Source organism: Pelomonas sp. Root405, assembly GCF_001425165.1.
GTDB lineage: Bacteria > Pseudomonadota > Gammaproteobacteria > Burkholderiales > Burkholderiaceae_C > Pelomonas.
Genome location: NZ_LMDU01000014.1, coordinates 741,869 through 798,998, shown reverse-complemented (window position 1 = coordinate 798,998; position 57,130 = coordinate 741,869). Strand labels below are relative to the sequence as shown.

The window sequence follows — 57,130 nt, the reverse complement described above, 5'->3', positions numbered from 1 at the left end:
CCGTCGTGAAGTCCCTGATGTTCTGGGTAGTCAGCCCGGGAATGTTTGCGACGGAGATATAGGGGACGATGGTCGCCATGGCTTTTCACCTGCTGTTGTGCTGATTGGCGGCTGACTCGGATCAGTCAGCAGCCGTGCGTCTAGTCAAACCTGCGCCGACGCGGCGCTTTGTTCTCGTCCAGCAAAACCACGCGTCAAGGTGGTTCCGCAGGGGCTGGCTTCGAGTCACGGGCCTAACCGTTCAGGCAGACATGTAACTCGAAGTTTTTTGAGCTTCAGTCGGTTATCGGGCCAGCCGCACCTGACTTGAGGGCAAAGCGCTCATTTCGGGCTTGGTTGGTGCGAAATTTGGCAATACAGCCGCGTCGAGGACACCTAGACGGGGGCTGGTTTACCCACTGATGAGCATGCTAGTGAGGCTTGCGCCGTTTCACGTCGCGATAAGGGCGTGCTTTCGGTGGCAGTTCACGACCGACCCAAATGCGGTCAGGAAGCCGCTTGGGTAGCACTCAAGCCGTTACAAAAATGGGCTGTGACAAGTTCACGGCAGGCTTCCGCATCCCGCGAAAGCAGTGCCTTGACGATGGCGCGGTGTTCGTCCAGCGACTCCGCGAGCCGTCCCTCCCGGAACAGCGAATGGTGGCGATTGAGCTTCATGAGCCGGCGCAGGTCGCCAACGAACTGCAGCCGCCAGCGGTTGCCGTCGATCTCCAGCACTCGCATGTGAAAGCGCTCATTGGCTGCGAAGAAGGCGACGCGGTCGGGCAAGGCTTCTTCCAGCGACCGGTGCAGTTCGCCCAGTTCCTGCAACTGCTCATCGGTCGCGCGGGCGGCAACTTCGGCAGCGGCATCGCTTTCTAGCAAGGAGAGCAGTTGGTAGGCTTCCCGCACATCCCGCTCGCTCATCTCGGTCACGTAGGCGCCGCGGCGCAGCTTCATCGTCACCAGGCCTTCGCTGGCCAGCACCTTCAGCGCCTCTCGCAGCGGCGTGCGGCTGATGCCCAGCTCGCCGCAGAGCTTCAGCTCGTCGATCCAGGCGCCCGGTTCCAGTTCCCGTGTCAGGATCTGGTGGCGCAGCCGGTCGGCCACCTGCTCATACAGGGCTGAAGTGGCAAGTGGGGCGTGGTCGAGTGAACCGGCTGCGGGCATGGTTCCGAGTGTATGGGATCTGAATTCATAATTATGAATAATGCAGCTCGGCTATGATGGGCTTCTGTTACAGGAGAGTTTCGATGTCGGACGCGAGCCGGGAATCCAGCTCCAGGGGAGACACCCCGGAGTTCAAGACCGCCACGCTGGATCAGTGGCAAAAGGCCGCCGCCAAGTCGGCCCCGGGCGGTGACGTGAGCGCGTTGAACTGGGTCACGCCGGAAGGCCTGACGGTCAAGCCGCTCTACACGGCGGCCGACACCGCCGGCCTGCCGCATGCCGACACGTTGCCCGGCTTCGAGCCCTTCCTGCGCGGCCCGCAGGCAACGATGTATGCCGCCAGGCCCTGGACGATCCGCCAGTACGCCGGCTTCTCGACTGCCGAGGAAAGCAACGCCTTCTATCGCAAGGCGCTCGCCGCCGGCGGGCAGGGCGTGTCGGTCGCCTTCGACCTGGCCACCCACCGCGGCTACGACAGCGATCACCCGCGCGTGACCGGCGACGTCGGCAAGGCCGGCGTGGCCATCGACTCGGTGGAGGACATGAAGATCCTGTTCGACGGCATTCCGCTGGACAAGGTGTCCGTCTCCATGACGATGAACGGCGCCGTGTTGCCGGTGCTGGCCGGCTACGTCGTCGCGGCTGAAGAGCAGGGCGTGCCGCAGGACAAGTTGGCGGGGACCATCCAGAACGACATCCTCAAGGAGTTCATGGTCCGCAACACCTACATCTACCCGCCGGAGCCGTCGATGCGCATCGTCGGCGACATCATCGAATACACGGCGCGGGAGATGCCCAAGTTCAACTCCATCAGCATCTCCGGCTATCACATGCAGGAGGCCGGCGCCAACCAGGCGCTGGAGCTGGCGTTCACGCTGGCCGATGGCCAGGAGTATGTGAAGACGGCCCTGGCCAAGGGCCTGAGCGTCGACGACTTCGCGCCGCGACTGTCGTTCTTCTGGGCCATCGGGATGAACTTCTATCTCGAGATCGCCAAGATGCGCGCGGCACGCCTGCTGTGGTGCCGCATCATGAAGGGCTTCGGCGCGACGTCGCCCAAGAGCCTGATGCTGCGCACCCACTGCCAGACCTCGGGATGGAGCCTGACCGCCCAGGATCCGTACAACAACGTGGTGCGCACCACCATCGAAGCCATGGCCGCCGTGTTCGGCGGCACGCAAAGCCTGCACACCAACTCGCTGGACGAAGCCATCGCGCTGCCCACCGAGTTCAGCAGCCGCATCGCACGCAACACCCAGCTCATCATTCAGGAAGAGACCCACATCACCAGCGTCGTCGACCCCTGGGCCGGCAGCTACATGATGGAGAGGCTCACTCAGGACATGGCCGACAAGGCCTGGGAGATCATCGAAGAGGTCAATGCGCAGGGCGGCATGATCAAGGCGGTGGACTCGGGCTGGGCCAAGCTGAAGATCGAGGCCAGCGCCGCCGAGAAGCAGGCGCGCATCGACTCCGGCCAGGACGTCATCGTCGGCGTCAACAAATACAAGCTGGCCAAGGAAGACCCCATCGACATCCTCGACGTCGACAACGTCAAGGTGCGTGACGGCCAGATCGAGCGGCTGAAGAACATCAAGGCCACGCGCGATGCGGCCGCCGTTCAGGCTGCGCTCACGTTGCTCACGCAAGCTGCCGAGACCGGCGAATGCAATCTGCTGGACCTGGCCATCAAGGCGGTGCGCCTGCGCGCGACGGTGGGCGAGGTGTCCAACGCGCTCGAAGCCGTCTTCGGACGCCACCGCGCCGACACGCACAAGGTCAGCGGCGTCTACGCGGCGGCCTACGACTCGGCCGAGGGCTGGGCCAAGCTGCAGGCCGAGATCGCCGCCTTCGGCGACGAACAGGGCCGCCGCCCGCGCGTGATGATCGCCAAGCTCGGCCAGGATGGCCATGACCGCGGCGCCAAGGTGGTCGCCACCGCCTTTGCCGACCTCGGCTTCGACGTCGACATCGGCCCGCTGTTCCAGACCCCCGAGGAATGCGCCCGCCAGGCCATCGAGAACGACGTGCACGCGGTGGGTATCTCCACGCTGGCCGCCGGCCACAAGACGCTGGTGCCGGCCATCATTGCCGAGCTCAAGAAGCAGGGCGCCGACGACATCATCGTGTTCGTCGGTGGCGTCATCCCGGCGCAGGATTACGACATGCTGTACGCGGCGGGCGTGAAGGGCATCTACGGCCCGGGCACGCCGATTCCGGCCAGCGCCAAGGACGTGCTGGAGCAGATCCGGGCACAGGTGACCGCCTGATGACGCCGACACTGGCACCCGTCGTGGATGCCGACTTCGAGGCCATGCTGTCCCTGCGCATCGAGGCGCTGCGCGAGAGCCTGGAGCGGCTTGGCCGCTTCAGCCCCGAGGTCGCGCGGGCCCGGCTGCAAAGCCAGTTCCGGCCCGAGTGGATGCAGCATCTGGTCGTGCGTGGCGAGCGCGTCGTCTACTTCACCGTCGAGCGGCGCGCCGGCGAGCTGCGACTGCACCACCTCTATCTGCGCCCTGAAGCGCAAGGGCGGGGCGTGGGCGCCTGGGTGCTCGACCAGATCAAGTCGCAAGGCCTGCCCATCACGCTGGCCGCACTGCGCGATAGCCGCGCCAACGATTTCTATCGCCGCCATGGCTTCCAGGTTGTCGAGGAGCAGGACTTCGACATCGAATACCGCTGGGAGGCCGCTTGAGCCTCGCCGGACCGCTGCAAGCCGGTGACCGCCGCGCGCTGGCCAAGGCCATCACGCTGATCGAGTCCACGCGCGCCGACCACCGCGAGCAGGCCGATGCGCTGCTGACCGAGCTGATGCCCGCCACCGGCGGCGCGCTGCGCCTGGGCATCTCCGGCGTCCCGGGCGTCGGCAAGAGCACCTTCATCGAAGCCTTCGGCCTGTTACTGCTGGAGCGTGGCCACCGCGTGGCGGTGCTGACGGTGGACCCGTCGAGCACCGTGTCCGGCGGCGCCATCCTGGGCGACAAGACGCGCATGGAAAGGCTGTCCATGGACTTGCGCGCCTTCATCCGCCCCAGCCCCAGCAGTGGCACGCTCGGGGGCGTGGCGGAGAAGACGCGCGAGGCCATGCTGCTGTGCGAGGCGGCGGGCCACGACGTCGTCATCGTCGAGACGGTCGGTGTCGGCCAGAGCGAAACCGCGGTGGCCGGCATGACCGACCTCTACCTGCTGCTGCAGCTGCCCAATGCGGGCGACGACCTGCAGGCCATCAAGAAGGGCGTCATGGAGCTGGCCGACCTGGTCGTCATCAACAAGGCCGACCTGGACGACGCGGCTGCCACGCGCGCGCAGGCGCAGATCATGTCGGCGCTGCGCCTGCTGCCTACGCATGCCCACGCCACGCAGCGGGTCATGAAGGTCAGTGCGCTGAAGGCGGACGGCATTGCGCCGGTGTGGGACGCGCTGACTGCGCTGCGCACGGCAAGCGAAGCCAGCGGCGCCTGGGTGGCCAAACGCCGCGAGCAGTCGCTCGCGTGGATGTGGGAGCGCATCCAGTCCGGCCTCAAGCAGGCCTTTGTCGCGCATCCTGCCGTGAAGAGCCAGCTCGACGCCACCACCGCCGCCGTTCGAGACGGCCGCACGCCGGCATCCACCGCCGCGCGCCAGCTGCTGGCCACCTTTCGGAGCAAAACATGATCACCGGCCTGCATCACATCAATCTGCGTGCACCTGCTGAGCTTCTGGTCACGCTGCGCGATTTCTATCGCAACGTGCTCGGCCTGGAGCAGGGCCCGCGGCCGGACTTCGGCAGCGCGGGTTACTGGCTTTATGCCGGCGGCCACCCGGTCGTCCACCTGTCCGCGCAGCGGGCCGATGAAGCGGTGCGCCGCCCGGTGAACCCCGCCGCGCCGACGACCTACGACCACACCGCCTTCTTCGGCACCGATCCGGTGGCCACCGCGGCGCACCTGCGCGAGTGCGGCGTGGCCTTCCACGAATCCCGCTCCGCCGTCACCGGCCAGCACCAGTTCTTCCTCCAAGACCCCGCCGGCAATGGCGTGGAGATCAATTTCCCGTTTGAAGGCTAGACCCTCATGCAAGACATCCTGCAAGCACTTGAAGCCAAGCGCGCGCGCGCCCGGCTCGGCGGTGGCGAGAAGCGCATTGCCGCCCAGCACGCCAAGGGCAAGCTGACCGCGCGCGAACGGCTGGAACTGCTCTTCGACGAAGGCAGCTTCGAGGAATGGGACATGTTCGTCGAGCACCGCTGCGTGGACTTCGGCATGCAGGACAACAAGATCCCCGGCGATGGTGTCGTGACTGGCTACGGCATGATCAACGGCCGCCTCGCCTTCGCCTTCAGCCAGGACTTCACGGTCTTTGGCGGCGCGCTGTCCGAGGCCCACGCCGAGAAGATCTGCAAGGTGATGGACCAGGCCATGAAGGTCGGCGCCCCGGTCATCGGCCTGAACGATTCGGGCGGCGCACGCATCCAGGAAGGTGTCGCGTCGCTGGGCGGTTATGCCGACGTCTTCCAGCGCAATGTGATGGCCTCCGGCGTCGTGCCGCAGATCAGCATGATCATGGGCCCCTGCGCGGGTGGTGCGGTCTATTCGCCCGCCATGACGGACTTCATCTTCATGGTGAAGGACAGCAGCTACATGTTCGTGACCGGCCCCGAGGTCGTGAAGACCGTGACGCACGAGGAAGTGACCGCCGAAGAGCTGGGTGGCGCGACGACGCACAACAGCCGCAGCGGCGTGGCCGATCTGTCGTTCGAGAACGATGTGGAAGCGCTGCTGATGCTGCGCCGCTTCTTCAACTACCTGCCGCTGTCCAACCGCGAGAAGGCGCCTTGCCGCCCCAGCGGCGATCCGGCCACGCGCCTGGATCACTCGCTCGACACGCTGGTGCCGGAGAACCCGAACAAGCCCTACGACATCAAGGAACTGATCCTCAAGGTCGTCGACGACGGCGACTTCTTCGAACTGCAGCCCGACTTCGAACTGCAGCCCGACTACGCCAAGAACATCGTCACCGGTTTTGGCCGCATGGAAGGACAGACGGTGGGCATCGTCGCCAATCAGCCGCTGGTGCTGGCCGGCTGCCTGGACATCAAAAGCAGCATCAAGGCCGCGCGCTTCGTGCGCTTCTGCGACGCTTTCAACATCCCGGTCGTCACATTCGTCGACGTGCCCGGCTTTATGCCCGGTACCTCGCAGGAGTACGGCGGCATCATCAAGCACGGCGCCAAGCTGCTCTACGCCTATGCCGAATGCACGGTGCCCAAGATCACCGTCATCACCCGCAAGGCCTATGGCGGCGCGTACGACGTGATGGCCTCCAAGCATCTGCGTGGCGACGTCAACTTCGCCTGGCCCAACGCCGAGATTGCGGTGATGGGCGCCAAGGGCGCGGTGGAGATCATCTTCCGCGAGGACAAGAAGGACCCGGCCAAGCTGGCCGAGCGCGAGGCCGAGTACAAGGCCCGCTTCGCCAACCCCTTTGTCGCGGGCGCGCGTGGCTTCATCGACGACGTGATTCAGCCGCACGAGACGCGCAAGCGCATCTGCCGCTCGCTGTCGATGCTCAAGGACAAGAAGCTGGAGAACCCGTGGCGCAAGCACGGGAACATTCCGTTGTGAGCAAGGCGACCTGCGCGGCCGAGGCCCGGCGCCTCACCGATATTCCGAACATCGGCAAGTCGATGGAAGCGGACCTGGTCGGGCTTGGCATCACGACGCCCGCGGACGTGAAGCGGATGGATCCGATGAAGACCTACGAACGCCTCCGCGACCCGATGGGCCAGCGCCATGACCCCTGCGTGCTCGACACCTTCATGGCCGCCCATGACTTCATGAACGGTGTGCCCGCCCAGCCGTGGTGGCACTTCACCGAGCAGCGCAAGAAGCTGCTCGGCAAGACGAAATAGCGAGGCAACCATGTTTGACAAGATCCTCATCGCCAATCGGGGTACCCACGCCGAAGGCGCGGTCGCTTTAGCGACAAATGGCTTGCTGGACGGCGCAGCCGGACAGGCAGGCGAGTTCCCCGCGGAGCCACCCCATGTTTGACAAAATTCTCATCGCCAACCGCGGGGAAATCGCCTGCCGCGTGATCGCGACTGCCAAGAAGATGGGCATCGCCACCGTGGCCGTCTATTCCGAAGCGGACAAGGACGCCCGCCATGTCGAGCTGGCCGACGAGGCCGTGCTGCTCGGTCCGGCGCCGTCGCGCGAGAGCTATCTCGTCGCCGACAAGATCATTGCCGCCGCGAAGAGCACCGGCGCGCAGGCCATCCACCCCGGCTACGGCTTCCTCAGCGAGAACGAAGCCTTCGCGCGCCGCGTCGAGGAGGAAGGCCTGGTCTTCATCGGCCCCAAGCACGGCAGCATCACCGCGATGGGCGACAAGATCGCGTCCAAGAAGCTGGCGACCGCGGCCGGCGTCAACACCATCCCCGGCCACAACGAGCCCATCCTGTCGGCCGAAGAGGCTGTCGGCATCGCCGCGAAGATCGGCTACCCGGTCATGATCAAGGCCAGCGCCGGTGGCGGCGGCAAGGGCTTGCGCGTGGCCTTCAACGACAAGGAAGCCTTCGAGGGCTTCACGTCCTGCCGCAACGAGGCACGCAACAGCTTCGGCGACGACCGCGTCTTCATCGAGAAGTTCGTCGAGGAGCCCCGCCACATCGAGATCCAGGTGCTGGGCGATGCGCAAGGCAACGTCGTCTACTTGTGGGAGCGCGAATGCTCCATCCAGCGCCGCCACCAGAAGGTCATCGAGGAAGCGCCGTCGCCCTTCATCAGCGAGACCACGCGCCGCGCGATGGGCGAGCAGGCAGTGGCGCTGGCCAAGGCCGTCAGCTACCAGAGCGCTGGCACGGTCGAGTTCGTCGTCGGCAAGGATCAGGGCTTCTACTTCCTGGAGATGAACACGCGGCTGCAGGTGGAGCACCCGGTCACCGAGTGCATCACCGGGCTGGATCTGGTCGAGCAGATGATCCGCGTCGCCGCGGGCGAGCCGCTGACGTTCACGCAGGAGCAGATCAGGCGCGAGGGCTGGGCGATCGAGTGCCGCATCAATGCGGAAGATCCGTTCCGCAACTTCCTGCCTTCCACCGGGCGACTGGTGCGTTATCAGCCGCCCGAGACGACGATGGCGCAGGCCGAGCCGCAGCGCTTTGGCGTGCGTGTGGACACCGGCGTCTACGAGGGCGGCGAGATTCCGATGTTCTACGACTCGATGATCGCCAAGCTCATCGTGCACGGCCGCGACCGAGGGGACGCCATCGCCAAGATGCGCGAGGCGCTGAACGGCTTTGTGATCCGCGGCGTGTCGAGCAACATTCCCTTCCAGGCGGCGCTGCTCGGCCATGCGGACTTCGCGACCGGCAACTTCAACACCGGCTTCATCGCCCAGCACTACGCCGCCGGCTTCAAGGCCGAGGACGTGCCGCATGCCGACCCGCTTTTTCTGGTGGCGTTGGCAGGTTTCATCCGTCGCAAGGCGCGCGAGCGCGAGGCCGGCATCAGCGGCCAGCTGCGCGGCCACGAGGTGCAGATCGAGCACGACTATGTCGCCGTCGTGAACGTGGGTGGAGGCCGCAGCGAGCGCCATGCGCTGCACATCAGCGAGTTCGCGGGCGCCTTGGGCGAGGCGCGTGTGCAGGTCGGCGAGAAGGACTACCGCATCGCCTCCAACTCGCGGCTGAACGATGTGCGCATCAGCGGCACCGTCAACGGTCTGGCGTTCACGGCGCAGGCCGAGCGCGGCACGGCCAAGAACCCGCTGGCCTATCGCATCCATCACGGTGGCCGTTCCATCGAGCTGACGGTGCTGAGCCCGCGTGCTGCCGAACTGCAGGCACTGATGCCCTACAAGGCGCCGCCCGACACGTCCAAGCTGCTGCTCTCGCCCATGCCCGGGCTGCTTGTCCATCTTGGCGCCGACGTCGGGCAGACCGTGCAGGCCGGCGAGCGGCTTGCAGTCATCGAGGCGATGAAGATGGAGAACATCCTCACTGCGTCACAAGACGTCACGGTCGCCGAGGTGTTGGCCAAACCGGGCGAGAGCCTGGCGGTGGACCAGCCCATCCTGCGCTTTGCCTGAAGCGACGGTTGCCATCGTCGGCGCGGGCGTCGCCGGCGCTGCGGCGGCCATCCGGCTTGCCGAGCGTGGCGTGCCGGTCGACCTGTACGAAGCCGTGCCCGAGCCGCGCCCCATCGGCGCGGGGCTGCTGCTGCAACCGACGGGTCAGCGCGTGCTCGCGGCCATGGGCCTGCTGGACGAGGCGCTGCTGCTCGGCACGCGCGTGGACCGCTTGTTCGGCGACACGCCATCCGGGCGCGCGGTGCTGGACATGAGCTATCGGCGTTTTCATCCCGACGCCTATGGCCTGGGCATTCAGCGTGGCGCACTGATGGGCCTGTTGTGGAAGCGCCTGCGCGAGCTGAACATCCGCTGGCATTGCGGCGTGGCGGTCGAGGGCTTCGAGCAGGACGAGGCGGGCGTGACACTGCGCATGCCCGATGGCCGCACCGCCAGGCATGCCGCGCTGGTCCTGGCCAACGGCAGCTTCTCCAGGCTGCGCGACGGCATGAAGGTCCGCCAACGCGCGCAAGCGTTTCCCTGGGGCGCCGTCTGGACGGTGCTGCCGGCACCGCCGGGCTTTCCACAGATCGAGCTGCGCCAGCGCTTTCAGTCCGCGGCCAAGATGCTCGGCTTGATGCCCGTCGGCAAGGTGGACCATGACGACGCCGAGCACGGCATCAATCTGTTCTGGAGCTTGCCCGTGGTCGAACTCGACGGTTGGCATCAGCGCATCGGCCTGAGCCGTCTCAAGCAGCAGATGACCGATCTCTTTCCCGACGTCGCGCCGCTGCTGGCCGGCCTGGTTGATGCGGCCCAGCTGCGCGAGGCCCGCTATGCCGATGTCTGGATGTCACGCTGGCATGACGGCCGCGTGCTCGCCCTCGGCGACTGCGCCCACGGCATGAGCCCGCAGCTGGGGCAGGGCGCCAACATGGCGCTGATCGATGCGCACGAGCTCGCGGCGGAGGTCGACAGCGATTGGCCGCGCGTCTTCGAGCGCTACAGCCGGCGCCGCCGCGCCCATCTGCGCTTCTACGGCCAGGCCAGCAAGGGCCTGACGCCGATGTTCCAGTCCCACGCCGTCGTCGCGCCCTGGCTGCGGGACCGCTTCTTCGGGTGGGGTGGGCGCCTGCCCTATATCCATCAACAGTCCATCGCCACGCTGGCCGGCGTCAAGACCGGCTGGCTGTGGGGGCGGCTCAAACTCTGAATGCCATGACCCCATCGACTCGCCCCTTCAAGATCCTAAGCCTGCAGCAGATCGCCATCGGCGGCCTCGACAAGGTCCGCCTGCGTCGCCTGTGGGTCGACCTGCTCGGCCTGCCGGTGACCGGCAGCTTCAGCAGCGAGCGCGAGAACGTCGACGAGGACATCTGCACGCTGGGGCAGGGCGCGCATGCAGTCGAGGTGGACCTGATGCAGCCGCTGGACCCCGACAGGAAGCCGGCCGTGCATGCCACGCCGCTCAACCACGTCGGCCTGTGGGTGGACGACCTGCCTGCGGCAGTGCAGTGGCTGGAGGCGCAAGGGCTGCGCTTTGCGCCGGGCGGCATTCGCAAAGGCGCCGCTGGCCACGACATCTGCTTCGTGCATCCCAAGGGCAGCGAGCAGTTCCCGTTTGGCGGCGAGGGTGTGCTGATTGAACTCGTCCAGGCGCCAGCGGAAGTCCTCACGGCACTCAAGGCGGACTGATAGCTTCTGCGGGACGGTAGCGGTCCGGGCGATAGGGATGGAACGCTTGGGCTTCGCGGTGCAAGATGCGCGCGGTCGTTGGAAGGCTGATGCCCAGGCCGAATCCAACCAGTGGTCGCTTGGCCGATCTTCAAACAGGGGCGCTGCGCAAACGGGAGGTTCAGGTGACGTCTGTCTACTACGAACAGTCACGACCGGAGGTCAGGCCCTTCGTGCCCGCCGGCAGCCTGCGCTTGCTGGAGATCGGCTGCGCAGAAGGCCGGTTCATGGCAGGCTTGAAGGCCGAACGCTGTGGCATTTATGCCGTGGGCATCGAGCCGTATCCGGACGCTGCCCGAAAGGCAGCCAACGTCTTTGACCGGTTGGTCCAGGCGCCCGTCGAGGCCGCACTCGACAGCCTGAGCGACGAAGCGCCCTTCGATTGCGTCGTCGCCAATGACGTGCTGGAGCACCTCGTCGATCCTTGGGCCGTCCTGCAGCGGATCGGCCGCCATCTCGCAGCCGACGGCTGCGTGGTGGCGTCTCTGCCCAATATTCGGCATTGGCCAACGCTGAACGCACTGTTCCTTGGCGGCCGTTGGGACTATGCGAACTGCGGCATTCTTGACCGCACCCATCTGCGGTTCTTCACGCGTAAAAGTCTGCCGGAACTGTTTGAGCGGGCCGGTCTGGCGCTGACGACCTGCGATGGCGTCAACGCCGGCGAACTGCCCTGGAAGATCGCTTTGCTCAACCGCATGCTCTCGGGTCGGTTCGATGACACCCGCTATCAGCAGTTTGTCTGCGTCGCTCACCGAACGAAGCCGGGGCCCGCATGACTGGCCGGCGCTTCAGTCCGCCGGCGCCGCGACTTCCCGGCCTGCGAAGCGCCGCTTGAGGAATCACTGCTTCCGCTGAATTCCAGCTGCGCCTAATCTGCACCCAGCAAAACTTGCGCGTGCTGCGCTGGGCTCACCGGCCCGTGGCACACCGGGAGGCGAGGGGGCCACAAGCCATTTCGCGAGTTCGGTCGCAAGGCTTTGCTCGGCGCGGGCCAGAATGCGCGGCTTCTCACGCCGCTGCCGCCGATGCGTCCCTACACCGTTTTGTTCGCCCTGCTGCTGCCGACCTTCGCGCAGGCCTGGGGCAACCACACCCCCATGTGCTACCGGGCCTTCGAGCGCATGCCGGAGGTGGCGAACGCAGCGGCCGTCAAGGCCGAGCCCCTCGTCGATTTCCTGCGCGCGCAGGAGGCCGCCATTGCCGCCAGGCTGGACGCTCAGGAAGCGTTGCTGCGCGAGCGCCTGAAGGGGCATGCGCCACGCCCCGAGGCGCTGCGCTTTGTGGCCGACGCCAAGCGGAGTGACGACGAACGACGCGCCGCCGTCCTGCGTGCGCTGCGTCTGTCGCCCCAGGCCAGGCTGGCGCTCTATCTTCAGATCGACCCGCGCAACCCCGACGCCAGCCGCCCTGCACTGGATGTCGGCGTGGTCAGTGCTGCCACCCCGGGCAAGGGCGCAACCCAGCGCTTCGTGGCGCTGCAGCCCGGCGAGGCGGTGGCACCCCTGGCCGTGCTGGCGTCGGCCTGCGACGAGCCGGACTATGGCCACGACCTCAATCTGTTCGACGACAACCCGGGCAGCCCGGCCGACCCGGCTTACGGCTTCGGTAAGCAGCCGTTCGGGAACGCGGCGGTCGCCATCGGCTCGCAGGCGCCTTTCCACATGGGCTTTTTCCACCAGGGCACCATCTTCAACACGCTGGCGCCCAGCTTTGCGCGCACCTTCACGGAGCTGCGCGTGCAGCAGTACAGCGCATTGGCCGCGCTCGCCTGGCAGACCGGCCATGCCTACTGGGGTTGGCGCTTTGCGGGCATGGCCCTGCACCATGTCGAGGACCTAACGCAGCCCTATCACGCCAGCGCTGCACCGGGCGCGACGCTGGGCCACATGATGTGGGTCAACCTGAAGGCGCAGCTCGGCGCTCCGGCTGACCGCCAGGGGTTGGTGGTGCTGCAGAGCAATCGCCATTTCGTGCTGGAGCAGTTCCAGACCCGCTGGATCATCGACAACGCGCAGCAGCGCCGCGATGGCCCGCTCGAATTGGCCCTGCGCGACACGGCTCGCGACGCGCGCTACCCGGCCTGGGGGTTCGACTATGTGCGAGAGGTCGTCGCGGCCGAGGCCTTCAAGGCAGGGCCGGCGACGGATGCGGCCGTCGTTGTCGGCGCGCCGGCGAAATTTGTCACTGACCCCAATTTGGATTTCGCCGCCAACGAGGCGCGGTTTGGCCCTGAACTGACGCGCGACATGCAAGGCCAGCGCGATGCCTTGCAAGGGGCCGTCGCAGAGCTGCTCGGCCACTTCGGCGCACACAGTCGGAACGCAGTGCGCGGCATGCTGAAAGAGGCGGCTCAACCCCGCCGTTGAAATTCGTCGTTCGCGAAGCGGCCGTCGCTTTCTGGCGCAGAATCGCCTTCTTCGCGAAGGCTATGCTGGAGTCCAACTCATCATGCGACACGACCTCACCACCCTCAACCTCGTGCTGGCCATCGAGCAGACGCGCTCGATCACCCGCGGTGCTGCCCAGGAACACCTGGCTTTGGCGGCCGCCAGCAAGCGCCTTTCTGACCTGGAAAGTCGCCTGGGTGTGCAGCTCTTCGAGCGCCGCGCCCGCGGCGTCGAGCCGACCGAGGCGGGGCGGGCGTTGGTGCGCCACATCCGTTCGCTGCACGCGTCGCTCTATGCCCTCGAAACCGAGGTCATGGAGTTCTCGCGCGGCATCAAGGGTCATCTGCGCATCGCCTCCAACACTAGCGCGATTGCCGAGTGCCTGCCGCCCTATCTGGTGGAGTTTTCGCAAGCGCATGCGCAGATCCGCATCAGCCTGGAAGACCTGACCAGCGCCGAGGTGCAGGCGGCGGTGGCCGAAGGCCGTGCGGACGTCGGCGTCTTCGCCGGTCCCGTGCTCGACAACCGCGTGCAGACCTGGACATTCGCGACCGGGCGCCTGGCGGCCCTGGTGCCGCTGAAGCACCCGCTGGCCAACAAGGAGGCCGTCACCTTCGATGACCTGATGGCCTATGACCTCATCGGCCTGCATGCCGGCGCCAGCGCCCAGGAGTTGATGCGCGAGCAGGCAGCGGTGCTGGGCAAGACCTTGAACGCACGCTGGCAGGTGCGCGGCTTCGACGGCATCGCGCAGCTGGTCGAGTCCGGCCTTGGCGTGGCCGTGCTGCCTGAACAACCGGCCGAACGCTTCACACGCGTCTTCGGCGTGCGCTGCCTGCGACTTGAAGAGTCGTGGGCCGAACGCGACTATTACCTGGGTGTGCTGCGCCAACAGCGCCTGCCGACCGTCGTGCAGCGCTTTGTCGACACCCTCATTCCCCGCGAGAAGCAATGACCGCACGAACCCTTTACGACAAGCTCTGGGATGAGCATGTCGTGCACACCGAGCCCGATGGCACGGCGCTGCTTTACATCGACCGCCATCTCGTCCATGAGGTGACCAGCCCGCAGGCCTTCGAAGGCCTGGACCTGGCCGGCCGCAAGGTCTGGCGCCTTAGCGCCAACCTGGCCGTCAGCGACCACAACGTTCCGACCACGGACCGCTCGCAAGGCATCGCCGACCCGATATCCAAACTGCAGGTCGACACGCTGGACGCCAACTGCGACCGCGTCGGCATCACGCAGTTCAAGATGAACGACAAGCGCCAGGGCATCGTGCACGTCATCGGCCCGGAGCAGGGCGCGACGCTGCCCGGCATGACCGTCGTCTGCGGCGACAGCCACACGTCCACGCATGGGGCCTTTGGTGCGCTGGCGCATGGCATCGGCACGAGTGAGGTCGAGCATGTGCTGGCCACGCAGACGCTGTCGGCCAAGAAGGCCAAGAACCTGCTTGTCAAGGTCGAAGGCCAGTTGCCCAAGGGCGTCGGCGCCAAGGACATCGTGTTGGCCATCATCGGCAAAATCGGCACGGCCGGCGGCAACGGCTACACCATCGAGTTCGCGGGCGCGGCCATCCGCTCACTCTCGATGGAAGGTCGTATGACCGTCTGCAACATGGCCATCGAAGCCGGCGCTCGCGCAGGCCTCATCGGCGTGGACGACACGACGATCAATTACGTCAAAGGCCGCCCCTTCTCGCCGAATGGTGTCGAATGGGATCAGGCCGTCGCCTACTGGCGCACGCTGCACACCGACGCCGGCGCTCATTTCGACAAGATCGTCGAGCTGGATGCCGCGCAGATCCGCCCGCAAGTGACCTGGGGCACCTCGCCGGAGATGGTGTTGTCCGTCGACGACCGCGTGCCTGATCCCGACAAGGAAAAGGACGCTGTCAAGCGGGGCGCCATCGAGCGCGCGCTGACGTACATGGCGCTGGAGCCCAACAAGGCCATCAGCGACATCCATGTCGACAAGGTCTTCATCGGCTCCTGCACCAACAGCCGCATCGAGGACATGCGCGAAGCCGCCGCCGTCGTGAAGCGCGTGGGCGGGCGCCTGGCCAAGAACATCAAGCTGGCCCTCGTCGTGCCGGGCTCCGGCCTCGTCAAGGCGCAGGCCGAGGCCGAAGGCCTGGACCAGGTCTTCAAGGCCGCCGGCTTCGAGTGGCGCGAGCCGGGCTGCTCCATGTGCCTGGCGATGAACGCCGACCGGCTTGAGCCGGGCGAGCGCTGCGCCTCCACCAGCAACCGCAACTTCGAAGGCCGCCAAGGCGCCGGTGGCCGCACCCACCTCGTCAGCCCCGCGATGGCTGCCGCCGCAGCGATGGCCGGTCACTTTGTCGACGTCCGCACGTTGAGCTAAGTCATGGACAAGTTCACCATCCATAAAGGGCTGGTCGCGCCGATGGACCGCGACAACGTCGATACCGACGCCATCATCCCCAAGCAGTTCCTGAAGTCGATCAAGCGCAGCGGCTTCGGCCCCAACCTGTTCGACGAGTGGCGCTATCTGGACCACGGCGAGCCCGGCCAGGACCCGGCCAGCCGCAAGCTCAATCCCGACTTCGTGCTGAACCAGCCGCGCTATGCCGGTGCCAGCGTGCTGATCGCGCGCAGCAACTTCGGCTGCGGCTCCAGCCGCGAGCACGCGCCCTGGGCGCTGCAGCAGTACGGCTTCCGCGCCATCCTGGCGCCCAGCTTCGCCGACATCTTCTTCAACAACTGCTTCAAGAACGGGCTGCTGCCCATCGTGCTGCCCGAGCGCGCCATCGCGCAGTTGTTCGACGAGGTCTATGCCTTTCCCGGCTACCAACTCATCGTCGACCTGCCGCGCCAGGTGGTGGTCAAGCCCGACGGCGCCGAGCTGCCCTTCGACATCGAGCCCTTCCGCAAGGAGTGCCTGATCGGCGGCCTCGACGAGATCGGCCTGACGCTGCAGCACACCGACAAGATCCGCGCCTTTGAGGCCGCGCGCATCGCCAGCAAGCCCTGGCTGAACAACCGAGTGATTTGAGATGAAGAAGATTGCAGTACTGCCGGGCGACGGCATCGGCCCCGAGATCATGGCCGAGGCCGTCAAGGTGCTGAACGCACTGGACCTGCCTTTGCAACTCGACTGGGCCGACGTCGGCGGCAAGGCCTATGACACCAGCGGCCACCCGCTGCCGCCCGCCACGCTGAAGCTGGCGCAGGAAGCCGACGCGGTGCTGTTCGGCGCCGTGGGCGACTGGAAGTACGACAAGCTGGAGCGTTCGCTGCGGCCTGAACAGGCCATTCTCGGGTTGCGCAAGGCGCTGGGCCTGTTTGCAAACTTTCGCCCGGCCATCTGCTACGAGCAACTGACGCATGCGTCATCGCTGAAGCCCGAGCTGGTTGCCGGCCTGGACATCCTGCTCATCCGCGAACTTACCGGCGACATCTACTTCGGCCAGCCCCGCGGCCGTCGCACGGCCGTGGACGGCCACTTCCCCGGCGCCGACGAAGCCTTCGACACGATGCGCTATTCGCGCCCCGAGATCGAGCGCATCGCCCACGTCGCCTTCCAGGCGGCCCGCAAGCGCAGCAAGCGCCTGACCAGCGTCGACAAGGCCAACGTGCTGGAGACCTCGCAGTTCTGGAAGGACATCGTCATCGAAGTCCACGCCCAGTACCCCGATGTCGAGCTGGACCACATGTACGTGGACAACGCCGCCATGCAGCTCGTCAAGGCGCCCAAGAAGTTCGACGTCGTCGTGACCGGCAACATGTTCGGCGACATCCTCTCGGACGAAGCGGCGATGCTGACCGGCTCCATCGGCATGCTGCCGTCCGCCTCGTTGGATGCCAACAACAAGGGCCTCTACGAACCCAGCCACGGCAGCGCGCCGGACATCGCGGGCAAGGGGATCGCCAACCCGCTGGCTACAATCCTGTCCGCTGCCATGATGCTCAAGTTCTCCCTCAACCAAGCCGACGCTGCCGCTCGTATCGAGACGGCCGTGCAGTCGGTGCTGGCCCAGGGCTTGCGCACGGCCGACATCTGGTCCGAAGGCACCTCGAAGGTCACGACCCTCGAGATGGGCGACGCTGTCGTCAAAGCCATTACGACCACGAAAACCATCAAGAGCTAACGCTCCGTCTCGTCTCGCCCCTCCAAACCCGGCGAACGAGCCGGGGCCCGAAGTGGATGGGGTTTGGTGAAGCAAAGGAAAGATGATGACGACCTTGGTAGGCCTCGTAGGCTGGCGCGGCATGGTGGGCTCGGTGCTCATGGATCGCATGACCGCTGAGCGCGATTTCGACCTGATCGAGCCGCTGTTCTTCTCGACCTCCAACGCCGGCGGCGCTGCCCCGGCCCAGGCCAAGAACGAGAAGACGCTGCAGAGCGGCTTCGACATCGACCAGCTCAAGCGCTGCGACATCATCATCACCGCCCAGGGCGGCGACTACACGAGCGAGGTCTACCCCAAGCTGCGCGCTGCTGGCTGGACGGGCCACTGGATCGACGCCGCCTCGACGCTGCGCATGGCCGATGACGCCGTCATCATCCTGGACCCCGTCAACCGCCCGGTCATCGACCAGGCGCTGAGCAACGGCGGCAAGAACTGGATCGGCGGCAACTGCACCGTCAGCTGCATGCTGATGGGCGTGGGCGCGCTGTACAAGGCCGGGCTCGTCGAATGGATGTCCACGCAGACCTACCAGGCCGCTTCCGGCGGTGGTGCTCAGCACATGCGCGAACTGCTGACGCAGTACGGCACGCTGAATGCCGCCGTCAAGCCGCTGCTGGACGACCCCAAGAGCGCCATCCTCGAGATCGACCGCCAGGTCATCGCCAAGCAGCGCTCGCTGTCGGCCGACGAGACCGCCAACTTCGGCGTGCCGCTGGGTGGCTCCTTGATCCCCTGGATCGACAAGGACCTGGGCAATGGCATGTCCAAGGAAGAGTGGAAGGGCATGGCCGAGACGAACAAGATCCTCGGCAATGGATCGGCTCAGGCCATCCCCGTCGACGGTTTCTGCGTCCGAGTCGGCGCCATGCGCTGCCACAGCCAAGCCCTGACCTTTAAGCTCAAGAAGGACGTGCCGCTGGCCGACATCGAAGCCATGATCGCCGCCGACAACGAATGGGTGAAGCTGGTGCCCAACACGCGCGACGCCACCATCCGTGACCTGACCCCAGTGGCGGTGACGGGCACGATGACCATCCCCGTCGGTCGTGTGCGCAAGCTCGCCATGGGCCCCGAGTACCTTGGCGCCTTCACCATCGGTGACCAACTGCTGTGGGGTGCGGCCGAGCCGCTGCGCCGGATGCTGCGCATCCTGCTCGAACGCTGAGTACGACGACGCCTCGCCCGCGCGAGGCGTATTCACTTACGGTCTTTTACGGTTTGACCTAGGGTTCACCCCGGTCCGGATATTGAATCGAAACGACACATCACATACCCCTTGAGCATTTCAGCGTATATGCTTGATCCCGTTGTGTTTTTGATTCCAGACTCGACAAGGCCATGACGTGCAAACCAGCGTGCAGACCCGGTTCATGCAGCGCGTGCTGAAGATCGAGAAAGGCGGGGCCCAGGGCTCCGCCTTGTTGCTTTGGGGAATGCCTTGAAAGACCACATTCGCGACGCATTCGGGGGAGTTCGACCCATGGGCTTTGCTCGTCACCACCTCGCGCTCGCCGCCTTGCTCGTCATCAGCGGGAGTGCGCAGGCGCTCGGGCTGGGGCGGTTGAATGTCCAATCCGCGCTCGGCGAGACGATGCGTGCCGAGATCGACGTCACCAGCCTGACGCCGGAAGAAGCTGCGACGCTCAAAGTGCGCGTCGCCCCGCCCGAGTCCTACCGCTCGTCCGGCGTCGAATACAACCCCGTCCTGACCTCGGCCCAGGTGCAGGTCGTGCGCAACAACGGGCGCACGGTGCTGCGGGTCAGCAGCGACCGCTCGGTGCAGGAGCCCTTCGTCGATGTCATCCTTGAGGTGACCTGGGCCAGTGGCCGCCTGGTGCGCGAATACACACTGCTTTTCGATCCGCCCAGCCTGCCCAAGCCCGCACCGGTCATCACTGCGCCGCCCGCCATGGCGGCGGCTCCAGCTGCACCCGTTTCGAGCGAGGCCGTGCCCGCGCCAGCGCCGGCCGTGACGACGGCGTTGCCGCGCAACGGCTCTGCGACGCCACCGGCGGCGGTTGCCCGCACGCCTGCGCCAGCGCCAGCAGCGGTGCGCCCGTCCGTTACCGCAGCCTCCGAATATTCGGTGCGCCCCGGCGATTCGCTGTCCAAGATCGCTGCGCGCACCCAGGCCAGCGGCATTTCCTTGGATCAGATGCTGGTGGGCCTGTTCCGCAACAACCCCGATGCCTTCATCGGCGGCAACATGAACCGGCTCAAGGCCGGCTCGGTGCTGCAGGTGCCTGCTGGCGACACGCTGGGGTCGGTTTCGAACAGCGAGGCGCGTCAGATCATCTTGGCCCAGAGCGCCGATTTCTCGGCCTATCGCCAGCGCCTCGCGTCGGCGGCGCCAACCTTGCAGACCAACGAGAGCGAGCGTCAATCCAAGGGCCAGGTGCAGGCCGCGGTCGAAGACCGAAAGCCCGCCGCCGCGCCCACGCCGGACAAGCTGACGCTGAGCAAGGCCGGGGCCCCCGCTGCAAGCGTGGCGGAAGCCAAGCTGTCCAAGGACACCGAGAAGAAAGATGCCGCTGCGCGCGTTGCTGAGCTGACCCGCAATGTCGAGGAGCTCAAGAAGCTCTCCAGCGCGGCCAAGCCTGCTGCGGCCGGTGCATCCGAGGCGCCCGCGCCGACCGCAGCGCCGACCTTGCCCGCGGTCGTCGCGACCGTCGACGCCGCATCGGCAGCCGCCTCCGTCCCGGAGCCCATCGTCGCCGCTGCCAGCGCAGCGCCGTCCAGGCCAGCCGCGCGCGCAAGCGCGCCGCTCGCCCCGCCGCCGGCTGCCGAGCCGCCTGGCTTCATCGAGCAATTGCTCGACAGCCCCATTGTCCTGCCGCTCGCTGGCGTCCTCGTTGCCGTGCTCGGCGGCCTGGGCCTTTATCGCCTGCGTTCGCGCCGCCCGGCCAATGCGGCCGAGACCGGTTTCCACGAAAGCCGCCTGCAGCCGGACTCGTTCTTTGGCGGCACCGGTGGCCAGCGTGTCGACACGCGCGACGCGCAGAACAGCGGCCAGTCGTCGATGAGCTACTCGCTGAGCCAGCTCGACGCCATCGGCGACGTCGATCCGGTGGCCGAGGCCGACGTCTACCTGGCCTATGGCCGCGACCTGCAAGCCGAGGAAATCCTCAAGGAAGCCCTGCGCGCCAATCCGACGCGCCTGGCCATTCGCCTCAAGTTGCTGGAGGTCTACGCCAAGCGCCGCGACACCAAGGGCTTCGAGCAGTTGGCCGTGCAGCTCTATGCCGAAACCAAGGGCTCTGGCGAAGATTGGGCCAAGGCGCAGGAGATGGGCCGCGGCATCGACCCGGACAACCCGCTCTACCAACCCGGCGGCGCGCCGGCCCACGTTGAGGACGGCCCCGAGTTGCGTCCCGAGCCGATGAATGCCAGCACCTTGCCGCAGACGGCCTTGCCGAGCGGCGCCCACGCGGCTGCGGCGGCTCATCTGGCAACCGACTCGATGGCACGCGGCGGCCCGGACACCGGCCCGGTCAGCGGTTTCGATCTGGCGCTGGATCTGGACCTCGATGCGGTCGAGCCGGTCTCGCCGAATGCGATGGCTGCGACCCAGGCCATGCCGGCTTCGGTCGAGCACGCGCCGCTGACGATGGACTTCGACATCTCCGGTCGCGGCGCGCGCACCGCACCGCCGGCGCCAGACCTGAGCTTCGACCTGAGCGGCATGGGCGGCCTGCCAAACGTGTCGTCGGCGCCGACCGCGCCCACCGACCTGGACTTCGACCTGGGCGAACCCACCCTGCCCGGCGAGACCAACCCCGATCACCTCGCCCAGGCGCTTGATGCGCTGGGCGATGACGACGGCGACCCGCTGCTGCGCCAGCTCGAACTGGCCGACGAGTTCCGGCAGATCGGCGATACCGAAGGCGCCCGCGAGGTGCTGCAGGAACTGATCCAGCGCGCCAGCGGCTCCTTGCGCGACCGCGCGCAAGCCATGTTGAACGACCTGCGCTAGGCGCGGCGCGATACTTCGACGCCCGGCCCGGCCGGGCGTTTTTGTTGGCGGGCAGCGCGTGAACCGCGCACCCGCCTGATCATTTCTGAATCGATGCGAGTTGCACTTGGCGTGAGCTACCGCGGCGGCGGCTACAACGGTTGGCAAAGCCAGCCCGACGGCCGCACCGTGCAGGACGCGCTTGAAAAGGGCTTGTCCGCCTTCGCCGCCCAGCCGATTCGCACGATGTGCGCCGGCCGTACCGATGCCGGTGTCCATGGCATCAACCAGGTCGTCCACTTCGATACCGAGGTCGTGCGTGAGCAGTTCTCGTGGGTGCGCGGCAGCAACCGCTACTTGCCGCCCGACATTGCCATCCAGTGGTGCCGCTTTCCCGGCGACAGCTTCCATGCGCGCAACTCCGCACGCGGGCGGCGTTATGCCTATCTGCTGCTGGAGTCCGCCGTGCGGCCGGCCATCGAGTCAGGACAGTGCGGCTGGGTATTCCGCCCGCTCGACCAGTCCGCGCTCGAAGCGGCCGCGGGGCGACTGGTCGGCGAGCACGACTTTTCGTCCTTCCGCTCTTCCGAGTGCCAGGCGGCGTCGCCGGTCAAGACGCTGCGCGAGATCACCGTGCAGCGCCGCGGCGCCTACTGGCGCTTCGAGTTCGAGGCCAGTGCCTTCCTGCATCACATGGTGCGCAACCTGATGGGCTGCCTGCTCGCGGTGGGCAGCGGCACGCGCTCGGCGGACTGGGTGTCCGACGTGCTCGCCGCGCGCGACCGCAAGGTGGCGGCCCCGACGTTCGCCCCCGACGGCCTCTACTTCCTCGGCCCGACCTACGATGCCGAACTCGATATCCCGCGCGAGGTCGCGGCTCTGAAATGGTTGCCATGACCCGAATCAAGATCTGCGGCCTGACCCGCGAAGCCGACGTGGCTGCGGCGGTTGAAGCCGGCGCTGATGCCATCGGCTTTGTCTTCTACGCCAAGAGTCCGCGCGCCGTGACGCCGGAGCGGGCGAGGGCGCTCGCTCGGCTGCTGCCGCCCTTCGTGACGCCGGTGGGACTGTTCGTCAACGCTACAGACGCTGAACTGCAGGCAGGCATCGAGGCCCTGCCCAACATGCTTGTGCAGTTCCATGGCGACGAGGTGGTGACTGACTGCGAGCGCGTGCAGAGGCCCTATCTGCGTGCGGCCGCCATGCGTCCCGGCTTCGACTTGGTAGACTTCAGCTTCCGTTTTCCCAGCGCCCAGGCCATCCTGCTCGACGCCCCCGTCGAAGGTTATGGCGGTGGCGGCAAGGTCTTCGATTGGTCACTCATTCCTCCAAGCGTCAGCTCTCGCCTCGTTTTGTCTGGTGGGTTGAATGCAGCAAACGTCGCCGATGGCATCGCCAAGGTGCGGCCCTGGGCCGTTGATGTGAGTTCCGGCGTGGAGGTGTCGAAAGGCATCAAGAGCGCCGACCTGATCCACGAGTTCTGCCGCGCGGTCCGTCTCGCTGATGACGGCGCCGATGCAGCACTCTCCCAGTAGGGGAAGACCATGTTCCAGTACGACCAGCCCGATGCCACCGGGCATTTCCGCCATGCCGGTACGGCAACCTTCGGCGGCAGCTTTGTCTCAGAGACCCTCGTCCATGCGCTTGACCAGCTCAAGGACGCCTATGCCCACTACCGCAACGACGCCGAGTTCATTGCGGAGTACAAGCGAGAGCTCAAGCACTTCGTCGGCCGCCCGAGCCCGATCTACCACGCCGACCGCCTGAGCCGCGAGCTGGGCGGCGCGCAGATCTACCTCAAGCGCGAGGACCTCAACCACACCGGCGCGCACAAGATCAACAACGTCATTGGCCAGGCCCTGCTGGCCAAGCGCATGGGCAAGCCGCGCGTGATCGCCGAGACCGGCGCCGGCCAGCACGGCGTGGCCACGGCGACGATCTGCGCCCGCTACGGCCTGGAATGCGTGGTCTACATGGGCAGTGAGGACGTGAAGCGCCAAAGCCCCAATGTTTACCGCATGAAGCTCCTTGGCGCGACCGTCGTGCCGGTTGAGAGCGGTAGCAAGACGCTGAAGGACGCGCTCAACGAGGCGATGCGCGACTGGGTCACCAACGTCGAGAACACCTTCTACATCATCGGCACCGTGGCCGGCCCGCACCCCTATCCGATGATGGTGCGCGACTTCCAGCGCGTCATCGGGGACGAATGCCTGGTCCAGATGCCGGAAATGACCGGCCGCCAGCCCGACGCCGTACTGGCCTGCGTGGGCGGCGGCAGCAATGCCATCGGCATCTTCTACCCCTACATCCCGCACGAGACCACGCGCCTGATCGGTGTGGAGGCGGCGGGGGAGGGTATGGAAAGCGGCCGGCATGCGGCGACGCTTTCGGCCGGCAGCCCCGGCGTGCTGCACGGCAACCGCACCTATCTGCTGCAGGACGCCGACGGCCAGATCACCGAGACGCACTCCATCTCGGCCGGCCTGGACTACCCCGGCGTCGGCCCGGAGCATGCCCATTTGAAGGACATCGGCCGGGCCGAGTACGTCGGCGTGACGGATGCCGAGGCGCTGGCGGCCTTCCATCACCTCTGCCGCACCGAGGGCATCATCCCGGCGCTGGAATCGAGCCACGCGGTGGCGCATGCGATGAAGATCGCGCCGACCATGGCCAAGGACCAGATCCTGCTCGTCAACCTGTCCGGCCGCGGCGACAAGGACATCGGCACCGTGGCTGACCTTTCCCAAGCCGACTTCTATTGCCGCCCGTCATGCCGTGGCCAATCGGTCAAGGGTGGCGACTCGGTCGTGACGCTGCCGGGAGCGAAGGCATGAGCCGCATCACCACCACCTTTGCGGCCTTGAAGGCGCAGGGACGCAAGGCCCTGATTCCCTTCGTCACCGCCGGCGACCCGTATCCTGCTGCCACGGTTGAATTGCTCCTCGCCATGGCCGAGGCCGGGGCCGATGTCATCGAACTCGGCGTGCCTTTCTCCGACCCCATGGCCGATGGCCCCGTGATTCAGCGTGCGGGCGAGCGGGCGCTCAAACAGGGCATCGGCCTGCGTCAGGTGCTGGCCTTCGTGCGTGACTTCCGCGCTAAGAATTCCCGCACGCCGCTGGTGCTGATGGGCTATGCCAACCCCATCGAGCGTTACGGCCAGCAGGCGTTCGTGACCGACGCCAAGGCGGCCGGCGTTGACGGCGTGCTGGTCGTCGATTACCCGCCCGAGGAGTGTGAGGACTTTGCCGCTGCCCTGCGTGCGGCCGATATGGATGCGATCTTCCTGCTCGCGCCCACGTCCACCGAGGCGCGCATGGCCCAGGTAGGCAAGCTCGCCAGCGGCTACGTCTACTACGTATCGCTGAAGGGCGTGACCGGCGCGGGTCACCTGAACACGGCTGCCGTCGCCGAGGCCGTGCCGCGCATCAGGCAGCACGTCAGCACGCCGGTGGGTGTGGGCTTCGGCATCCGTGACGGGGCGACGGCGCGTGCGGTCGCCGACGTGTCGGACGCGGTCGTCATCGGTTCCAAGCTGGTCGAATTGCTGGAACGGCAGCCAGCCGATAATGTCGCCCTCACCGGCGCGGCGTTCATCCGTGAAATTCGCGCGGCACTCGACAAGGACTGACACATGAGTTGGCTCGACAAACTCCTCCCGCCCAAGATCCAGCAAGGTGACCCGGCCGACCGCCGGACTGTTCCCGAAGGCCTGTGGATCAAGTGCCCGAGCTGCGAGACGGTGCTCTACAAGACCGACCTGGAACAGAACATCAATGTCTGCCCCAAGTGCTCGCATCACCATCGCATCGGCGCGCGGGCGCGGCTGGATGCCTTCCTGGACGGCGAAGGTCGCTACGAGATCGGCCAGGAGGTGTTGCCGGTCGACGCGCTGAAGTTCAAGGACAGCAAGAAGTATCCCGACCGCCTGAAGGAAGCGCTGGAGAACACCGGCGAGACGGACGCACTGGTCGTCATGGGTGGCGCCGTGATGAGCGTGCCGGTCGTGGCGGCCTGCTTCGAATTCGACTTCATGGGCGGTTCCATGGGTTCGGTCGTCGGCGAGCGCTTCGTGCGCGGCGTCGAGTCGGCCATCGAACAAAAGACACCCTTCATCTGCTTCACGGCAACTGGCGGTGCGCGCATGCAGGAAGGCCTGCTGTCCCTGATGCAGATGGCCAAGACCAACGCGTCGCTGACGCGGCTGGCCAAGGCCAAACTGCCGTATATCAGCGTGCTGACCGACCCGACCATGGGCGGCGTGTCGGCCAGTTTTGCCTTCGTCGGCGACATCGTGCTGGCCGAGCCCAAGGCGCTGATCGGTTTCGCCGGCCCGCGCGTCATCGAGAACACCGTGCGCGAGAAGCTGCCCGCCGGCTTCCAGCGTGCCGAGTTCCTGGTGGAGAAGGGCGCCGTCGACATGATCGTGGACCGTCGCCAATTGCGCGAAACGATTGCCCGCCAGCTGGCGATGCTGCAACGCCAAAGCGCGGACGCTGTCGCCTGAACGCCGCCCGCAATGTTTCGAGCCAGGCCCTGTGCCTGGCTTTTGTTTTTGTTGGCTGTTCGCGCGTGAACCGCGCAAACAACCTGGTTAGTGATTCGCCATGACGCTTGATGACTGGCTCGCCCACTGCGAGCGCCTGCATCCCAAGACCATCGACATGACGCTGGAGCGCGTGGCGACAGTGTGCGAGCGGCTGGGCATCGCCTTCGAATGCCCGACCATCGTCGTGGCCGGCACCAACGGCAAGGGCTCGACCTGCGCGATGCTGGAGTCCATCGCGCTGCATGCGGGCTACCGCGTCGGGCTCTACATCAAGCCGCATCTGGTGCACTTCCAGGAGCGCTGCCGCGTGGGCGGCGCGCCGGTGGGCGCTGAGTCGCTTGAATCGCATTTCGAAGCCGTGGAAGCTGCGCGTGGCGACATCACGCTGACCTATTTCGAGTTCACCACGCTGGCCATCATGCGGCGCCTGCAGCATGAGCCGCTGGACCTCGTCATCCTCGAAGTGGGCCTGGGTGGTCGGCTGGATGCGGTCAACGTCATCGACGCCGACTGCGCCGTCATCACCAGCATCGACCTTGACCACACCGAGTTCCTCGGCACGGACCGCGAGAGCGTCGGCCGCGAGAAGGCCGGCATCATGCGCGCCGGCCGGCCCGTCGTCGTCAGCGACCCCATGCCACCAGCATCGCTGGCCGCACGCGCCGCGGAACTCGGCGCCGACCTGCGCCAGCTCAGCCGCGACTTCAGCTTCAGTGGTGACCGCCAGCAGTGGCAATGGGTTGGGCGAGCGAAGCGCTTCTCCGGCATGGCGTATCCGGCGCTGCGCGGGGTCAATCAACTGCTGAACGCTTCTGGCGCGCTGGCAGCATTCGAGGCCTTGCACGACCGTCTGCCGATCAGCGCGCAGGCCGTCCGCACGGGTCTCGCGCTCGTTGAACTCCCCGGCCGCTTCCAGGTGCTGCCAGGCCAGCCAGCCGTCGTGCTGGACGTGGCGCACAACCCGCACGCCGTCGCGGCGCTGGCGCAAAACCTCGACCAGATGGGCTTTTTTCCGCGCACGCACGCCGTTTTCGGCGCGATGGCGGACAAGGACCTGGCCGGCATCCTCGCCCGCATTGCGCCGCTGGTGGACGTCTGGCATTTCACCGATCTGCCCATGCCGCGCGCGGCCACGGCGGAGCAGCTCCAGGCGGCCTTCCTCGCCGCGGGGTTGAAGACGCCGGCCGGGGCGGCGACGCACACGCATGCCAAGCCGCTGGACGCCCTGCACGCGGCGGCGGCCGGGGCGACCACGGCCGATAGAATCCTCGTCTTCGGTTCCTTCTACACCGTCGGCGGGGTGCTCCAGCAGGGCCTGCCCCGTGTGACGGCCGGCGCTGCCGAGCCGACACCTCCCACCCTCCACTGAAGCCAGACGCCGCCGATGGGCCTGTTCTCCTTCCTCAAACGCGACGAGGACGCTGCCGCGGCGGCGCCCAAGAAGTCGACCAGGTCTGACGCCAAGGTCAGTGCGGCCGACGATGTGCAGGTGCTGCGACTGCGGGCGCGACGCCGCCTCATCGGTGCCGCCGTGCTGGTCGCTGCCGGCGTGGTCGGCTTCCCGCTGATCTTCGAGACCCAGCCGCGACCCATTCCGGTCGACCTGCCCATCGAGATCCCGCGCAAGGACACCGCGCCGCCGCTGGCCGTGCCGACGCGCGAGCCGCTGGCGCAGGCCGCGTCGGCGCCGCAGCCGGCGCCGGTGCCTGAGCCTCAGTTGGCCGAGAAGCCGGTCGACAAGCCCGCCGAACAGGTGGCCGAAGCGCCGCCCGTGAAGCCCGCGGAGAAGGCTGCCGACAAACCTGTTGACAAGCCCGTGGACAAACCCAAACCTGCGGCGAATGACGGTGCCCGCGCGCAGGCCTTGCTGGAAGGCAAGGACGTCGCCGCCAAGGCGCCCGCCGCCGCCGCGCGCTACATCGTCCAGGTGGGTGCCTACGGCGAGAGCAAGTCGGCTCAGGACATGCGCGGCAGAGTCGAGAAGCTCGGCCTCAAGACCTACGCCCAGGCCGTCGACACGGGCGATGGCCGCCGCATTCGTGTGCGCCTTGGGCCGTTCGCAAATCGCGACGAGGCTGAGCGCGCGGCTGCCAAGCTCAAGGCGGCGGGTCTGCCCGGCGCCATCCTGACGCTCTAGGCCGCCATGGACTTTGCGCTCAGCTGGGTCGACCTCGCACTGGCGGGCGTGCTGCTGATTTCCATCGGCATCGGTCTGTGGCGCGGCCTGATTTTTGAAGTCATGTCATTGGCGGGCTGGGTGGTCGCGTATTTCGCCGCGTCGCCGCTGGCCCCCGTCGTCGCCGAGATGTTGCCAACTGCCATGACCAGCGCATTGAGCCCAGCTGCGCTGCATGTCGCCGCGCTGGCCATTGCCTTCTTTGTGGTGCTCATCATCTGGAGCCTAGCCTCGCGACTGGTGAAGGCGCTGATCCATGCAACGCCGCTGTCGGTAGTGGACCGCCTGGGAGGCGCGGGCTTTGGCGCGCTGCGCGGCTTGTTCATCGCGCTGCTGCTGGTGCTGATCATCGGCGCCTCACCGCTGGCCGAGTCGGCCACCTGGCAGGCCTCGCGCGCGGCGCCCGTGCTTGGTGGCGTGCTGCGCGACATGTCCCCGCTGCTGCCCGAACCCATTGCCCGTTTTGTTTCCCGCTCGATGACCCCATCTGAAGCGGAATCGACTGATTAAGGACTCGCCATGTGCGGCATCGTCGGCGCTCTCGCTGCCTCTCCCGTCAACCAGCTTCTGTATGACGCGCTGCTGCTGTTGCAGCACCGCGGCCAGGATGCCGCCGGCATCGTCACGATGCAGGGCCAGAAGTGCTTCATGCACAAGGCGCGCGGCATGGTGCGCGACGTCTTCCGCACCCGCAACATGCGCGCGCTGCCCGGCAGCATCGGCCTCGGCCAGGTGCGCTACCCGACGGCCGGCAACGCCTACAGCGAGGAAGAGGCCCAACCCTTCTACGTCAACGCACCTTTCGGCATCGTGCTGGTGCACAACGGCAACCTGACGAACGCGCTCGCGCTGAAGGACGAGCTCTTCGACATCGACCGCCGTCACATCAACACCGAGAGCGATACCGAGGTGCTGATCAACGTGCTGGCCCACGAGCTGGAGATGGCCGCCCGTGACCTGCCGCTGACGCCCAAGGAAGTCTTCTCCGCCGTGCGCGCGGTGCAGAAGCGCATCAAGGGCAGCTATGCCGTCATCGCGCTGATCGCCGGCCAGGGCTTGCTGGCGTTCCGCGATCCCTTCGGCATCCGCCCGCTGTGCTTCGGCCGCTCGGCGAACGGTGAGTTCATGGTGGCCAGCGAAAGCGTCGCCCTAGAAGGCACCGGTCATCAGCTGGAGCGCGACGTCGCACCCGGCGAGGCGCTGTTCATCGACATGACCGGCAAGCTTCACACGGAGCAGTGCAACGAGCAGCCGAGGCTCAACCCTTGTATGTTCGAGTTCGTCTACCTGGCTCGCCCGGACTCGGTGATGGATGGCATCTCGGTCTATCAGGCGCGACTGAACATGGGTGAGACCCTGGCCCAGCGTGTCATCTCGACAATGCCGCCCAACGAAATCGATGTCGTCATCCCGATCCCGGAAAGCAGCCGACCGTCGGCCATGCAGCTGGCCCACCGCATCGGCAAGCCCTACCGCGAGGGTTTCGTGAAGAACCGCTACGTCGGCCGTACCTTCATCATGCCGGGGCAGGGCGCGCGCAAGAAGAGCGTGCGCCAGAAGCTCAACGCCATCGGCGTGGAGTTCAAGGACCGCAACGTGCTGCTGGTGGACGACTCCATCGTGCGCGGCACGACCTCGAAGGAGATCGTGCAGATGGCCCGCGAGGCCGGTGCGCGCAAGGTCTATCTGGCGTCTGCCGCGCCGCCGGTGCGCTATCCCAATGTCTATGGCATCGACATGCCGACCAAGGAAGAGCTGATCGCCCATGGCCGCAGCATCGAGGAGATCCGGCAATACATCGGGGCCGATGCGCTGATCTACCAGGACGTGGACGCGATGAAGCGCGTTGTCGCGGCGCTGCGCCCGGGGCTCGCCGGCTTCGAGGCCAGCTGCTTCGACGGCCACTACGTGACTGGCGACGTCAGCCTGGCAGACTTTGAAGCCATGCGCGAACAGCGTGCCAGCCAGCCCAGTGACGAAGAGGCCGATGCCAGGGGCCGTCTGGCCCTGCAAAGCGGTGGCGAAGGGTGAGCGCATGAGCGACAACTCACACCGTCCGCTGCCGTCAGGCTTGCGCCCCGAGACGCTGGCCGTGCGCACTGCGCTGGCGCCCAGCCAGCATGGCGAGAACTCGGAAGCGTTGTTCCTGACGACGGCTTACGTGCAGCCCGATGCGGAAACTTCGGCGCGCAAGTTTTCCAACTCCGAAGACTTCACCTATTCACGCACCAGCAACCCGACCGTGCGCAGCCTGGAGGCGCGCCTGGCCGCTCTTGAAGGAACCGAGGCCGCCATTGCCACCTCCACCGGCATGAGCGCCATCTTGTTGCTGGGCATGGGCGTGCTCAAGGCCGGCGACCATGTCGTTTGCTCGCGTTCCGTGTTCGGCTCGACGATCAACCTGTTTGCCAAGGAGTTCGGCAAGTTCGGTGTCGAGACGACGTTCGTTTCGCAGACCGATTTGGCCGAATGGCGTGCGGCCGTCCGGCCAACAACCAAACTCCTGTTTGCAGAGACGCCGACCAACCCGCTGACCGAGGTTTGCGACATCCGTGCGCTGGCCGACATCGCCCATGGCGCTGGAGCCATCCTCGCGGTCGACAACACCTACTCGACGCCGGCCCTGCAGCGCCCGATCGAGATGGGCACCGACATCGTCATGCACTCGGCCACCAAATACATGGACGGCCAGGGCCGAGTGATGGCGGGCGCCCTCTGCGGACCGAACAAGCTGATCCGTGACGTCTTCGGCCCCATCCTGCGCACCGTAGGCATGACGCTCGCACCGTTCAACGCCTGGGTGGTGCTGAAGGGGCTGGAGACGATGTCGCTGCGCATCAAAGCGCAGAGCGAGCAGGCGCTGGCCGTTGCACGTTGGTTGGAGGCGCGCCCCGAGGTTGCGCGTGTGCACTACCCGTCCCTGACATCTCATCCGCAGCACGAACTGGCCATGCGGCAGCAGAGCGGGCAGGGCGGGGCGGTGTTGTCCTTCGACCTGAAGGCCGAGTCGCCCGAGGCGGCGCGCGTGGCGGCCTTCCACGTCATCGACAGCACGCGTGTCGTCTCCATCGCCACCAATCTCGGCGATACGAAATCCATCATCACCCACCCCGCGACGACCTCGCATGGCCGCCTCACCGAGGACCAGCGCCGGGCCGCTGGCATCGGCCAGGGGTTGATCCGCCTGGCTGTGGGCCTGGAGCATGTCGACGACATCTGCGACGACCTGCATCGCGGCCTTTCCACTTTGACTACCTGATGAGCTCCTCTGCTTTCGACAAGGTCCGCACGCGCATCGCGCCGTCGCCGACCGGCTTCCTGCACCTGGGCACCGCGCGCACGGCCCTGTACTCGTGGGCCTACGCCCGCCATCATGGCGGTGAGTTCGTGCTGCGCATCGAAGACACCGATGTGGCGCGCTCAACCCAGGACTCGGTCGAGCAAATCATTGCGGCGATGAACTGGCTCGGGCTGGACTATGACGAAGGCCCGATCTACCAGATGCAGCGCCTGGACCGCTATCAGGCCGTTGTCGAGCAACTGATCGCCGAAGGCAAGGCCTATCGTTGCTACGCGACGCCCGAGGAACTCGCTGCCATGCGCGAGGCCCAGCGCGCGCGCGGCGAGAAGACGCTCTATGACCGTCGCTGGCGCCCCGAGCCCGGCAAGACCTTGCCCGCGCCGCCCGAAGGCGTAAAGCCGGTCATTCGTTTCGCCAACCCCGTCGAAGGCGACGTGACCTGGGACGACATCGTCAAGGGCCCGATCACTATCAATAACCGCGAGATCGATGACCTCATCATCGCGCGTACCGACGGCGTACCGACCTACAACTTCGCGGTCGTCGTCGACGATTGGGACATGCGCATCAGCCACGTCTTTCGTGGCGACGAACACGTCAACAACACGCCCTGGCAGATCAACATCTTCAATGCACTGGGTGCCCCGCTGCCGTCGTTTGGCCATTTGCCGATCATCCTTGGGGATGACGGCCTCAAGTTGTCGAAGCGCCGCGGTGCTGTCAGCGTGATGGACTATGCGCTGAACGGGTACTTGCCCGAGGGGATGTTGAACTACCTCGCCCGCTTGGGCTGGAGCCACGGTGACGAAGAGCTGTTCTCGGCTCAGCAGATAGTGAGCTGGTTTGATGGCAGCCATTTGTCAAAGAGCCCGGCGCAGTGGGACCCGGCCAAGTTGGACTGGGTCAACAGCCACTACATCAAACACATCGACGAGGCTCGGTTGGCGGAGTTGGTTGTCGCCCAGATGGCGGGCAGAGGCATCGCAGTGAACGTTGATCAGGTGCAGCCCAAGCTTGGCCTGTTCAAGGATCGCTGCGCCACTACCGCCGCATTGGCTGACTGGCTGTCAATGTACTTTGTGCCGGTGACACCGTCGACCGATGATCTGGCCGTCCATGTCACGGATGCGGTCCGTCCAACGCTTGCCTCGCTGGCGGAGCGTTTGTCTGCATTGGTCGAATGGAACAAGTCGACGATCCAGCAGGCGTTGAAGGAAACCCTCGCCACCTATAGCCTGAAGATGCCGCAACTCGCCGTTCCGGTCCGAGTGCTGGTGTGTGGTCGTACGCAAACGCCCAGCCTGGATGCGGTGCTGGAACACTTCTCCCAGAAAAAAGTCGTCGAGCGCTTGCAAGCACTCTGATTTTCGTCATATACTCTTGGTCTCGCTTGAACGGCGCTGCAAACGAAGCGATTAACGACAAGTCGGTCATCAATTAAGGTGGCGATGAAATCGAGAATCAAAACGGGGGTATAGCTCAGCTGGGAGAGCGCTTGCATGGCATGCAAGAGGTCAGCGGTTCGATCCCGCTTACCTCCACCAAATTCCTTAGAAGAATTTAAGTGGCGCGCAGTTCAAGTCGCGAAGGTTTAGTCCCCTTCGTCTAGAGGCCTAGGACACCACCCTTTCACGGTGATTACAGGGGTTCGAATCCCCTAGGGGACGCCAAGTTTGATGAGCTTGGGTATTGTCGCAAGGCGATATCGAATTCATCCCACGCGGAGTGGTAGTTCAGTTGGTTAGAATACCGGCCTGTCACGCCGGGGGTCGCGGGTTCGAGCCCCGTCCACTCCGCCAAGGTTTCCATCGGTTATCCCGATATTGAACGGCCAATTCGTTGGCCGTTTGTTTTTTGAGTTTTGAATTTGTCCCCTTCGTCTAGAGGCCTAGGACACCACCCTTTCACGGTGATTACAGGGGTTCGAATCCCCTAGGGGACGCCAGTTTGGTACCCGTCGCAGGACGGGCAAGTTTGATGCGGCTTGCGAGTATGCAGATATTCGGAACTCATCCCAACACGGAGTGGTAGTTCAGTTGGTTAGAATACCGGCCTGTCACGCCGGGGGTCGCGGGTTCGAGCCCCGTCCACTCCGCCAAAATTAAATGCACCGAATCCCTTGCGGGGTTCGGTGCATTTTCTTTTGGATTGATTGGTTTTCAGGACACGCCGCGCGAAGGCGCTGGAGCTGTGCCGGCTTGATCGCTTCCACCACTGCCTTGGGCCTGTGGCGTTCCAGCGGCGCGAGGTTCCGCAGGCGCTGCGCGGGATGCTTCGCTTGGGCTGCGTTTGCCGCTAACGACCAAGCGGGCCAACTTGACCACTTCGCTAGCCTCGGCTGGCAGGCCGCCGGCAACCAGACCCAGTGCCAAGCAGCAGCTCATCAACCCATTCAGCGTTCGCGACATCTCCGACTCCAGCCTCACAGACGGTAAGGCATACGCCGCAGTGTTCAGCAAGTCGCGCTAAGGAGCGAGGCACAGGCGACGAATTGCGCTTTACCGGGGATGAGTTGCAGTTGCGCGGCATGCAGCGCTCGCGTGGCGCGCAAAGCAAAACGGGCCCCAGAAGGCCCGATCATGCTTTGGCGGAGAGGGCGGGATTCGAACCCGCGGTGGGGATAAACCCACACACGCTTTCCAGGCGTGCGACTTAAACCGCTCATCCACCTCTCCTGCAAGCCCGACATGATAACCCAAGACAGTCAGGCGCCGGACCTTGTGTCGCACTTGGCCGCTCGCATTTCCAAAGCGCCCTGCCAATCAAGTCTATGGACCAGATTGTTCAGATGCAGCATGCGCCGCGAACGCGCCAACGCGTGCCCTTGGCCGTCGATCAGGGAAACGTTGCAGAGGATGTTCATCGGGTCGAACAGGGCAACGATGTCTGACTGAATTTCGGTCCACTCCCATGCGATCTGGATTGGCTCATCGCCTGCCGACGTTGCCCAGACCTCCTGACCTGACCGCAGGCCGGAACTTGCATCGTGCACGCGAACGCTGCTCCCGACTTGCCGCAGTTCATGGGTCACGATTTCGAACTCGTTTACAGTCTTGACGACCGTTTCGCAGGCCATCAGTTGCCACGCTGCCATCTGCATTCGGAACTCCCGTCATTTGGATGGATTGCAGTTTGCGTTCCCCAACGCTGCGCTGCTCCTACCAACCTTAGTAGCGCATGAACCTCCAGCGGTACGAACAAGTCAGTCAAGCCGAGAACCTCACGTCCTTCCGACGCGGGCTGATCGAGTTTGCGAACGACTTGGATTTCGGCCTCGTCGTTGGTGTGCTTGCTATCGAGCATCGGGGACCAGGGGCGAAGACCGAATACGTCGCAGTAGGAAACACCCCTGAGGCGTTCTTGGAGACATCCCGGGACAACAGCCATGCGCAGCGAGATCCGGTGCATCGGGCTTTGACCCATCTCACCAAGCCGCTCATTTACGACCAGGCCTTTTACGTCAACGCTGGGGCGGGCGAGTTGTGGGAGATGTACGCGCCGTTCGGCTATCGAACCGGTGTCGCCGTCGGTGTCCAGATGCCCGGCTACCGCCGATTGCTGCTTGGCGTTGATCGGGAGGCGCCTCTGCCCAAGGATCCGATCAAGTTGAATCGGATGATTGCGGACCTGCAACTGCTTGCGGTTCATGCGCAAGACGCCGCTGGGCGGCTGCTGATGTCCAAAAGGCCGTCGCAATGGGAGCTAAAGCTTCCTCCGCGCCAGCTTGAGATCCTGAAGTTGACGATGGAAGGCAAGAGCGCGTGGGTGGTAGGCAGCCTGTTGGGCATCAGCGAGAACACCGTGAACTACCACATGAAGCAACTGTTCAAGCTGCTAGACGTGTCGACCAAGCATCAGGCTGTCCTGAAGGCCATGGAGTTGGGCGTCCTCTGAGGCTTCGCCACTACCAGGGTTGGTAGTTCTCCGCCGTTGACCAGTCCGACACACTGAGCCATCTCAACGCAACCAGCGGATGGCGCAAATGGAACAAGTTTCTTTCTGGGAAGTCTTTGCTGAGCTGTTCGGCTTTCCCATCACCGGTAATTGATCCCGGTCATTGACGAGACCCTAGGAAAAGCGACACCTCCATCGCTTTCGTTCGGCGCCCCCCGAACGTCTTTGCGCCCGCGACCGCCCTTTCAGGGTCCTCGCGGGTTTTTTTGCTTAAGGCCTTCGCTCTTACGGCCTTCCGCCGGCCTTGAGCAGCGCCATAGCCGTGCCAATCAGGCCAGCCACTTCGCTCATATTGCCTGGCACGATCATCGTGTTGTTCTTTTGAGCGAGCTGCGCGTAGGCGTCAACGGCCTTCTCCGCCACCTTGAGCTGGACGGCCTGGTCGCCGCCGGGCTGCTGAATGGCGGCCGCAATCTTGCGGATGGCGTCTGAAGTGGCGTCGGCCACTGCGGTGATGGCGGCAGCTTCACCTTGCGCCTGGTTGATTTCAGCCTGCTTCTCGCCTTCTGAGCGCGCGATGGCGGCCTCCCGTTCGCCGGTCGCAATATTGATCTGCTCCTGGCGCCGGCCTTCCGATGCCGCGATCAATGCGCGCTTCTCCCGCTCTGCCGTGATTTGAGCCTGCATGGAGTGCAGGATCGCAGGCGGCGGCGTCAGATCCTTGATCTCGTAGCGCAGCACCTTGACGCCCCAGTTCAGCGCGGCCTCGTCCAAGGCTTCCACCACCGAGGTGTTGATCACGGCGCGCTCTTCAAACGTTCGGTCCAGTTCCATACGCCCGATGACCGAGCGCAGCGTCGTCTGGGCGAGTTGGGTGATTGCCACGATGTAATTGCTCGAACCGTAGCTGGCCCGCATGGCATCCGTGACCTGAAAATAGAGGATGCCGTCGACAGTCAGTTGGGTGTTGTCCTTGGTGATGCAGACTTGGCTCGGCACGTCCAGCGGGATCTCTTTCAGCGAGTGCTTGTATGCGAGGCGGTCGACGAATGGCACAAGGAAATTCAAGCCTGGCGTGAGTGTCGCGTGGTACTTGCCGAGGCGCTCGACGACCCAGGCGTTCTGCTGGGGAACGACCTTGACAGCGCGGACGATGAAGATCGCGGCGATGACAAGAATGACGAGGGCGATTTCAAATCCCATGGTAGGTCTCCGGGGCTTCGTTGAGGTTCAGCGGTCGAGCAGCAGGCAACTGCCCTCGACAGCACGGATCACGTGCTGGCCGCTAGCCGGCGGCGCGCTGCCGATGAAGCGCGCCTGCCAGGTCGCGCCGCGATAGTGAACCTTGGTATTGCCATCGGCCGACCAGGCGTCGACTTGCACGCTCTGACCGATGTCCAGATTGACGTCAGAGTTGCGATTGGCGGGGGCCGCCCTGGGTGCCTTGCCACGGTGCCTGTGCCAGGCGACAACTGCGGCGCCGCCCATCACGGCCGCCACCAGCATTTGCCCCGTTAGCGAAAGCCCCAGATGGGCCGCCAGGGCGCCTGCCACGGCGCCGACGGCCAACATCAGGAGGTAGAAGGTGCCGGTGGCCAACTCGGCTGCAATCAACACGCCGGCCGTCATCCACCAGACAGTGGTCCAGTTCCAGTCCATCCTCGCCTCCCCATGGTCTTGGTATCAGTCCAGTTTAGACGGCATAGAAGGGGCTGGGGACATGGCTGGGACACGCTGCGGCCCTACACTTCGCCGCTTCGTTTTTTGATGCTCGCCCGCTGGAGTCCGCGATGATCCGTTTTCACTTCCCCATCGTCATCATTGACGAGGATTACCGCTCGGAGAACACCTCGGGCTTGGGCATCCGCGCGTTGGCAGAGGCCATCCAGAAGGAGGGCATGGAAGTCCTGGGGGTGACGAGCTACGGCGATTTGTCCCAGTTCGCGCAGCAGCAAAGCCGAGCGTCAGCTTTCATCCTGTCCATCGACGACGAGGAGTTCACCGCTGGGCCCGAGATGGACCCGGTCGTGCTGAACCTACGCAAGTTCATCCAGGAGATCCGCAACCGGAACCCGGATATCCCGATCTACGTCTACGGCGAGACGCGCACCAGCCAGCATCTGCCTAACGACGTGCTGCGTGAACTGCATGGCTTCATCCACATGTTCGAGGACACGCCGGAGTTCGTGGCGCGCCACATCATCCGCGAGGCCAAGAGCTACCTCGACGGCCTGGCGCCGCCCTTCTTCAAGGCGCTGATGGACTATGCGCAGGACGGTTCCTACTCCTGGCATTGCCCCGGCCACTCTGGCGGCGTCGCGTTCCTGAAGAGCCCGGTCGGGCAGATGTTCCACCAGTTCTTCGGCGAGAACATGCTGCGCGCCGACGTCTGCAACGCCGTCGAGGAACTTGGTCAGTTGCTGGACCACACCGGTCCGGTCGCGGCCAGCGAGAAGAACGCGGCGCGCATCTTCAACGCCGACCATTGCTTCTTCGTCACCAACGGCACCTCCACATCCAACAAGATGGTGTGGCACCACACCGTGGCGCCGGGCGATGTGGTCGTCATCGACCGCAACTGCCACAAGAGCAACCTGCACGCCATCATCATGTGTGGTGCCATCCCCGTCTTCATGACGCCGACGCGCAACCACTACGGCATCATCGGCCCCATCCCCGAGAGCGAGTTCAGCCCGGAGGCCATCCGCGCCAAGATCGCGGCCAATCCGCTGCTGGCGCACGTGGACCCGGCAACCGTCCGGCCGGCCATCGTGACGCTGACGCAAAGCACCTACGACGGCGTGCTCTACAACACCGAGACCATCAAGAAGAAGCTCGACGGCTACATCCCAACGCTGCACTTCGACGAGGCCTGGTTGCCGCATGCAGCCTTCCACGACTTCTACGGCCAGTTCCATGCCATGGGCAAGAACCGTTTGCGTCCCAAGGAAGCCATGGTCTATGCGACCCAGTCCACGCACAAGCTGCTGGCCGGGATTTCGCAGGCCTCGCAGGTGCTCGTGCAGGACTCGCAAAGCGTCAAGCTCGACAAACACCTCTTCAACGAGGCGTATCTGATGCACACGTCAACATCGCCGCAGTACTCGATCATCGCGAGCTGTGACGTGGCCGCAGCCATGATGGAGCCGCCCGGCGGCACGGCGCTGGTCGAGGAAAGCATCCGCGAGTCGCTGGACTTCCGCCGCGCGATGCGCAAGGTGGAGGGCGACTACGGCGACGACTGGTGGTTCAAGGTCTGGGGGCCGGACTTCCTTCGCGTCGAGGAGGGCAACACGCCGGTGTCGGCCGACTGGATGCTGCATGCCGATGAAGACTGGCACGGCTTCGGCGGTCTGGCTGAAGGCTTCAACATGCTGGACCCGATCAAGTCCACGATCATCACGCCGGGGCTTGACATGGAGGGCCGTTTCGCCGCGGACGGCATTCCGGCGTCGGTTGTCACCAAATTCCTGGTCGAACATGGTGTCGTTGTCGAGAAGACGGGGCTTTACTCCTTCTTCATCATGTTCACCATCGGCATCACCAAGGGTCGCTGGAACACTTTGCTGACGGCACTGCAGCAGTTCAAGGATGACTACGACAAGAATGCGCCGCTGTGGCGCATCCTGCCGGAGTTCTGCGCCAAGTTCCCGAAGTACGAGCGCATGGGCCTGCGCGACCTGTGCCTGGCCATCCACCAGGCGTACGCCGAAGGCGATATTGCGCGGCTGACGACGGACATGTACCTGTCCAATCTGCAGCCAGCCATGACACCGACGGACGCCTATGCGCACATCGCGCAGCGCAAGACCGAGCGGGTCGGCATCGACGACCTGGAAGGCCGCATCACGACCTCGTTGCTGACGCCCTATCCGCCCGGCATTCCCTTGCTGATCCCGGGGGAGCGCTTCAACAAGAAGATCGTGGACTACCTGAAGTTCACCCGCAACTTCAACGCCAAGTTCCCTGGCTTCGCGACGGACGTGCACGGCCTCGTGCACGAGATCAACGAAGAGACCGGTCGCGGCTACTACTACGTGGACTGCGTGAAAGCCTGAGGCGCCACCCGACGCGCCACTGCAGTGGCCGTCGGCTTGGCCCGGTCGCCTCCGTTTCCTTGCCGAGCGGTCGGACGCGCGCCTGTCGCCTTCAGGCCTCCGCTGCCATCGCCGTGTGGCTGAAGCCGCCGTCCACGTAAGTGATCTCGGCGCTGATGCCGGCGGCCAGATCTGACAGCAGGAAGGCGGCGGTATTGCCAACGTCGTCAATGGTGACGTTGCGACGGATCGGGGCCTGAGCCGCAAATTGCCCCAGCAGCTTGCCGAAATCCTTGATGCCGGAGGCTGCCAGCGTCTTGATCGGCCCCGCCGAGATGCCGTTGACACGAACGCCCTTGGGGCCGAGAGCTTGTGCCAGATAGCGCACGCTGGCCTCCAGGCTGGCCTTGGCCAGTCCCATGGTGTTGTAGTTGGGCACGATGCGCAGCGATCCCAGATAACTCAACGTCAGCAGTGCCGCGCCGGCGCGCAGCCGCGGTGCAGCCAGTTTGGCCATGGCGGGAAAGCTGTAGGCCGAAATATCGTGCGCGATGCGGAAGTTCTCGCGCGTCATGCCTTCGAGAAAATCGCCCGCTATGGCCTCGCGCGGTGCAAAGCCAATGGAATGAACGAAGCCGTCGAACTCGGGCCAGACCTCCCCGAGCTGATTGAAGAGAGCTTCCATCTGCTCGTCGCTGGTGACGTCGCAGTCGTAGATCAGGCTTGAACCGAACTCGGCAGCAAACTCGCTGATGCGCTCCTTGAAGCGTTCACCCTGATAGCTGAAGGCCAGCTCGGCGCCTTCGCGGTGGCAGGCACGGGCAATGCCATAGGCGATGGAACGGTTGGACAGCACGCCCGTGATCAGCAGCCGCTTGCCGGCGAGAAAGCCCATTCTTGTCTCCTTTGGGGTCACAAACAGCCTTGGATTCTGTCATGCGACGAGGGCGCCGGCTTGCCGGCATGGGACTTGCACAGTACAATCCGAGCTTCACTAGAAATGAGGGTCGGCTGCAAAGCGGGCCTCGCGAGCGCTGGACGATATCCCCTGGCGCCGGATTCTGATGAACGAGGTGGGCGGATTCATCCAGCCCATTTTTTTTGCTTTTTCGATTTTTCTAATCGTTGCTTTTTCCCGGATCAGGAACGCTTTTCCCGCATGAGTTGGCAAACCGCTGTAGAGACAACCGTGACCGGTCTGGGTTACGAACTCGTGGACTGCGAACGCAGTGCCGGCGGAACGCTGCGCGTGACGATTGACAAGCTGCCCGCGCAGGCCGAAGCCGGTGAATTGATTGACGTTGACGATTGCGAGAAGGTCACGCGACAGCTGCAGTATGTGCTGGAAGTCGAGGGCCTGGAGTATGGCCGGCTGGAAGTGTCCTCGCCCGGGTTGGATCGGCCGCTGAAGAACGCTGCGCATTACGCGCGTTTTGCGGGTCAGGAAATCGACATCACGCTGAAATTACCCTTCCAGGGCCGCAAGAAGTACCGCGGCGTCGTCAGTGCGCAGCCGCAGGCGGCGAGCGATCAGGCCTGGCGCCTGGTGTTCGACGACGGCCAGGCGGATCAGGCGCTCGATTTCACGCTCGACGAGGTGCGTGAGGCGCGCCTCGTTCCGACCTTCAGTTTTCAGGGACGCGGCGGGGCGCCCGCGCCCGACCGCAAACCCGGCCAGCGCGGTGTCATCAAGCCGAAAAAAGCGGCAGCGAACAAACAAGCGGGCGAACCCACCGAGGTGGCGCCCGGCCAAGACAAGGTTGACGGAGGTCTCAAGCAATGAACCGCGAAATGTTGATGCTGGTGGATGCGATCTCGCGCGAGAAGAGCGTGGAGCGCGATGTCGTGTTCGGTGCGGTCGAAGCCGCCCTGGCCTCGGCCACCAAGAAGATTTACGGCGCCGAGGCCGACATCCGAGTCAGCGTGGATCGCGACTCCGGTGAGTACGAGACCTTTCGTCGCTGGCATGTCGTCCCCAATGAGGCTGGCCTGCAGAACGCGGATGCCGAGATCCTGCTGTTCGAGGCCCAAGAGCAGATTGCCGACATCGAAGTCGACGACCACATTGAAGAGCCGGTCGAGTCCCTGACTATCGGCCGCATCGGTGCCCAGGCGGCCAAGCAAGTCATCCTGCAAAAGATCCGAGACGCCGAGCGCGAGCAGTTGCTGAACGACTTCATGTCGCGCGGCGAGAAGATCTTCGTCGGTACCGTCAAGCGCCTGGACAAGGGCGACATCATTGTCGAAAGCGGTCGCGTCGAAGGTCGCCTGAAGCGCAGCGAGATGATCTCGAAAGAGAACCTGCGCACCGGCGACCGCGTCCGTGCTGTCATCCTCGGCGTCGACCCGACCCAGCGCGGCCCGCAGATCATGCTGTCGCGCTCCTCGCCCGAGTTCATGAAGGAACTCTTCGCGCAGGAGGTGCCGGAAATCGAGCAAGGTTTGCTGGAGATCAAGAGCTGCGCCCGCGACAGCGGCAGCCGCGCCAAGATCGCCGTCATCAGCCATGACCGACGTGTCGACCCCATCGGCACCTGCGTCGGCGTGCGTGGTTCGCGCGTCAACGGCGTGACCACCGAGCTGGCCGGCGAGCGCGTGGACATCGTGTTGTGGAGCGAGGATCCGGCCCAGTTCGTCATCGGCGCGCTGGCCCCGGCCAACGTACAGTCCATCGTCGTGGATGAAGAGCGCCACGCCATGGACGTTGTCGTGGACGAGGAAAACCTCGCCATCGCCATCGGCCGCGGCGGGCAGAACGTGCGCCTGGCGTCCGAGCTGACCGGCTGGCGCATCAACATCATGTCGGCCGAGGAATCGGCCGCCAAGCATGAAGTCGAGGCCGAGAGCGTCCGCAAGCTCTTCGTCGAGAAGCTCGACGTCGATGCCGAAGTCGCCGACATCCTGATCGCCGAGGGCTTCACCAGCCTGGAAGAAGTTGCCTACGTCCCGATGCAGGAAATGCTCGAGATTGAAGCCTTCGATGAGGACACCGTCAACGAGTTGCGCACCCGCGCCAAGGATGCGCTGCTGACGATGGAGATCGCCCGCGAAGAGAAGGTCGAGGAGGTCTCGCAGGACCTGCGCGATCTCGAAGGCGTCACACCCGAGCTGTTGAGCAAGCTGGCCGAAGGCGGCATCAACACCCGTGACGACTTGGCCGACCTCGCTGTCGACGAACTGGTCGAGCTGACTGCACAAGACGAGGCCGCTGCGCGCGCGCTGATCATGAAGGCCCGCGAACATTGGTTCAACGCCTGATCACCCACGCCGCGCCGCACCGAAAAGTAATTTGAAGGATCCCCACATGGCCGTGACTACCGTCGCCCAATTCGCCGCTGAGCTGAGCAAGCCGGCGGGCACGCTGCTGGAGCAGCTGCATGCCGCGGGCGTCAAGAAGTCTTCCGTTGATGACTCGCTGAGCGAGAACGACAAGGAACGCCTGCTCGACCACCTGCGCTCCTCGCATGGCACTGCTGCCACTGATCGCAAGAAGATCACCCTCGTCAAGAAGTCGACCACCGAGATCAAGCAGGCCGATGCGAGCGGCAAGGCCCGCACCATCCAGGTCGAAGTGCGCAAGAAGCGCACCTTCATCAAGCGTGACGATGCGACGGGCGCGGATGAGGCCAGCAATGGCCAGGATGACGCCGACCTGGCACGCCGCGAGGAAGAGGCGCAAGCCCAGGCCGCGGCCCTGCGTCTGCAGGAAGAGGAACTGGCCGCCAAGGTGAAAGCCCGCGAGGACGGCGAGCGCGCCGCGCGCGAAGCCGCCGAGGCGCGCCGAGCCGAAGAGCAGGCCGCTGCGGAAGCTGCTGCGGCCGCTGCGCAAGCCGCTGCCGCGCAGGCCGCCGCCGAAGCCGAGGCTGCCAAGCCGGGGCAAGTTGCCGAAGCCCGTCAGCGCAGCTCGGCTGCCGCGTCGGCCGAGGCCGCGGCAATCAACAAGGCTGCAGCCAGCCGCCGTGCCAAGTCGGCACCGGTCGAGCCGCCCGCACCCGAGCCGGTCGCCGCTGCGCCGGTGGAAGCGCCGGCGCCTGCGGTTGCCGTCGCGCCGGTCGAGCCGCCCAAGCCAGCGCTGCGAGTGGTCAAGGCCGTTGATGCTGCTGCCGAAGAGAAGCAGAAGCAGGACGACCTGTCTCGCCGCCGCAAGGCCGCCGAGTCGGAAGCCGCTGCCATCCGCGCGATGATGAACGCGCCCAAGAAGGTGATGGTTGCGCCCAAGAAGGAAGAGCCCAAGCCGGCTGAACCGGCTGCGGGCATCAAGGGCACCATCCACAAGAAGGTCGGCGCCCCTGGCGCACCAGCTGCCCCGGGCAGCACGGCGGCCAAGCCGGGCGACAAGAAGTCAGTCAAGTCCGAAAAGCTGTCGTCCAGCTGGGCCGATGACGCCGCCAAGAAGCGTGGCCTCAAGACCATCGGTGCCGGCCCGGCCGGCGCGAACCGCCCGGGTGGCGGCGGCAACTGGCGTGCTCCGGCGCGCGGGGGGGCCGGCGGCCGCCGTGGCGGCAACGACCGTGGTGGCAATGGCCAGGGCAACTTCCAGGCGCCTGTAGAGATGCAGATCCAGGAAGTGCATGTGCCGGAGACCATCTCGGTGTCCGATCTCGCGCACAAGATGTCGGTCAAGGCTGCCGAGGTCATCAAGCAGATGATGAAGCTGGGCCAGATGGTCACCATCAATCAGCAGCTGGACCAGGAAACGGCCATGATCCTCGTCGAGGAAATGGGCCACAAAGCCTTCCCGGCCAAGCTCGATGACCCGGACGCCTTCCTCGAAGAAGAGGGCACGACCGAGCAATCGCACGAGTCGCTGTCGCGCGCCCCGGTCGTCACCGTCATGGGTCACGTCGACCACGGCAAGACCTCGCTGCTGGACTACATCCGTCGTGCCCGTGTGGCTGCCGGTGAAGCCGGCGGCATCACGCAGCACATCGGCGCTTATCACGTCGACACGCCGCGCGGCATGATCACCTTCCTGGACACCCCGGGTCACGCGGCCTTCACGGCCATGCGGGCTCGCGGCGCCAAGGCGACGGACATCGTCATCCTCGTTTGCGCAGCCGACGACGGCGTGATGCCCCAGACCCGGGAAGCCATCCACCATGCCAAGGCTGCCGGTGTGCCGATCGTGGTCGCGATGACCAAGATCGACAAGCCCGATGCCAATGTCGAGCGCGTGAAGAGCGAGCTCGTGGCCGAGCAGGTCGTGCCTGAAGAATTCGGTGGCGATGCACCCTTCATCGGTGTCTCCTCCAAGACCGGCCAGGGCATCGACGACCTGCTTGAGCAGGTGCTGCTGCAGGCTGAAGTGCTGGAACTGAAGGCGCCGGTGGCCTCCATGGCCAAGGGCCTGGTCATCGAAGCCAAGCTCGACAAGGGCCGCGGCCCGGTCGCGACGGTGCTGGTGCAGAGCGGCACGCTCAAGCGCGGCGATGTCGTGCTGGCGGGTTCCACCTTCGGCCGCGTGCGCGCCATGCTGGACGAGGACGGCAAGGCTTGTACCGAGGCTGGCCCGTCCATCCCGGTCGAGATTCAAGGTCTGACCGAAGTGCCGCAAGCCGGTGACGAGTTCATGGTGCTGGGCGACGAGCGCCGTGCCCGCGAAGTGGCCACCTTCCGTTCGGGCAAGTACCGCGACGTGAAGCTGGCCAAGCAGCAGGCCGCCAAGCTGGAGAACATGTTCAGCGAGATGGGCGCCGGCGACGTGCAGACGCTGCCGCTGATCATCAAGTCCGACGTACAAGGTTCGCAGGAAGCGCTGGCCGCATCGCTGCTCAAGCTCAGCAACGCCGAGGTCAAGGTGCAGATCGTCCACGCGGCGGTCGGCGGCATCAGCGAGAGCGACATCAACCTCGCCATCGCGTCCAAGGCCGTCATCATCGGCTTCAACGTGCGTGCCGATGCCGGTGCGCGCAAGCTGGCCGAAGGTAACGCCGTCGATCTGCGTTACTACAGCATCATTTACGACGCTGTGGATGACGTGACCAAGGCGATGTCCGGCATGCTGGCGCCCGAGCAGCGCGAAGAAGCGCTCGGCACGGCGGAGATCCGCGTGGTCTTCGTTGCTTCCAAGATCGGCACGGTGGCCGGCTCCATGGTCACCAGCGGCCTCGTCCGCCGTGGTGCCAAGTTCCGCTTGCTGCGCGAGAACACCGTCGTCTACACGGGCGAGGTGGACTCGGTGCGACGCGAGAAGGACGACGTCAAGGAAGTCAAGGAAGGCTTCGAGTGCGGTATCAAGCTCAAGAACTACAGCGACATCAAGGAAGGTGATCAGCTCGAATTCTTCGAGATCAAGGAAGTGGCCCGCACGCTCTGAACGCCAGCCCCTTCGGGTTACCCCGCAGACCCCGCCCGAATGGGGCGGGGTTTGTCCTTTGTTGGCTGGCCGCGCGTGAACCGCGCAGACAGCCTGATCAGGAAACCGACCATGAGACACAAACGCGCCATCCCCAACCGCAGCTTTCGCGTCGCCGACCAGATCCAGCGTGATCTGGCGGAGCTGATCCGCGAGCTCAAGGATCCGCGCATCGGCATGGCCACGATCAATGCGATCGAGGTCACGCCGGACTACGTCCATGCCAAGGTGTTCTTCTCGGTGCTGGTCGGCGACCCGGTCGAGACGCAGGAAGCGTTGAACGAGGCGGCCGGTTTCCTGCGCAACGGCCTTTTCAAGCGCCTGCAGATCCACACCGTGCCGACGCTGCATTTCCAGTTCGACCGCACCACCGAGCGCGCGGCTGAGATGAGCGCGCTGATCAACCGTGCCAACGCGACGCGCGCGTTGGAGGACGAGGAACCGAATGACTGAGGACGTCGCCGTGGCGGCCCGTCCGCCGCGTCCCCGTATCCAACGCCGCCCGCTGCACGGCGTGTTGTTGCTCGACAAGCCGCTGGGCTTGTCGAGCAACGACGCGTTGCAGAAAGCCAAGTGGCTGCTGCGCGCCGAGAAGGCCGGCCACACCGGCACGCTGGACCCGCTGGCCACCGGCCTGCTGCCGCTGTGCTTCGGCGCGGCGACCAAGTTCAGCCAGCTCAGCCTGGACGCCGACAAGCGTTATCTCGCCACCCTGGCCCTGGGCATCCGCACGACTACCGGCGATGCCGAGGGCGAGGTGCTGGAGCGCCGCGAGGTTGACGGCATCACCGCCGATCAGATCGGCGCCGCCTGCGCCGCCTTCACCGGCGAGATCGACCAGATGCCGCCGATGTATTCGGCGCTCAAGCACGAAGGCAAGGCGCTGTACGAATACGCGCGCGCCGGCATCGAGATCGAGCGCAAGAGCCGCCGCGTGACGATTCATGCCATCGACATCGTGGGCGTGCAGGCTGGCACCGTGACCCTCGACGTCCGTTGCACCAAAGGCACCTATATCCGCACGCTGGCGGAAGACATTGGCTCAGCGCTCGGCTGCGGTGCGTCGTTGGCAGCCCTGCGCCGCACCGGATCGGGTGGCCTGACGCTGGACGGCAGCATCACGCTGGCCGCCCTCGAAGCCCTGCCCGAAGACCAGCGCGCCGCGCTGCTCACTTCACCCGACCGCTTGCTGGCTGACGCGCCCGAGCTGCGCCTGCCCGCGCCCGAAGCGGCCCGTTTCCTCTCCGGGTTGCGCCGCCGCGTCGACGCGCCCGATGCCGAGCGCGTGCGTGTCTACGGTCCCGAATCACGCGCCTTCCTCGGCAGCGCCCACATCACCTCTGGCGAGCTGATCGCCGACCGCCTGTTGACCCCGCCGGAGGTCCAGGCTTTGATCTCCGCCTGAACCGGTTTTTTTTAGAAGCAAGTCCCATGACCACCCCGATCCGCAACATTGCCATCATTGCCCACGTCGACCATGGCAAAACCACCATGGTGGACCAGCTGCTGCGTCAAAGCGGCACCTTCGCCGACCATGAAAAGGTCGTCGACACCGTGATGGACAGCAATGCCATCGAACGCGAGCGCGGCATCACCATCCTGGCCAAGAACTGCGCCGTGTCCTGGGGTGGCACGCACATCAACATCGTCGACACGCCCGGCCACGCGGACTTCGGCGGCGAAGTCGAACGCGCGCTGTCGATGGTCGACGGCGTCGTGCTGCTGATCGACGCCCAGGAAGGCCCGATGCCGCAGACGCGCTTCGTGACCAAGAAGGCGCTGGCCCTGGGCCTCAAGCCCATCGTCGTGGTCAACAAGGTCGACAAGCCGGGCGCCAAGCCCGATGCCGTCGTCAACGCCGCCTTCGACCTGTTCGACAAGCTCGGCGCCACCGACGAGCAGCTTGACTTCCCGGTCGTCTACGCCTCGGGCATCAACGGCTGGACGTCGCTGACCGAAGGCGCGCCTGGCGAGCAGTGGGGCCCCGACATGTCGGCCCTGTTCGACACCATCCTCAAGCATGTGCCGCCGCAATCCGGCGACCCGACTGCGCCGTTGCAACTGCAGATCTCGGCACTCGACTTTTCCACCTTCGTCGGCCGCATCGGCGTGGGCCGCATCAGCCAGGGCACCATCAAGCCCGGCATGCAGGTCGCCGTCATGGAAGGCCCGGACGGCAAGAGCGTCAATGGCCGCATCAACCAGGTGCTGACTTTCCACGGTCTGGACCGCGTGCAGGTCACCGATGCCGGACCCGGCGAGATCGTGCTGATCAACGGCATCGAGGACATCGGCATCGGCGTGACCGTGACCGACCCGGCCAACCCGGCGCCGCTGCCGATGCTGAAGGTCGACGAGCCGACGCTGACGATGAACTTCTGCGTCAACACCAGCCCGCTGGCCGGCCGCGAAGGCAAGTTCGTTACCAGCCGCCAGATCTGGGACCGCCTGCAGAAGGAACTGCAGCACAACGTCGCCCTGCGCGTGAAGGAGACCGACGAAGACGGTATCTTCGAGGTCTGCGGCCGCGGTGAACTGCACCTGACCATCCTGCTGGAAAACATGCGCCGCGAAGGCTACGAGCTGGCCGTGTCCAAGCCGCGCGTGATGTTCAAGGACGTCGATGGCGAGAAGCACGAGCCGATGGAGCTGGTGACAGCCGACGTGGAAGAAATCCACCAGGGCGGCGTCATGCAGGCGCTAGGCCTGCGCAAGGGCGAGATGCTCAACATGGAGCCGGACGGCCATGGCCGTGTGCGCCTGGAGTACCGCATCCCTGCCCGTGGCCTGATCGGCTTCAGCAACGAGTTCATGAACCTGACGCGCGGCTCGGGCCTGATCTCGTCGATCTTCGACGGCTACGAGGCGCACAAGGGCGAGATCGGCGGTCGCAAGAACGGCGTGCTGATCTCCATGGACGACGGCGAAATCTTCACCTACGCGTTGGGCAAGCTGGACGACCGCGGCCGCATGTTCGTCAAGCCGAACGACCCGGTGTACGAAGGCATGATCGTCGGCATCCACAACCGCGACAACGACCTGGTCGTCAACGCGACGCGCACCAAGCAGCTGACCAACTTCCGTGTTTCCGGCAAGGAAGACGCAATCAAGGTCACGCCGCCCATCGAGCTGACGCTGGAGTACGGCGTCGACTTCATCGACGACGACGAGCTGGTCGAGATCACGCCCAAGAGCGTGCGGGTCCGCAAACGCCACCTGTCGGAAAACGAACGCAAGCGTGCGTCGCGCGCTTAAGCGCACGACACACGCTGGCGCGGCGCCTTGCGCTCCCCCTGCCGCCTCCGGGAGGGGGTTCTAGTCAGTTGATTGCCCGCGCCCCGTTTTACGGGGCGCTCTTCGTTTGATGACGCACCGATCCGCTGTGTTGCTGATGCTGCTGGTCACGCTGCTGTGGAGTTCGGCGGGCGTGGTCACGCGGCATCTGGATGCGGCGCGAGGCTTCGAGATCACGTTCTGGCGCAGCGCCTTCAATGCGCTGGCGTTGGTCGTGATCCTGGGCTTCATGCGGGGCAGGGCGCTGCTGCCCAGCCTGAAAGGCCGCGCGGTCTGGGCCTCGGGGCTGTGCTGGGCCGTCATGTTCACGGCCTTCATGGTGGCGCTGTCGCTGACGACGGTGGCCAATGTGCTGGTGACGATGTCGCTGTCGCCGCTGTTCACGGCGCTGTTCGCGCGCGTCTTCCTGCATCAGCCCGTCCCGGCACGTACCTGGTGGGCCATCGGCGTGGCGGGCGCCGGCATCGCCTGGATGTTCGGCGGGCAGCTTGGCGGGCCGCTGCTCGGCGTGTTCGTTGCGCTCGGCGTGCCATTGGCGGCTGCAACGAACTGGTGCCTTCTGCAGAAAGTGGGGGAGGGCGACCGGCCGGGTGCGCCCGACATGCTCCCCGCCGTCCTGATCGGCGCGCTGCTCTCCATGGCGCTGATGCTGCCGCTGGCCTGGCCCCTGCAGGCTGGCCCGCATGACCTGACCCTGCTGGCCGGCCTGGGCGTCTTCCAACTGGCGGTGCCCTGTCTGCTGGCGGTGCGGCTGGCGCGCGAGCTGCCGGGCCATGAGTTGGCCTTGCTCGGTCAGATGGAAACCCTGCTCGGTGTGCTGTGGGCCTGGTTGTTTGCGGGCGAACACCCAGGCAGCGCGGCGCTGATCGGCGGTAGCCTCGTGCTTGCGGCGCTCGTCGCCAACGAAGCCCTCGCCCCTCCCTCCGTCAAATCCGTCCTGAAGAACGCATGAACGACCTGATTCCGCCCCTCGGTGCCGACGGCCAGATCCTGGCCGAGGTCAACGGCTGCCTTGGCCTCATCACGCTGAACCGCCCGCAGGCGCTGAACGCGCTGTCGCTGGCCATGATCCGCGACATGACGGCACTGCTGCGGCACTGGGCGGCGCGGCCCGAGATCCAGGCCGTTGCCGTGCTCGGTGCCGCGCGCGAAGGCAAGGCGCCTGCGTTCTGCGCCGGTGGCGACATCCGCTTCTTCCATCAGGCCGCCCATGTCGGTGACCCCGCGCTGGGGGACTTCTTCACCGAGGAATACCGCCTCAACCACCTCATCCACAACTTCCCCAAGCCCTATATCGCGCTGATGGATGGCATCGTCATGGGCGGCGGCATGGGCATCAGCCAGGGGGCCAAGCTGCGCGTCCTCAGCGACCGCTCCAAGCTTGCGATGCCCGAGACCGGCATCGGCTTGTTCCCCGATGTCGGCGGCGGCTACTTCCTCGCCCAGTGTCCCGGCCATGTGGGCGAGTGGCTGGCGCTGACCGGCCAAGCCATCGCGGCGGGCGACGCCATCGAGTGGGGCCTAGGCGACGTCTACGTGCCGGCCTCGCAGTGGACTGACCTCGTCGCCGCCTTGAGGGCCAGCCCCCAAGCCAGCGCCGAGCATGTCGTTGCGACCGTCATGGAGCGCGCCGACCTCGCTCCCGCCGCCGACCCCAAGGCCGCGGCTGAACGCATAGACCGCCACTTCGGCGAGCCGGCGCTGGCCGGCATCCTCGATTCGCTGGCTGCCGCTGACGACGACTGGGCACGCCAAACCCGCGAGACCTTGCTGCAACGCTCGCCGACCATGATGGCCGTCACGCTGGAACTTGTGCGCCGCGGCCGCAAGCTCAGCCTGGCCGATGACCTGCGCCTGGAGCGCGACCTCGTGCACCATGCCTTCCACCTTCGTGGGCCGAGCCGCAGCGAGACCGTCGAAGGCATCCGCGCGCTGGCCGTGGACAAGGACCATGCACCACGCTGGCAGCCCGCCACCGTTGCCGACGTGGACTCCGCCGAGGTTGCTGCGTTCTTTGTCAGCCCTTGGCCGGCCAATGATCATCCGTTGCGCGACCTGAGCTGAACGCGTCCTGCGTTTGCAGCGATCTGCGGGATTGGCCCGCCCCTGCCGGCTGCAGACACTCGCGCGGCCCAGGGTCACAACGCCACAAGGATCGCGCCATGCCTGCTCTTCGCTCCGCACTTGCCCTTGCACTCGCCGCCGTCTCGGTCACCACGGTCCACGCCGATCCGGTGCAGTGGCAGACCGCGGCCGGTGGCAACGGGCACTACTACCTCTATGTGCCGGACGCCGTGAGCTGGCAGGACGCGCTCGCCACGGCGGCGGCCAGCAGCTGGCAGGGCCAGGCGGGTTACCTCGCGACGATCACGAGCGCGGCCGAGGACAGCTTCGTCGGTGCCACCGTGGCCAGCGCCAACCTGGCCTGGATCGCCGCTTCCGATGACGGCGACGAGAACAACTGGACTTGGCGCGCCGGCCCCGAGGCCGGGCAGGCGCTGGGCTACACCAACTGGGCGTCTGGCGAGCCCAACAACTGCTGCGACGGTGAAAACTTCGTGCACCTGAACTGGCTCGCCACCGGCCAATGGAACGACCATGGCGGCCCGGGTAATCCGGGCCAGCTCAACGGCTATGTCATCGAGTACGCCGCTGCGGTGCCCGAGCCGGCGTCCGTCGCGTTGATGCTGGCCGGGGCGGCGCTGCTGGCCAGCCTGCGTCGCCGCCGCTGAAGCTCGGCTGCGTAGCAATCCTCAACACCCGCCACCGCCCGCACAGGTTCAGGCGGGCGTTGGCTTTTGCGGGCCGGGATAATCCCGCACGTGATTGCTTTATCCCCCTGGCGCTTGTCGGTCGCGCCCATGATGGACTGGACCGACCGGCACTGCCGCTACCTGCACCGGCTCATCACCCGCCACACGCTGCTCTACACCGAGATGGTGACGACCGGCGCCTTGCTGCACGGCGACCAGCCGCGGCACCTGGACTTCAACGCCGAGGAGCATCCGGTGGCGCTGCAACTCGGTGGCAGCGAACCGGCCGACCTGGCCGCCTGCGCCAGGCTCGCCGAGCGCTGGGGCTACGACGAGGTCAACCTGAACTGCGGCTGTCCGAGCGAGCGCGTGCAGAAGGGCGCTTTCGGCGCCTGCCTGATGGCCGAGCCGCAGCTGGTGGCGGACTGCGTCAAGGCCATGCGCGACGCGACGGCGCTGCCCGTCACCGTCAAGCACCGCATCGGCATCGACAGGAACGAAAGCTACGGCTTCGTGCGCGACTTCGTCGGCACCGTCGCCGCCGCGGGCTGCGAGGTCTTCATCGTGCATGCCCGCAATGCCTGGCTGCAGGGCCTGTCGCCCAAGGAGAACCGCGAGATCCCGCCGCTGCGCTATGAGCTGGTCGAGCAGTTGAAGCGCGAGTTCCCGCAGCTGACCATCGCCATCAACGGCGGCCTCAAGACGCCGGACCAGATCGCCGAGCAGCTGGCCGTGCTGGACGGCGTCATGGTCGGCCGCGAGGCCTATCACGAGCCCTGGAGCATGGCGCAGTGGGACTCGCGCTTCTTCGGTGCCGCCGACGCGGCGACGTCGCGCGAGCAGGTCGAGGACGCCTGGCTGGACTATCTCGACCGCGTGCACGCCGCCGGCCGCTCCTGGTCGCACGCGATGCGCCATGCGCTGGGCCTGTGGAATGGCACACCGGGCGCGCGCCGCTGGCGCCAGGTCTGGAGCGATCACCGCCTGAAGACCCTGCCGCCGCGCGAGGTGGCCGAGCGGGCCACGGCGGCGCGAGTGCAAGGTGCGTCCATCGCGGCATGACGACCGGCCGCGGCCTGGTGCTCGGCGAGCATGCGCGTATGAATTCTTCGATGACCCGAACCGCCGCCCTGGCGCTGTGCCTCGCCGTGGTGGGCAATGTCCATGCCGTGCCTTGCAAGGAGCAGCCGGGCGCCGCCGAGCGCCGGCAGGCCGTCGAGCGGGGCCTGCTGCCTGCGGTGGTGTTCGACGACGAGGTGCAGCCGCAAACGCTGGCCGCCCGCATGCTTGAGCACGGCGTGCCGGGGTTGGCCATCGCGGTGCTGCGTGGCGGCGAGGTGGATTGGGTGGCCGTTCATGGCCGCCGTGCATCACAGGCGCCGGCGGTTGGCTGCGCCACGCTGTTCCAGGCCGGTTCGCTGGCCAAGCCCGTCACGGTGCTCGCCGCGTTGCGCCTGCAGGACGCCGGCCGGTTGGACTGGGACTGCGACGTCAACGGCCTGCTCACGTCGTTGCGCCTGCCTGCGGGCCGGCAGACGCCCGAGCACCCGGTCACGCTGCGTGGGCTGCTGGTGCACACCGCAGGCATCACGCCGGGCGGCTACCCCGGCTATGCCCAGGCCGGCCCGGTACCGACGGCGGTGGACGTGGCGACCGCAGCGCCGGGCACGAACACGCCGAGGCCCGAGGTCGTGCTGCGGCCCGGCGAGCAACTGCGCTATTCCGGCGGCGGCTACACGCTGGCGCAGCTCGCCCTGCAGGACAGCCAGAAGTTGGCGTTCGAGCCGCTGATGCAGCGCTGGCTGTTCCAGCCGCTGGGGCTGAGCCGGGCCACGTTCGCGTTGCAGCGCCAGGACGCTGGTGGTGACGTGGCGGCCGGCCACGGGAACGGTGCTACAGCCGTCCCGGGCGGCTGGCTGCACCTGCCCGAAAGCGCGGCAGCCGGCCTGTGGTCCAACGCCGGCGACCTGGCCGCGCTGCTGGCCGAGCTGCGCAAGGGTTGGCAGGGGCGCAGCCAGGTGTTCCAGCAGTCCAGCGTGCGCGCGCTGCTGGGCACCCCTGTCGAACGGCACCTTTACGGCTTCAGGCTCGTCGGCGATGGCAAGGAGCAATTCCTTGTCCACTACGGTGGCACCACGGGCTACAACGCCGGCATGGCTGTCAACCTGCAGACGGGTGACGGTGTGGTCTACCTGGCCAATGCGGAGGCGGGCCGCGAACTGAGCGTCGAACTGCTGGCTGCGGTGTCGCATGCCTATGGATGGACACAGTTCCGCGAGACGCGTGTGCGCCGGGCCGAGCGGGACGAGGCGGCCCTCCACGGGCTCGCCGGGCGCTATCGGTTCGCCAACACGGGGGTGCGCGTGCAGGTGGAGCAGACGCAGGCGCAGCTGACGCTGGTGTTCCCCAACGGCGACCGCCTTGCGTTGACGCCCATCACTGCCGACGGCGTGGCGCTGCAGTTCATCCATCCCACCGGTGTGCGTGTCGGCTTCCGGCGCGGTGAAGCAGGCGCGGTGACGATGCATCTGTACGGCAATCAGGGCGTCCGCGAGAACTCGCCATGACGGTACTGCGGCGTGCCTGGGTTGCCACGGTGTGCCTAGCCGCGGCAGCGACGGCGGCGGCGCAGCCGCTTGCGCCCGGTGTCGTCCTGGTACCAGGCGGTTTCGAGGCCGGCCGCCAGCCGGACGGCAACAGCCTGCTCCTTCAAGGAAGCGAAGGCTGGCTGCTGATCGACAGCGGCCGCCACCGCGCCCACGCCGAAGCGGTGCGGGCCGCAGCGGGCGGACAGGTGAGGGCGTTGCTGAACACGCACTGGCATCTGGACCACCTGGGCGGCAACGCCTGGCTGCGCTCGCAAAGCCCGGGGCTCGAAGTCTGGGCGTCGCCGGCTGTGGCCAAGGCGCTGGCAGGCGACGGCTGGTTGGACCGCTACCGCCGCCAGCTGCAGGCGGCCCTGCCGACTGCCGCTGCCGGGCAGGCCGCGGTCATGCGCATCGACCTCGACCTGTTGAACCAAGCAGCAGCACTGCGGCCAGACCATGAAATCGAGACCGCAGCGACGCTGAGCATCGCCGGCCGCCGCTTGCAGGTCGGCGTCGAGACGGCCGTCAGCGGTGGCGACCTGTGGGTGATGGACCTGGAGAGCGGCACGCTGGCCGCCGGCGACCTGGTCACGCTGCCGGTGCCCTTCATGGACACCGCCTGCCCGCCGGCCTGGCGCGAGGCGCTGGCGCGCATCGCCGCGCAGCCGTTCAAGCGCCTCGTGCCGGGTCACGGCCCGGTGATGAGCCGTGCCGAGTTTGAGCGCTGGCGCGGCGGCTTCGAGGCGCTGCTGGACTGTGCCGACCAATGCTTGCATCCGGCCGCCTGCGCCGCCGTCTGGCGCTCGCGAGTCGACACCTGGCTGGACGACGCGGGCCGTGCCCGCGTCAATGGCATGCTGGGCTACTACTTCAAGACCCTGCTGCAAGCCGCGCCCGAGCAACGTGAACGATTCTGCGCAAGCCCCTGAACCCCGCCTGCCCGCTGGCGAGCCGCTGTGGTGCCACAGCTTCGACACGGCGCTGGGCCGCTGCGGCATCGTGTGGAGCGACCAGGGCGTCGTCGCCTCGCTGCTGCCCGATGCCAGCCCCGCGCGGCTCAGGCGGCGTCACCCGGGCGCCCAGCTGACGGATGACCTGCCGGCCGCCATCGCCCACGCCGTGGACGGCATCCGGGCACTGCTGGCCGGCGAGGTGCGGTACCTCGGCGACATCCCGCTCGATGAACGCGGCATTCCCGAGTTCCGCCGCCAGGTGCATGCGCTGACCCGCGCCATTCCGCCCGGCCAGACGCGCACCTATGGCGAGATCGCCGCCGCGCTGGGCCAGCCGGGCGCGGCACGCGCGGTCGGCCGCGCCGAGGGGGACAACCCGTTTCCGCCCATCGTGCCCTGCCACCGCGTGATGGGCGCGGGCGGCGAGCCGACCGGCTTCTCGGCGCCCGGCGGCGTGGAGACCAAGCGGCGCATGCTGCTGATCGAAGCGCGCGCCGTGGGCCAGCTCGCAGGCGACCAGCAGCCGCTGTTCTAATTCCGCATGTCTTTTTCTTCCCTGGGCCTGTCGCCCGCCCTGCTGCGCGCCGTGCGCGAACAGGGCTATCACGCCCCCACCGCCGTCCAGGCGGCCGCACTGCCGCCCATCCTGGCCGGCGCCGACGTGCTGGCCCTGGCCCAGACCGGCTCGGGCAAGACCGCTGCCTTCGTGCTGCCGCTGCTGCAGCGCCTCGTCACCTCGCCACCGCGCCCTGGTCCGCGCGTGCTCGTCCTGGCGCCCACGCGCGAGCTGGCCGCGCAGACGGCCCAGCTGCTGCGCGACGTGGCGGCCCTGCTGCTGCACCGCCCCAAGATCGCGCTGGCCTTCGGTGGCGTGTCCATCAACCCGCAGCTGATGGCGCTGCGCGGCGGCTGCGACGTGATGGTGGCCACGCCGGGCCGCTTGCTCGACCTCATCGACCACAACGGCCTGACGCTGGCGGGCATCGACTGCCTGGTGCTGGACGAGGCAGACCGCCTGCTCAGCCAGGGCTTTGCCGAGGAGTTGCAGCGCGTGCTGGCGCTGCTGCCGGCGCGGCGCCAGACGCTGCTGTTCTCCGCCACCTGCCCGCCGGCCGTGCAGGGCCTGGCCGAGCAGTTGTTGCGCGAACCCGTGCGCATCGACATCCAGGAGGCGCCGCCGCAGATCACGCAGCGCGCCATCCAGCTCGACCGCGCCCAGCGCCTGCCCGCGCTGCGGCAGTTGCTCAAGGACGAGGGTTGGGAGCGGACGCTGGTCTTTGTCGCCAGCCGCTACACGGCCGAGCTGGTGTCCGACAAGCTCTTCGCCCACGGCTTCAAGGCCGGCGCGCTGCACGGCGAGCTGAGCCAGGGCGCGCGAAGCGATGTGCTGGCGGCGCTGAAAGACGGCAGCGTCAAGGTGCTGGTCGCCACCGACGTGGCCGCGCGTGGCCTGCACGTCGACGCGCTCGACGCCGTCATCAACTACGAGCTGCCGCGCTCGCCGGCCGACTACACCCACCGCATCGGCCGCACCGGCCGCGCTGGCGCCACCGGCGTGGCGGTCAGCTTCATCTGCGCGGACAGCGCCGAGAACGCCGAGAGCCATTTCCGCGTCATCGAGAAACGCCAGGGCCAGCGCATCGTGCGTGAGCGGCTGACAGGCTTCGAGCCGGAGGCGGTGGCCAGCGAGGCGCAGGCCGCTGGCGGCATCAAGAGCACGACGCGCAAGAGCAAGAAAGACAAGCTGCGCGAAGCCGCGGCCCGTGCTGCAACCGAAGGGGGCTGAGCGATGGGCATCGAGAT

At 66.1% G+C, this 57,130-nt stretch carries 51 protein-coding genes, 6 tRNA genes and 1 pseudogene (2 of these 58 cut by a window edge); 51 read left to right on the top strand and 7 right to left on the bottom strand.

Annotated features, from left to right (window positions below):
* Positions 1-79, bottom strand: part of the annotated coding region (locus ASC81_RS21555; RefSeq protein ID WP_056271712.1) for an S-layer family protein (this coding region is incomplete at its 3' end). The annotated region extends 3,146 nt beyond the left edge of the window; 79 of its 3,225 annotated nt are in view.
* A 407-nt stretch (positions 80-486) separates the two neighbouring features.
* Entirely contained in the window at positions 487-1,149 is a 663-nt protein-coding gene (locus tag ASC81_RS21550; RefSeq protein ID WP_056271709.1) for a GntR family transcriptional regulator, read from the bottom strand.
* An 83-nt stretch (positions 1,150-1,232) separates the two neighbouring features.
* Here ASC81_RS21550 and scpA point away from each other — a divergent pair, with 83 nt between their 5' ends.
* The 34 genes from scpA (at position 1,233) to ASC81_RS21385 (ending at position 33,551) form a co-directional block, all read left to right on the top strand.
* Positions 1,233-3,419 (top strand): methylmalonyl-CoA mutase, encoded by a 2,187-nt coding sequence (gene scpA, locus ASC81_RS21545; protein WP_056271707.1) that lies wholly within the window; start codon positions 1,233-1,235, stop codon positions 3,417-3,419.
* Positions 3,419-3,844, top strand: a complete 426-nt coding sequence (locus ASC81_RS21540; protein ID WP_235533726.1) for an N-acetyltransferase — start codon at positions 3,419-3,421, stop codon at positions 3,842-3,844. Before scpA ends, ASC81_RS21540 begins: the two co-directional genes overlap by 1 nt.
* Complete coding sequence (meaB, locus tag ASC81_RS21535) at positions 3,841-4,803, top strand: methylmalonyl Co-A mutase-associated GTPase MeaB (protein WP_235533725.1); 963 nt, start codon at positions 3,841-3,843, stop codon at positions 4,801-4,803. Before ASC81_RS21540 ends, meaB begins: the two co-directional genes overlap by 4 nt.
* The gene (locus ASC81_RS21530; RefSeq protein ID WP_056271702.1) at positions 4,800-5,195 is read left to right on the top strand and encodes a VOC family protein; all 396 of its coding nucleotides are present in this window, start codon (positions 4,800-4,802) and stop codon (positions 5,193-5,195) included. The genes meaB and ASC81_RS21530 overlap by 4 nt, the downstream gene beginning before the upstream one ends.
* A 6-nt stretch (positions 5,196-5,201) precedes the next feature.
* Positions 5,202-6,752, top strand: a complete 1,551-nt coding sequence (locus ASC81_RS21525) for an acyl-CoA carboxylase subunit beta (protein ID WP_056271700.1) — start codon at positions 5,202-5,204, stop codon at positions 6,750-6,752.
* Positions 6,749-7,039, top strand: a complete 291-nt coding sequence (locus tag ASC81_RS21520) for a helix-hairpin-helix domain-containing protein (RefSeq protein WP_056271698.1) — start codon at positions 6,749-6,751, stop codon at positions 7,037-7,039. The genes ASC81_RS21525 and ASC81_RS21520 overlap by 4 nt, the downstream gene beginning before the upstream one ends.
* Positions 7,040-7,049: 10 nt before the next feature.
* Positions 7,050-7,181 (top strand): hypothetical protein, encoded by a 132-nt coding sequence (locus tag ASC81_RS28110; RefSeq protein ID WP_255354449.1) that lies wholly within the window; start codon positions 7,050-7,052, stop codon positions 7,179-7,181.
* The gene (locus ASC81_RS21515) at positions 7,174-9,219 is read left to right on the top strand and encodes an acetyl/propionyl/methylcrotonyl-CoA carboxylase subunit alpha (RefSeq protein WP_056271696.1); all 2,046 of its coding nucleotides are present in this window, start codon (positions 7,174-7,176) and stop codon (positions 9,217-9,219) included. Before ASC81_RS28110 ends, ASC81_RS21515 begins: the two co-directional genes overlap by 8 nt.
* The gene (locus ASC81_RS21510) at positions 9,212-10,411 is read left to right on the top strand and encodes an NAD(P)/FAD-dependent oxidoreductase (protein WP_056271695.1); all 1,200 of its coding nucleotides are present in this window, start codon (positions 9,212-9,214) and stop codon (positions 10,409-10,411) included. The genes ASC81_RS21515 and ASC81_RS21510 overlap by 8 nt, the downstream gene beginning before the upstream one ends.
* Positions 10,412-10,416: 5 nt before the next feature.
* A complete protein-coding gene (locus ASC81_RS21505; RefSeq protein ID WP_056271692.1) occupies positions 10,417-10,893 on the top strand; it encodes a VOC family protein in 477 nt (158 codons plus the stop codon).
* Positions 10,894-11,012: 119 nt separating this feature from the next.
* Positions 11,013-11,711, top strand: a complete 699-nt coding sequence (locus ASC81_RS21500) for a class I SAM-dependent methyltransferase (protein WP_162245943.1) — start codon at positions 11,013-11,015, stop codon at positions 11,709-11,711.
* 249 nt (positions 11,712-11,960) lie between these two features.
* Entirely contained in the window at positions 11,961-13,301 is a 1,341-nt protein-coding gene (locus tag ASC81_RS21495; RefSeq protein ID WP_156392342.1) for a phospholipase, read from the top strand.
* 82 nt (positions 13,302-13,383) lie between these two features.
* Complete coding sequence (locus ASC81_RS21490) at positions 13,384-14,277, top strand: LysR family transcriptional regulator (RefSeq protein WP_056271684.1); 894 nt, start codon at positions 13,384-13,386, stop codon at positions 14,275-14,277.
* A complete protein-coding gene (leuC, locus tag ASC81_RS21485; RefSeq protein WP_056271681.1) occupies positions 14,274-15,686 on the top strand; it encodes a 3-isopropylmalate dehydratase large subunit in 1,413 nt (470 codons plus the stop codon). Before ASC81_RS21490 ends, leuC begins: the two co-directional genes overlap by 4 nt.
* Before the next feature lie 3 nt (positions 15,687-15,689).
* Positions 15,690-16,337, top strand: a complete 648-nt coding sequence (leuD, locus tag ASC81_RS21480) for a 3-isopropylmalate dehydratase small subunit (protein ID WP_056271678.1) — start codon at positions 15,690-15,692, stop codon at positions 16,335-16,337.
* 1 nt (position 16,338) lies between these two features.
* Entirely contained in the window at positions 16,339-17,433 is a 1,095-nt protein-coding gene (gene leuB, locus ASC81_RS21475) for a 3-isopropylmalate dehydrogenase (RefSeq protein WP_056271674.1), read from the top strand.
* Positions 17,434-17,518: 85 nt separating this feature from the next.
* Positions 17,519-18,640, top strand: coding sequence for an aspartate-semialdehyde dehydrogenase (gene asd, locus ASC81_RS21470; RefSeq protein ID WP_056271912.1), 1,122 nt, complete (start codon positions 17,519-17,521; stop codon positions 18,638-18,640).
* A gap of 315 nt (positions 18,641-18,955) precedes the next feature.
* Positions 18,956-21,448 (top strand): FimV/HubP family polar landmark protein, encoded by a 2,493-nt coding sequence (locus ASC81_RS21465; RefSeq protein WP_082536699.1) that lies wholly within the window; start codon positions 18,956-18,958, stop codon positions 21,446-21,448.
* 93 nt (positions 21,449-21,541) lie between these two features.
* A complete protein-coding gene (truA, locus tag ASC81_RS21460; RefSeq protein WP_056271671.1) occupies positions 21,542-22,324 on the top strand; it encodes a tRNA pseudouridine(38-40) synthase TruA in 783 nt (260 codons plus the stop codon).
* Positions 22,312-22,962 carry a phosphoribosylanthranilate isomerase gene (locus ASC81_RS21455; protein WP_056271668.1) on the top strand — a complete coding sequence of 217 codons (651 nt, stop codon included), beginning with the start codon at positions 22,312-22,314 and terminating at the stop codon, positions 22,960-22,962. Before truA ends, ASC81_RS21455 begins: the two co-directional genes overlap by 13 nt.
* 9 nt (positions 22,963-22,971) lie before the next feature.
* Positions 22,972-24,261, top strand: a complete 1,290-nt coding sequence (trpB, locus tag ASC81_RS21450; protein WP_056271666.1) for a tryptophan synthase subunit beta — start codon at positions 22,972-22,974, stop codon at positions 24,259-24,261.
* On the top strand, positions 24,258-25,058 hold the full coding sequence (trpA, locus tag ASC81_RS21445) for a tryptophan synthase subunit alpha (protein ID WP_056271661.1): 801 nt from the start codon (positions 24,258-24,260) through the stop codon (positions 25,056-25,058). Before trpB ends, trpA begins: the two co-directional genes overlap by 4 nt.
* 3 nt (positions 25,059-25,061) lie before the next feature.
* Positions 25,062-25,934: an acetyl-CoA carboxylase, carboxyltransferase subunit beta gene (accD, locus tag ASC81_RS21440; protein WP_056271660.1), complete on the top strand. Its 873-nt coding sequence runs from the start codon at positions 25,062-25,064 to the stop codon at positions 25,932-25,934.
* A 100-nt stretch (positions 25,935-26,034) separates the two neighbouring features.
* Positions 26,035-27,345 carry a bifunctional tetrahydrofolate synthase/dihydrofolate synthase gene (gene folC / locus ASC81_RS21435; RefSeq protein ID WP_056271657.1) on the top strand — a complete coding sequence of 437 codons (1,311 nt, stop codon included), beginning with the start codon at positions 26,035-26,037 and terminating at the stop codon, positions 27,343-27,345.
* A 15-nt stretch (positions 27,346-27,360) separates the two neighbouring features.
* Positions 27,361-28,113 (top strand): SPOR domain-containing protein, encoded by a 753-nt coding sequence (locus ASC81_RS21430; RefSeq protein WP_056271656.1) that lies wholly within the window; start codon positions 27,361-27,363, stop codon positions 28,111-28,113.
* 6 nt (positions 28,114-28,119) lie between these two features.
* Positions 28,120-28,662 carry a CvpA family protein gene (locus ASC81_RS21425; protein WP_056271653.1) on the top strand — a complete coding sequence of 181 codons (543 nt, stop codon included), beginning with the start codon at positions 28,120-28,122 and terminating at the stop codon, positions 28,660-28,662.
* Positions 28,663-28,671: 9 nt separating this feature from the next.
* Positions 28,672-30,183, top strand: a complete 1,512-nt coding sequence (gene purF, locus ASC81_RS21420; RefSeq protein WP_056271651.1) for an amidophosphoribosyltransferase — start codon at positions 28,672-28,674, stop codon at positions 30,181-30,183.
* 4 nt (positions 30,184-30,187) lie between these two features.
* A complete protein-coding gene (locus ASC81_RS21415; protein WP_056271648.1) occupies positions 30,188-31,411 on the top strand; it encodes an O-succinylhomoserine sulfhydrylase in 1,224 nt (407 codons plus the stop codon).
* Positions 31,411-32,817 carry a glutamate--tRNA ligase gene (gltX, locus tag ASC81_RS21410; RefSeq protein ID WP_056271644.1) on the top strand — a complete coding sequence of 469 codons (1,407 nt, stop codon included), beginning with the start codon at positions 31,411-31,413 and terminating at the stop codon, positions 32,815-32,817. Before ASC81_RS21415 ends, gltX begins: the two co-directional genes overlap by 1 nt.
* A 104-nt stretch (positions 32,818-32,921) precedes the next feature.
* Positions 32,922-32,997: transfer RNA gene (locus ASC81_RS21405), tRNA-Ala, on the top strand.
* 50 nt (positions 32,998-33,047) lie between these two features.
* A tRNA-Glu gene (locus ASC81_RS21400) sits at positions 33,048-33,123 on the top strand.
* 52 nt (positions 33,124-33,175) lie between these two features.
* A tRNA-Asp gene (locus ASC81_RS21395) sits at positions 33,176-33,252 on the top strand.
* Between the two features lie 70 nt (positions 33,253-33,322).
* Positions 33,323-33,398 (top strand) — tRNA-Glu (locus ASC81_RS21390).
* Between the two features lie 76 nt (positions 33,399-33,474).
* Positions 33,475-33,551: transfer RNA gene (locus ASC81_RS21385), tRNA-Asp, on the top strand.
* A 487-nt stretch (positions 33,552-34,038) separates the two neighbouring features.
* On the opposite strand, the gene ASC81_RS21380 is transcribed toward ASC81_RS21385, so the two are convergent.
* Positions 34,039-34,128 (bottom strand) — tRNA-Ser (locus tag ASC81_RS21380).
* A gap of 29 nt (positions 34,129-34,157) precedes the next feature.
* Positions 34,158-34,553, bottom strand: coding sequence for a hypothetical protein (locus ASC81_RS21375; RefSeq protein ID WP_056271642.1), 396 nt, complete (start codon positions 34,551-34,553; stop codon positions 34,158-34,160).
* A gap of 77 nt (positions 34,554-34,630) precedes the next feature.
* Here ASC81_RS21375 and ASC81_RS21370 point away from each other — a divergent pair, with 77 nt between their 5' ends.
* Entirely contained in the window at positions 34,631-35,347 is a 717-nt protein-coding gene (locus ASC81_RS21370) for an autoinducer binding domain-containing protein (RefSeq protein WP_056271639.1), read from the top strand.
* A 285-nt stretch (positions 35,348-35,632) separates the two neighbouring features.
* Here ASC81_RS21370 and ASC81_RS21365 read toward each other — a convergent pair whose 3' ends face one another.
* Together ASC81_RS21365 and ASC81_RS21360 are read right to left on the bottom strand one after the other, a co-directional pair.
* Entirely contained in the window at positions 35,633-36,550 is a 918-nt protein-coding gene (locus ASC81_RS21365; protein WP_056271636.1) for an SPFH domain-containing protein, read from the bottom strand.
* 27 nt (positions 36,551-36,577) lie between these two features.
* Positions 36,578-37,006: an NfeD family protein gene (locus tag ASC81_RS21360; RefSeq protein WP_056271633.1), complete on the bottom strand. Its 429-nt coding sequence runs from the start codon at positions 37,004-37,006 to the stop codon at positions 36,578-36,580.
* 131 nt (positions 37,007-37,137) lie between these two features.
* On the opposite strand from ASC81_RS21360, the gene ASC81_RS21355 reads away from it, so the two are divergent.
* On the top strand, positions 37,138-39,405 hold the full coding sequence (locus ASC81_RS21355) for an arginine/lysine/ornithine decarboxylase (protein WP_056271631.1): 2,268 nt from the start codon (positions 37,138-37,140) through the stop codon (positions 39,403-39,405).
* A gap of 91 nt (positions 39,406-39,496) precedes the next feature.
* Here ASC81_RS21355 and fabI read toward each other — a convergent pair whose 3' ends face one another.
* Positions 39,497-40,279 carry an enoyl-ACP reductase FabI gene (gene fabI, locus ASC81_RS21350; RefSeq protein ID WP_056271627.1) on the bottom strand — a complete coding sequence of 261 codons (783 nt, stop codon included), beginning with the start codon at positions 40,277-40,279 and terminating at the stop codon, positions 39,497-39,499.
* A gap of 264 nt (positions 40,280-40,543) precedes the next feature.
* On the opposite strand from fabI, the pseudogene rimP reads away from it, so the two are divergent.
* From rimP to ASC81_RS21275, 15 genes and pseudogenes are all read left to right on the top strand, one after another.
* Positions 40,544-41,047, top strand: a pseudogene (gene rimP / locus ASC81_RS21345) (ribosome maturation factor RimP); the annotation flags it as partial.
* A 116-nt stretch (positions 41,048-41,163) separates the two neighbouring features.
* The gene (nusA, locus tag ASC81_RS21340; protein ID WP_056271624.1) at positions 41,164-42,642 is read left to right on the top strand and encodes a transcription termination factor NusA; all 1,479 of its coding nucleotides are present in this window, start codon (positions 41,164-41,166) and stop codon (positions 42,640-42,642) included.
* A 46-nt stretch (positions 42,643-42,688) separates the two neighbouring features.
* Positions 42,689-45,700 (top strand): translation initiation factor IF-2, encoded by a 3,012-nt coding sequence (gene infB / locus ASC81_RS21335; protein WP_056271622.1) that lies wholly within the window; start codon positions 42,689-42,691, stop codon positions 45,698-45,700.
* Between the two features lie 111 nt (positions 45,701-45,811).
* Positions 45,812-46,192, top strand: a complete 381-nt coding sequence (gene rbfA, locus ASC81_RS21330; RefSeq protein WP_056271908.1) for a 30S ribosome-binding factor RbfA — start codon at positions 45,812-45,814, stop codon at positions 46,190-46,192.
* Positions 46,185-47,144 (top strand): tRNA pseudouridine(55) synthase TruB, encoded by a 960-nt coding sequence (gene truB, locus ASC81_RS21325; protein WP_056271619.1) that lies wholly within the window; start codon positions 46,185-46,187, stop codon positions 47,142-47,144. The genes rbfA and truB overlap by 8 nt, the downstream gene beginning before the upstream one ends.
* Before the next feature lie 26 nt (positions 47,145-47,170).
* Positions 47,171-48,994, top strand: a complete 1,824-nt coding sequence (typA, locus tag ASC81_RS21320; RefSeq protein WP_056271617.1) for a translational GTPase TypA — start codon at positions 47,171-47,173, stop codon at positions 48,992-48,994.
* A gap of 109 nt (positions 48,995-49,103) precedes the next feature.
* Entirely contained in the window at positions 49,104-49,985 is an 882-nt protein-coding gene (locus ASC81_RS21315; protein ID WP_056271615.1) for a DMT family transporter, read from the top strand.
* Complete coding sequence (locus tag ASC81_RS21310; RefSeq protein ID WP_056271613.1) at positions 49,982-51,097, top strand: enoyl-CoA hydratase/isomerase family protein; 1,116 nt, start codon at positions 49,982-49,984, stop codon at positions 51,095-51,097. Before ASC81_RS21315 ends, ASC81_RS21310 begins: the two co-directional genes overlap by 4 nt.
* Before the next feature lie 98 nt (positions 51,098-51,195).
* The gene (locus tag ASC81_RS21305; RefSeq protein ID WP_056271610.1) at positions 51,196-51,765 is read left to right on the top strand and encodes a lectin-like protein; all 570 of its coding nucleotides are present in this window, start codon (positions 51,196-51,198) and stop codon (positions 51,763-51,765) included.
* A 129-nt stretch (positions 51,766-51,894) separates the two neighbouring features.
* Positions 51,895-52,848, top strand: a complete 954-nt coding sequence (gene dusA / locus ASC81_RS21300; RefSeq protein ID WP_235533737.1) for a tRNA dihydrouridine(20/20a) synthase DusA — start codon at positions 51,895-51,897, stop codon at positions 52,846-52,848.
* Positions 52,849-52,898: 50 nt separating this feature from the next.
* On the top strand, positions 52,899-54,353 hold the full coding sequence (locus ASC81_RS21295) for a serine hydrolase (RefSeq protein ID WP_162253768.1): 1,455 nt from the start codon (positions 52,899-52,901) through the stop codon (positions 54,351-54,353).
* Positions 54,350-55,303 carry an MBL fold metallo-hydrolase gene (locus ASC81_RS21290; RefSeq protein ID WP_056271605.1) on the top strand — a complete coding sequence of 318 codons (954 nt, stop codon included), beginning with the start codon at positions 54,350-54,352 and terminating at the stop codon, positions 55,301-55,303. The genes ASC81_RS21295 and ASC81_RS21290 overlap by 4 nt, the downstream gene beginning before the upstream one ends.
* A complete protein-coding gene (locus ASC81_RS21285; protein ID WP_235533724.1) occupies positions 55,278-55,862 on the top strand; it encodes a methylated-DNA--[protein]-cysteine S-methyltransferase in 585 nt (194 codons plus the stop codon). Before ASC81_RS21290 ends, ASC81_RS21285 begins: the two co-directional genes overlap by 26 nt.
* A 6-nt stretch (positions 55,863-55,868) precedes the next feature.
* Positions 55,869-57,113: a DEAD/DEAH box helicase gene (locus tag ASC81_RS21280; RefSeq protein WP_200946929.1), complete on the top strand. Its 1,245-nt coding sequence runs from the start codon at positions 55,869-55,871 to the stop codon at positions 57,111-57,113.
* A gap of 3 nt (positions 57,114-57,116) precedes the next feature.
* A protein-coding gene (locus ASC81_RS21275) for a CYTH domain-containing protein (RefSeq protein WP_056271604.1) crosses the window boundary here: on the top strand, positions 57,117-57,130 show its 5' portion. 466 nt of this gene lie beyond the right edge of the window; only the first 14 of its 480 coding nucleotides appear in the window; it begins with the start codon at positions 57,117-57,119; its stop codon lies beyond the right edge, outside the window.

Bases quoted from the DNA above. Each gene is read 5' to 3' on its own strand.
- ASC81_RS21365 (WP_056271636.1), bottom strand. From the start codon at position 36,550: ATGGGATTTGAAATCGCCCTCGTCATTCTTGTCATCGCCGCGATCTTC.
- dusA (WP_235533737.1), top strand. From the start codon at position 51,895: ATGATGGACTGGACCGACCGGCACTGCCGCTACCTGCACCGGCTCATC.
- ASC81_RS21305 (WP_056271610.1), top strand. From the start codon at position 51,196: ATGCCTGCTCTTCGCTCCGCACTTGCCCTTGCACTCGCCGCCGTCTCG.
- ASC81_RS21515 (WP_056271696.1), top strand. From the start codon at position 7,174: ATGTTTGACAAAATTCTCATCGCCAACCGCGGGGAAATCGCCTGCCGC.
- rbfA (WP_056271908.1), top strand. From the start codon at position 45,812: ATGAGACACAAACGCGCCATCCCCAACCGCAGCTTTCGCGTCGCCGAC.
- ASC81_RS21540 (WP_235533726.1), top strand. From the start codon at position 3,419: ATGACGCCGACACTGGCACCCGTCGTGGATGCCGACTTCGAGGCCATG.
- infB (WP_056271622.1), top strand. From the start codon at position 42,689: ATGGCCGTGACTACCGTCGCCCAATTCGCCGCTGAGCTGAGCAAGCCG.
- ASC81_RS21490 (WP_056271684.1), top strand. From the start codon at position 13,384: ATGCGACACGACCTCACCACCCTCAACCTCGTGCTGGCCATCGAGCAG.
- folC (WP_056271657.1), top strand. From the start codon at position 26,035: ATGACGCTTGATGACTGGCTCGCCCACTGCGAGCGCCTGCATCCCAAG.
- asd (WP_056271912.1), top strand. From the start codon at position 17,519: ATGACGACCTTGGTAGGCCTCGTAGGCTGGCGCGGCATGGTGGGCTCG.
- ASC81_RS21525 (WP_056271700.1), top strand. From the start codon at position 5,202: ATGCAAGACATCCTGCAAGCACTTGAAGCCAAGCGCGCGCGCGCCCGG.
- ASC81_RS21290 (WP_056271605.1), top strand. From the start codon at position 54,350: ATGACGGTACTGCGGCGTGCCTGGGTTGCCACGGTGTGCCTAGCCGCG.
- ASC81_RS21530 (WP_056271702.1), top strand. From the start codon at position 4,800: ATGATCACCGGCCTGCATCACATCAATCTGCGTGCACCTGCTGAGCTT.
- ASC81_RS21370 (WP_056271639.1), top strand. From the start codon at position 34,631: ATGAACCTCCAGCGGTACGAACAAGTCAGTCAAGCCGAGAACCTCACG.
- truA (WP_056271671.1), top strand. From the start codon at position 21,542: ATGCGAGTTGCACTTGGCGTGAGCTACCGCGGCGGCGGCTACAACGGT.
- ASC81_RS21315 (WP_056271615.1), top strand. From the start codon at position 49,104: ATGACGCACCGATCCGCTGTGTTGCTGATGCTGCTGGTCACGCTGCTG.
- purF (WP_056271651.1), top strand. From the start codon at position 28,672: ATGTGCGGCATCGTCGGCGCTCTCGCTGCCTCTCCCGTCAACCAGCTT.
- ASC81_RS21495 (WP_156392342.1), top strand. From the start codon at position 11,961: ATGCGTCCCTACACCGTTTTGTTCGCCCTGCTGCTGCCGACCTTCGCG.
- trpB (WP_056271666.1), top strand. From the start codon at position 22,972: ATGTTCCAGTACGACCAGCCCGATGCCACCGGGCATTTCCGCCATGCC.
- ASC81_RS21550 (WP_056271709.1), bottom strand. From the start codon at position 1,149: ATGCCCGCAGCCGGTTCACTCGACCACGCCCCACTTGCCACTTCAGCC.
- ASC81_RS21295 (WP_162253768.1), top strand. From the start codon at position 52,899: ATGACCCGAACCGCCGCCCTGGCGCTGTGCCTCGCCGTGGTGGGCAAT.
- accD (WP_056271660.1), top strand. From the start codon at position 25,062: ATGAGTTGGCTCGACAAACTCCTCCCGCCCAAGATCCAGCAAGGTGAC.
- leuB (WP_056271674.1), top strand. From the start codon at position 16,339: ATGAAGAAGATTGCAGTACTGCCGGGCGACGGCATCGGCCCCGAGATC.
- nusA (WP_056271624.1), top strand. From the start codon at position 41,164: ATGAACCGCGAAATGTTGATGCTGGTGGATGCGATCTCGCGCGAGAAG.
- ASC81_RS21360 (WP_056271633.1), bottom strand. From the start codon at position 37,006: ATGGACTGGAACTGGACCACTGTCTGGTGGATGACGGCCGGCGTGTTG.
- ASC81_RS21430 (WP_056271656.1), top strand. From the start codon at position 27,361: ATGGGCCTGTTCTCCTTCCTCAAACGCGACGAGGACGCTGCCGCGGCG.
- ASC81_RS21355 (WP_056271631.1), top strand. From the start codon at position 37,138: ATGATCCGTTTTCACTTCCCCATCGTCATCATTGACGAGGATTACCGC.
- typA (WP_056271617.1), top strand. From the start codon at position 47,171: ATGACCACCCCGATCCGCAACATTGCCATCATTGCCCACGTCGACCAT.
- truB (WP_056271619.1), top strand. From the start codon at position 46,185: ATGACTGAGGACGTCGCCGTGGCGGCCCGTCCGCCGCGTCCCCGTATC.
- ASC81_RS21310 (WP_056271613.1), top strand. From the start codon at position 49,982: ATGAACGACCTGATTCCGCCCCTCGGTGCCGACGGCCAGATCCTGGCC.
- ASC81_RS28110 (WP_255354449.1), top strand. From the start codon at position 7,050: ATGTTTGACAAGATCCTCATCGCCAATCGGGGTACCCACGCCGAAGGC.
- fabI (WP_056271627.1), bottom strand. From the start codon at position 40,279: ATGGGCTTTCTCGCCGGCAAGCGGCTGCTGATCACGGGCGTGCTGTCC.
- gltX (WP_056271644.1), top strand. From the start codon at position 31,411: ATGAGCTCCTCTGCTTTCGACAAGGTCCGCACGCGCATCGCGCCGTCG.
- ASC81_RS21455 (WP_056271668.1), top strand. From the start codon at position 22,312: ATGGTTGCCATGACCCGAATCAAGATCTGCGGCCTGACCCGCGAAGCC.
- ASC81_RS21465 (WP_082536699.1), top strand. From the start codon at position 18,956: ATGGGCTTTGCTCGTCACCACCTCGCGCTCGCCGCCTTGCTCGTCATC.
- leuD (WP_056271678.1), top strand. From the start codon at position 15,690: ATGGACAAGTTCACCATCCATAAAGGGCTGGTCGCGCCGATGGACCGC.
- ASC81_RS21425 (WP_056271653.1), top strand. From the start codon at position 28,120: ATGGACTTTGCGCTCAGCTGGGTCGACCTCGCACTGGCGGGCGTGCTG.
- ASC81_RS21280 (WP_200946929.1), top strand. From the start codon at position 55,869: ATGTCTTTTTCTTCCCTGGGCCTGTCGCCCGCCCTGCTGCGCGCCGTG.
- ASC81_RS21375 (WP_056271642.1), bottom strand. From the start codon at position 34,553: ATGCAGATGGCAGCGTGGCAACTGATGGCCTGCGAAACGGTCGTCAAG.
- ASC81_RS21415 (WP_056271648.1), top strand. From the start codon at position 30,188: ATGAGCGACAACTCACACCGTCCGCTGCCGTCAGGCTTGCGCCCCGAG.
- scpA (WP_056271707.1), top strand. From the start codon at position 1,233: ATGTCGGACGCGAGCCGGGAATCCAGCTCCAGGGGAGACACCCCGGAG.
- ASC81_RS21505 (WP_056271692.1), top strand. From the start codon at position 10,417: ATGACCCCATCGACTCGCCCCTTCAAGATCCTAAGCCTGCAGCAGATC.
- trpA (WP_056271661.1), top strand. From the start codon at position 24,258: ATGAGCCGCATCACCACCACCTTTGCGGCCTTGAAGGCGCAGGGACGC.
- leuC (WP_056271681.1), top strand. From the start codon at position 14,274: ATGACCGCACGAACCCTTTACGACAAGCTCTGGGATGAGCATGTCGTG.